Source organism: Steroidobacter cummioxidans, assembly GCF_003104955.1.
This window is the reverse complement of sequence record NZ_LSRW01000004.1, coordinates 57,672-113,002: the sequence shown is the minus strand read 5'-3', so window position 1 is coordinate 113,002 and position 55,331 is coordinate 57,672. Positions and strand designations below refer to the sequence as shown.

General features: G+C 62.4%; 60 protein-coding genes, 1 tRNA gene and 1 pseudogene (1 of these 62 only partly in view). 36 read left to right on the top strand and 26 right to left on the bottom strand.

Going from position 1 to position 55,331, the window contains the following annotated elements; all coding sequences use genetic code 11:
• Positions 1-284 carry the 3' portion of a tetratricopeptide repeat protein gene (locus D0550_RS02875; RefSeq protein ID WP_116807592.1) on the top strand. It extends 646 nt beyond the left edge of the window, so only the last 284 of its 930 coding nucleotides appear in the window; its start codon lies off the left edge, out of view; its stop codon occupies positions 282-284.
• Positions 285-295: 11 nt separating this feature from the next.
• Here the strand turns inward: D0550_RS02875 and D0550_RS02870 are convergent, their stop codons facing one another.
• A complete protein-coding gene (locus tag D0550_RS02870) occupies positions 296-610 on the bottom strand; it encodes a hypothetical protein (protein WP_153067011.1) in 315 nt (104 codons plus the stop codon).
• A gap of 364 nt (positions 611-974) precedes the next feature.
• Here D0550_RS02870 and D0550_RS02865 point away from each other — a divergent pair, with 364 nt between their 5' ends.
• From D0550_RS02865 to D0550_RS34815, 3 genes are all read left to right on the top strand, one after another.
• The gene (locus D0550_RS02865; protein WP_206606058.1) at positions 975-1,319 is read left to right on the top strand and encodes a hypothetical protein; all 345 of its coding nucleotides are present in this window, start codon (positions 975-977) and stop codon (positions 1,317-1,319) included.
• 31 nt (positions 1,320-1,350) lie between these two features.
• Positions 1,351-1,680, top strand: coding sequence for a hypothetical protein (locus D0550_RS02860; RefSeq protein WP_153067010.1), 330 nt, complete (start codon positions 1,351-1,353; stop codon positions 1,678-1,680).
• Positions 1,681-1,790: 110 nt separating this feature from the next.
• Positions 1,791-1,940, top strand: a complete 150-nt coding sequence (locus tag D0550_RS34815; protein ID WP_161965608.1) for a hypothetical protein — start codon at positions 1,791-1,793, stop codon at positions 1,938-1,940.
• 202 nt (positions 1,941-2,142) lie between these two features.
• On the opposite strand, the gene D0550_RS02855 is transcribed toward D0550_RS34815, so the two are convergent.
• Both D0550_RS02855 and D0550_RS02845 read right to left on the bottom strand, forming a co-directional pair.
• The gene (locus tag D0550_RS02855) at positions 2,143-2,328 is read right to left on the bottom strand and encodes a hypothetical protein (protein WP_116807749.1); all 186 of its coding nucleotides are present in this window, start codon (positions 2,326-2,328) and stop codon (positions 2,143-2,145) included.
• Between the two features lie 434 nt (positions 2,329-2,762).
• Positions 2,763-2,839: transfer RNA gene (locus D0550_RS02845), tRNA-Arg, on the bottom strand.
• Between the two features lie 268 nt (positions 2,840-3,107).
• On the opposite strand from D0550_RS02845, the gene D0550_RS02840 reads away from it, so the two are divergent.
• A complete protein-coding gene (locus D0550_RS02840; protein ID WP_206606057.1) occupies positions 3,108-3,617 on the top strand; it encodes a c-type cytochrome in 510 nt (169 codons plus the stop codon).
• Positions 3,618-3,641: 24 nt separating this feature from the next.
• Here D0550_RS02840 and D0550_RS02835 read toward each other — a convergent pair whose 3' ends face one another.
• On the bottom strand, positions 3,642-5,201 hold the full coding sequence (locus D0550_RS02835) for a YifB family Mg chelatase-like AAA ATPase (RefSeq protein WP_116807587.1): 1,560 nt from the start codon (positions 5,199-5,201) through the stop codon (positions 3,642-3,644).
• Between the two features lie 329 nt (positions 5,202-5,530).
• On the opposite strand from D0550_RS02835, the gene D0550_RS02830 reads away from it, so the two are divergent.
• Positions 5,531-6,457 carry a hypothetical protein gene (locus D0550_RS02830; RefSeq protein ID WP_116807586.1) on the top strand — a complete coding sequence of 309 codons (927 nt, stop codon included), beginning with the start codon at positions 5,531-5,533 and terminating at the stop codon, positions 6,455-6,457.
• 37 nt (positions 6,458-6,494) lie between these two features.
• Here the strand turns inward: D0550_RS02830 and ubiK are convergent, their stop codons facing one another.
• The gene (gene ubiK, locus D0550_RS02825; RefSeq protein ID WP_116807585.1) at positions 6,495-6,737 is read right to left on the bottom strand and encodes a ubiquinone biosynthesis accessory factor UbiK; all 243 of its coding nucleotides are present in this window, start codon (positions 6,735-6,737) and stop codon (positions 6,495-6,497) included.
• 319 nt (positions 6,738-7,056) lie between these two features.
• Between ubiK and D0550_RS02820 the strand changes: the two genes are divergently transcribed.
• The 7 genes from D0550_RS02820 (at position 7,057) to D0550_RS02790 (ending at position 12,676) form a co-directional block, all read left to right on the top strand.
• Positions 7,057-7,395 (top strand): P-II family nitrogen regulator, encoded by a 339-nt coding sequence (locus tag D0550_RS02820; RefSeq protein WP_116807584.1) that lies wholly within the window; start codon positions 7,057-7,059, stop codon positions 7,393-7,395.
• Positions 7,396-7,669: 274 nt separating this feature from the next.
• Positions 7,670-8,890: an ammonium transporter gene (locus D0550_RS02815; protein WP_349770697.1), complete on the top strand. Its 1,221-nt coding sequence runs from the start codon at positions 7,670-7,672 to the stop codon at positions 8,888-8,890.
• A gap of 186 nt (positions 8,891-9,076) precedes the next feature.
• A complete protein-coding gene (locus tag D0550_RS02810) occupies positions 9,077-9,415 on the top strand; it encodes a P-II family nitrogen regulator (RefSeq protein WP_116807582.1) in 339 nt (112 codons plus the stop codon).
• Positions 9,416-9,433: 18 nt separating this feature from the next.
• Positions 9,434-9,883, top strand: a complete 450-nt coding sequence (locus D0550_RS02805) for a DUF4124 domain-containing protein (RefSeq protein WP_116807581.1) — start codon at positions 9,434-9,436, stop codon at positions 9,881-9,883.
• Entirely contained in the window at positions 9,874-10,785 is a 912-nt protein-coding gene (locus D0550_RS02800; protein ID WP_206606056.1) for an NAD(P)-dependent oxidoreductase, read from the top strand. The genes D0550_RS02805 and D0550_RS02800 overlap by 10 nt, the downstream gene beginning before the upstream one ends.
• A 10-nt stretch (positions 10,786-10,795) precedes the next feature.
• Positions 10,796-11,914, top strand: coding sequence for a sensor histidine kinase (locus tag D0550_RS02795; protein ID WP_161965607.1), 1,119 nt, complete (start codon positions 10,796-10,798; stop codon positions 11,912-11,914).
• Between the two features lie 21 nt (positions 11,915-11,935).
• The gene (locus D0550_RS02790) at positions 11,936-12,676 is read left to right on the top strand and encodes a LytR/AlgR family response regulator transcription factor (protein WP_116807579.1); all 741 of its coding nucleotides are present in this window, start codon (positions 11,936-11,938) and stop codon (positions 12,674-12,676) included.
• Positions 12,677-12,689: 13 nt separating this feature from the next.
• On the opposite strand, the gene D0550_RS02785 is transcribed toward D0550_RS02790, so the two are convergent.
• The 3 genes from D0550_RS02785 to D0550_RS02775 are packed head-to-tail and all read right to left on the bottom strand — an operon-like array spanning position 12,690 to position 13,776.
• Positions 12,690-12,983, bottom strand: a complete 294-nt coding sequence (locus tag D0550_RS02785) for a YqjK family protein (protein WP_116807578.1) — start codon at positions 12,981-12,983, stop codon at positions 12,690-12,692.
• 8 nt (positions 12,984-12,991) lie between these two features.
• The gene (locus D0550_RS02780) at positions 12,992-13,438 is read right to left on the bottom strand and encodes a phage holin family protein (protein ID WP_116807577.1); all 447 of its coding nucleotides are present in this window, start codon (positions 13,436-13,438) and stop codon (positions 12,992-12,994) included.
• Positions 13,439-13,464: 26 nt separating this feature from the next.
• A complete protein-coding gene (locus tag D0550_RS02775; RefSeq protein WP_116807576.1) occupies positions 13,465-13,776 on the bottom strand; it encodes an ElaB/YgaM/YqjD family protein in 312 nt (103 codons plus the stop codon).
• A gap of 112 nt (positions 13,777-13,888) precedes the next feature.
• Between D0550_RS02775 and D0550_RS02770 the strand changes: the two genes are divergently transcribed.
• The 6 genes from D0550_RS02770 to D0550_RS02745 all read left to right on the top strand — a co-directional run bounded on the left by D0550_RS02770 (position 13,889) and on the right by D0550_RS02745 (position 20,185).
• The gene (locus D0550_RS02770; protein WP_116807575.1) at positions 13,889-14,998 is read left to right on the top strand and encodes an AI-2E family transporter; all 1,110 of its coding nucleotides are present in this window, start codon (positions 13,889-13,891) and stop codon (positions 14,996-14,998) included.
• A 37-nt stretch (positions 14,999-15,035) separates the two neighbouring features.
• Positions 15,036-15,971, top strand: a complete 936-nt coding sequence (hemC, locus tag D0550_RS02765; protein WP_161965622.1) for a hydroxymethylbilane synthase — start codon at positions 15,036-15,038, stop codon at positions 15,969-15,971.
• Entirely contained in the window at positions 15,968-16,738 is a 771-nt protein-coding gene (locus D0550_RS02760; RefSeq protein WP_116807573.1) for a uroporphyrinogen-III synthase, read from the top strand. The genes hemC and D0550_RS02760 overlap by 4 nt, the downstream gene beginning before the upstream one ends.
• 133 nt (positions 16,739-16,871) lie before the next feature.
• The gene (locus tag D0550_RS02755) at positions 16,872-17,792 is read left to right on the top strand and encodes a uroporphyrinogen-III C-methyltransferase (RefSeq protein WP_161965606.1); all 921 of its coding nucleotides are present in this window, start codon (positions 16,872-16,874) and stop codon (positions 17,790-17,792) included.
• Between the two features lie 62 nt (positions 17,793-17,854).
• The gene (locus D0550_RS02750; RefSeq protein ID WP_116807571.1) at positions 17,855-19,096 is read left to right on the top strand and encodes a heme biosynthesis HemY N-terminal domain-containing protein; all 1,242 of its coding nucleotides are present in this window, start codon (positions 17,855-17,857) and stop codon (positions 19,094-19,096) included.
• Between the two features lie 9 nt (positions 19,097-19,105).
• Positions 19,106-20,185, top strand: a complete 1,080-nt coding sequence (locus D0550_RS02745) for a 2Fe-2S iron-sulfur cluster-binding protein (RefSeq protein ID WP_116807570.1) — start codon at positions 19,106-19,108, stop codon at positions 20,183-20,185.
• Here the strand turns inward: D0550_RS02745 and D0550_RS02740 are convergent.
• Complete coding sequence (locus D0550_RS02740) at positions 20,163-21,137, bottom strand: TIGR01777 family oxidoreductase (protein ID WP_161965605.1); 975 nt, start codon at positions 21,135-21,137, stop codon at positions 20,163-20,165. The two genes, D0550_RS02745 and D0550_RS02740, sit on opposite strands and share 23 nt — an antisense overlap.
• The gene (locus tag D0550_RS02735) at positions 21,134-21,655 is read right to left on the bottom strand and encodes a GbsR/MarR family transcriptional regulator (protein ID WP_116807747.1); all 522 of its coding nucleotides are present in this window, start codon (positions 21,653-21,655) and stop codon (positions 21,134-21,136) included. Before D0550_RS02735 ends, D0550_RS02740 begins: the two co-directional genes overlap by 4 nt.
• Positions 21,656-21,739: 84 nt before the next feature.
• Between D0550_RS02735 and D0550_RS02730 the strand changes: the two genes are divergently transcribed.
• Positions 21,740-22,621, top strand: coding sequence for an NAD-dependent epimerase/dehydratase family protein (locus D0550_RS02730; protein WP_116807568.1), 882 nt, complete (start codon positions 21,740-21,742; stop codon positions 22,619-22,621).
• Here the strand turns inward: D0550_RS02730 and D0550_RS02725 are convergent.
• Positions 22,618-23,259, bottom strand: a complete 642-nt coding sequence (locus tag D0550_RS02725; RefSeq protein ID WP_116807567.1) for a nucleotide-binding protein — start codon at positions 23,257-23,259, stop codon at positions 22,618-22,620. The two genes, D0550_RS02730 and D0550_RS02725, sit on opposite strands and share 4 nt — an antisense overlap.
• A 105-nt stretch (positions 23,260-23,364) precedes the next feature.
• Here D0550_RS02725 and dapF point away from each other — a divergent pair, with 105 nt between their 5' ends.
• The 9 genes and pseudogenes from dapF to ubiB all read left to right on the top strand — a co-directional run bounded on the left by dapF (position 23,365) and on the right by ubiB (position 31,328).
• The gene (dapF, locus tag D0550_RS02720) at positions 23,365-24,183 is read left to right on the top strand and encodes a diaminopimelate epimerase (RefSeq protein WP_194074844.1); all 819 of its coding nucleotides are present in this window, start codon (positions 23,365-23,367) and stop codon (positions 24,181-24,183) included.
• 34 nt (positions 24,184-24,217) lie between these two features.
• Positions 24,218-24,964: a DUF484 family protein gene (locus D0550_RS02715; protein WP_116807565.1), complete on the top strand. Its 747-nt coding sequence runs from the start codon at positions 24,218-24,220 to the stop codon at positions 24,962-24,964.
• Between the two features lie 25 nt (positions 24,965-24,989).
• Positions 24,990-25,892 (top strand): tyrosine recombinase XerC, encoded by a 903-nt coding sequence (gene xerC, locus D0550_RS02710; protein ID WP_116807564.1) that lies wholly within the window; start codon positions 24,990-24,992, stop codon positions 25,890-25,892.
• A gap of 20 nt (positions 25,893-25,912) precedes the next feature.
• Positions 25,913-26,440 (top strand): annotated as a pseudogene (gene hslV / locus D0550_RS02705) (ATP-dependent protease subunit HslV); the annotation flags it as partial.
• Between the two features lie 52 nt (positions 26,441-26,492).
• Positions 26,493-27,815 carry an ATP-dependent protease ATPase subunit HslU gene (gene hslU / locus D0550_RS02700; protein ID WP_116807563.1) on the top strand — a complete coding sequence of 441 codons (1,323 nt, stop codon included), beginning with the start codon at positions 26,493-26,495 and terminating at the stop codon, positions 27,813-27,815.
• A 13-nt stretch (positions 27,816-27,828) separates the two neighbouring features.
• The gene (locus tag D0550_RS02695) at positions 27,829-28,212 is read left to right on the top strand and encodes a gamma-butyrobetaine hydroxylase family protein (RefSeq protein WP_116807562.1); all 384 of its coding nucleotides are present in this window, start codon (positions 27,829-27,831) and stop codon (positions 28,210-28,212) included.
• A gap of 109 nt (positions 28,213-28,321) precedes the next feature.
• Positions 28,322-29,092, top strand: a complete 771-nt coding sequence (ubiE, locus tag D0550_RS02690) for a bifunctional demethylmenaquinone methyltransferase/2-methoxy-6-polyprenyl-1,4-benzoquinol methylase UbiE (RefSeq protein ID WP_116807561.1) — start codon at positions 28,322-28,324, stop codon at positions 29,090-29,092.
• A 1-nt stretch (position 29,093) separates the two neighbouring features.
• The gene (locus D0550_RS02685; RefSeq protein WP_116807560.1) at positions 29,094-29,687 is read left to right on the top strand and encodes a ubiquinone biosynthesis accessory factor UbiJ; all 594 of its coding nucleotides are present in this window, start codon (positions 29,094-29,096) and stop codon (positions 29,685-29,687) included.
• 3 nt (positions 29,688-29,690) lie between these two features.
• A complete protein-coding gene (gene ubiB / locus D0550_RS02680) occupies positions 29,691-31,328 on the top strand; it encodes a ubiquinone biosynthesis regulatory protein kinase UbiB (RefSeq protein WP_116807559.1) in 1,638 nt (545 codons plus the stop codon).
• Here the strand turns inward: ubiB and D0550_RS02675 are convergent, their stop codons facing one another.
• The 3 genes from D0550_RS02675 to D0550_RS02665 form a co-directional block, all read right to left on the bottom strand.
• A complete protein-coding gene (locus D0550_RS02675; RefSeq protein WP_174842465.1) occupies positions 31,329-31,982 on the bottom strand; it encodes a DedA family protein in 654 nt (217 codons plus the stop codon). It lies immediately after the preceding gene.
• Between the two features lie 13 nt (positions 31,983-31,995).
• The gene (gene panD / locus D0550_RS02670) at positions 31,996-32,367 is read right to left on the bottom strand and encodes an aspartate 1-decarboxylase (protein WP_116807558.1); all 372 of its coding nucleotides are present in this window, start codon (positions 32,365-32,367) and stop codon (positions 31,996-31,998) included.
• Positions 32,368-32,466: 99 nt separating this feature from the next.
• The gene (locus tag D0550_RS02665) at positions 32,467-33,027 is read right to left on the bottom strand and encodes an LOG family protein (RefSeq protein WP_116807557.1); all 561 of its coding nucleotides are present in this window, start codon (positions 33,025-33,027) and stop codon (positions 32,467-32,469) included.
• A 187-nt stretch (positions 33,028-33,214) separates the two neighbouring features.
• On the opposite strand from D0550_RS02665, the gene D0550_RS02660 reads away from it, so the two are divergent.
• A complete protein-coding gene (locus tag D0550_RS02660; protein WP_116807556.1) occupies positions 33,215-34,702 on the top strand; it encodes a putative bifunctional diguanylate cyclase/phosphodiesterase in 1,488 nt (495 codons plus the stop codon).
• Positions 34,703-35,220: 518 nt separating this feature from the next.
• Here the strand turns inward: D0550_RS02660 and trpA are convergent.
• Genes trpA through D0550_RS02620 form a run of 7 tightly spaced genes read right to left on the bottom strand, consistent with a single transcriptional unit; the run spans position 35,221 to position 41,736 of the window.
• Positions 35,221-35,991 carry a tryptophan synthase subunit alpha gene (trpA, locus tag D0550_RS02650; protein WP_116807554.1) on the bottom strand — a complete coding sequence of 257 codons (771 nt, stop codon included), beginning with the start codon at positions 35,989-35,991 and terminating at the stop codon, positions 35,221-35,223.
• The gene (trpB, locus tag D0550_RS02645) at positions 35,991-37,235 is read right to left on the bottom strand and encodes a tryptophan synthase subunit beta (protein WP_116807553.1); all 1,245 of its coding nucleotides are present in this window, start codon (positions 37,233-37,235) and stop codon (positions 35,991-35,993) included. The genes trpA and trpB overlap by 1 nt, the downstream gene beginning before the upstream one ends.
• The gene (locus D0550_RS02640; protein ID WP_116807552.1) at positions 37,232-37,831 is read right to left on the bottom strand and encodes a phosphoribosylanthranilate isomerase; all 600 of its coding nucleotides are present in this window, start codon (positions 37,829-37,831) and stop codon (positions 37,232-37,234) included. Before D0550_RS02640 ends, trpB begins: the two co-directional genes overlap by 4 nt.
• Positions 37,828-38,706, bottom strand: coding sequence for an indole-3-glycerol phosphate synthase TrpC (locus D0550_RS02635; protein WP_116807551.1), 879 nt, complete (start codon positions 38,704-38,706; stop codon positions 37,828-37,830). The genes D0550_RS02640 and D0550_RS02635 overlap by 4 nt, the downstream gene beginning before the upstream one ends.
• Positions 38,707-38,708: 2 nt before the next feature.
• Positions 38,709-39,752 carry an anthranilate phosphoribosyltransferase gene (trpD, locus tag D0550_RS02630; RefSeq protein WP_116807550.1) on the bottom strand — a complete coding sequence of 348 codons (1,044 nt, stop codon included), beginning with the start codon at positions 39,750-39,752 and terminating at the stop codon, positions 38,709-38,711.
• Entirely contained in the window at positions 39,749-40,354 is a 606-nt protein-coding gene (locus tag D0550_RS02625) for an anthranilate synthase component II (RefSeq protein ID WP_241520697.1), read from the bottom strand. Before D0550_RS02625 ends, trpD begins: the two co-directional genes overlap by 4 nt.
• On the bottom strand, positions 40,351-41,736 hold the full coding sequence (locus tag D0550_RS02620) for an anthranilate synthase component I family protein (protein WP_116807549.1): 1,386 nt from the start codon (positions 41,734-41,736) through the stop codon (positions 40,351-40,353). The genes D0550_RS02625 and D0550_RS02620 overlap by 4 nt, the downstream gene beginning before the upstream one ends.
• Before the next feature lie 430 nt (positions 41,737-42,166).
• On the opposite strand from D0550_RS02620, the gene D0550_RS02615 reads away from it, so the two are divergent.
• Complete coding sequence (locus tag D0550_RS02615) at positions 42,167-43,597, top strand: OprO/OprP family phosphate-selective porin (protein ID WP_161965604.1); 1,431 nt, start codon at positions 42,167-42,169, stop codon at positions 43,595-43,597.
• Between the two features lie 35 nt (positions 43,598-43,632).
• Complete coding sequence (locus D0550_RS02610; protein WP_116807547.1) at positions 43,633-44,652, top strand: sulfate ABC transporter substrate-binding protein; 1,020 nt, start codon at positions 43,633-43,635, stop codon at positions 44,650-44,652.
• A gap of 94 nt (positions 44,653-44,746) precedes the next feature.
• Here D0550_RS02610 and D0550_RS02605 read toward each other — a convergent pair whose 3' ends face one another.
• Positions 44,747-45,181 (bottom strand): hypothetical protein, encoded by a 435-nt coding sequence (locus D0550_RS02605; protein WP_153067009.1) that lies wholly within the window; start codon positions 45,179-45,181, stop codon positions 44,747-44,749.
• An 86-nt stretch (positions 45,182-45,267) separates the two neighbouring features.
• Here D0550_RS02605 and D0550_RS02600 point away from each other — a divergent pair, with 86 nt between their 5' ends.
• From D0550_RS02600 to D0550_RS02585, 4 genes are all read left to right on the top strand, one after another.
• Complete coding sequence (locus D0550_RS02600) at positions 45,268-47,112, top strand: ABC transporter ATP-binding protein (RefSeq protein ID WP_116807545.1); 1,845 nt, start codon at positions 45,268-45,270, stop codon at positions 47,110-47,112.
• A 206-nt stretch (positions 47,113-47,318) separates the two neighbouring features.
• The gene (locus D0550_RS02595) at positions 47,319-48,215 is read left to right on the top strand and encodes a DMT family transporter (RefSeq protein WP_161965621.1); all 897 of its coding nucleotides are present in this window, start codon (positions 47,319-47,321) and stop codon (positions 48,213-48,215) included.
• Positions 48,216-48,529: 314 nt separating this feature from the next.
• Positions 48,530-49,450 carry a DUF533 domain-containing protein gene (locus tag D0550_RS02590; protein ID WP_116807543.1) on the top strand — a complete coding sequence of 307 codons (921 nt, stop codon included), beginning with the start codon at positions 48,530-48,532 and terminating at the stop codon, positions 49,448-49,450.
• Positions 49,451-49,594: 144 nt separating this feature from the next.
• The gene (locus D0550_RS02585; RefSeq protein WP_116807542.1) at positions 49,595-50,005 is read left to right on the top strand and encodes a DUF4168 domain-containing protein; all 411 of its coding nucleotides are present in this window, start codon (positions 49,595-49,597) and stop codon (positions 50,003-50,005) included.
• 107 nt (positions 50,006-50,112) lie between these two features.
• Here the strand turns inward: D0550_RS02585 and ygiD are convergent, their stop codons facing one another.
• From ygiD to mprF, 4 genes are all read right to left on the bottom strand, one after another.
• On the bottom strand, positions 50,113-50,895 hold the full coding sequence (ygiD, locus tag D0550_RS02580; protein ID WP_206606054.1) for a 4,5-DOPA-extradiol-dioxygenase: 783 nt from the start codon (positions 50,893-50,895) through the stop codon (positions 50,113-50,115).
• A 97-nt stretch (positions 50,896-50,992) separates the two neighbouring features.
• Positions 50,993-51,190 (bottom strand): hypothetical protein, encoded by a 198-nt coding sequence (locus D0550_RS02575; RefSeq protein WP_116807541.1) that lies wholly within the window; start codon positions 51,188-51,190, stop codon positions 50,993-50,995.
• A 165-nt stretch (positions 51,191-51,355) separates the two neighbouring features.
• Positions 51,356-52,696: an AcvB/VirJ family lysyl-phosphatidylglycerol hydrolase gene (locus tag D0550_RS02570; protein ID WP_116807540.1), complete on the bottom strand. Its 1,341-nt coding sequence runs from the start codon at positions 52,694-52,696 to the stop codon at positions 51,356-51,358.
• Entirely contained in the window at positions 52,693-55,245 is a 2,553-nt protein-coding gene (mprF, locus tag D0550_RS02565; protein ID WP_206606053.1) for a bifunctional lysylphosphatidylglycerol flippase/synthetase MprF, read from the bottom strand. The genes D0550_RS02570 and mprF overlap by 4 nt, the downstream gene beginning before the upstream one ends.
• Positions 55,246-55,331 lie beyond the last annotated feature (86 nt).

Below are 55,331 nucleotides of genomic sequence, written 5' to 3'. Positions count from 1 at the left end.
CCGCCGTCAAGGCACGCCAGAGCCCGCTGCTCGGCCTGTGGTGGCGCTTCAATTCATTCTTCGGCGGCGGCTCGATGACACGCCGTGTCGTACTGCTGATCGGTACATATCTGACTTATCGCGCCCTGGTCATCGCGCTCGACGATTCTGGCTACGAACAGGCAGGCGGTTGGCTGCAACTCGCCTGGCTCGGCTTCTGCATCTACACCTGGGTTGGGCCAGCGGTGTTTCAGAAGCAGTTACGCAAGGAACTGGAACCGGCGGCGTTGAGCGCGAAGTACTGAGGCCCGCCGATTCAAAGCATCTCCATCGATTCTGGCGACGCCAGAGCAATATTCTGTTGGGCGCAGGAAGTCAGATCGGGCCAATAGAATCTCACCACTTTCTCCGTTGTTTGCGCGGTGAGCAGCAGCGCGAGAGCATTCTTGTTCCGGGCATCGCCCCAATTCACCTGACACCAGTTCTGATGGCAGCTGGCTGATTTGAAATAGACATTGCCGTTGGCATTCAGGATGGTCGACTCAATACGCTCATCGCAATACTTCGCCGCCAACGCATTGCTCGCGACCAACAGCCCGGCAGCGACGACAAACGCTTTCTTGGTAACCATGTGGATCTCCCTGATCTTTCCTTGACGCATCAGATTGCGGATTCATCGTTGTGACAAAAACAGATGGCCGCTTTACTTCCTTGCCGCGCAGATGATTTGCGCGCGAATCCGCTTGGACCGCTCATTGCGGGCTCTTGACGCAAGCATTTACGCATCGCCGTTATCCTGTCAACAGCAGGCAGGAAGATTCAGGGTTTTGACCAATCATCTCTGCGCCAGGCGGATTGACAGACCCCGGTTGATACTGCGAGCCTGTGACAATAAACAAACAATCAGGGACGGTGATGAGCGGCCAAGACGCATCCATCCCACCTGCTTGCGCGTGACTCGGGCCCACATCGATACAAAAATACTGGAAGCAATCATGACGATCGCAAAACGGAATCTTTCGGTGACCTGCATTCTCGCGCTCGCGCTATCGAGCGCAGCCTCTGCCAGTACGACCAGGGCCACCATCAAGGAGCTTTTGATTTCCGAAAGTCTGGTGTACGTCTACCCAACCGGCGGCGTCCTCAATCCGCCGGGCTGTCACGGCTCGAACGGAAACTATTATTCCTTTTCGTTCAACCGGCCTCGCGCCAAGGAATATCTTGCGGGACTGCTTGCAGCAAAGTCCCAGGGCGCGACCGTCATATTCTATGGAACGGGCAACTGCACCGATCAGCCCAACATTTCCGAGACACTCTCGTATTTTTCGATCGTCGAGTGACGCCGCTGTCGGAACTCACAGGAGCACGAGTATGAATCGACGTCTACTCGCCACTGGTGTGGCTATTCTCGCTGGCTTGACCTCGATCCCTGCAGCGAGCGCCACCTATACCGCTGTTGTAAGTCAGATTCAGCCCAACCATGAAACGCTGGACTGCATCTTCTTCCGCCTGAGCGGCGTCACGGCCATATCACCGGCGAGCCCCGGCGACTGGTTCGCCATTCCGCGCGACAGCGCCGGCGCCATGGAAACGTTCGCGGTGCTGCTCACATCCAGAACCAAAGGAAATATTGCGGTAACTGTGCATACCTCGAACGCCACAGCGTGTGGATATGCGCAAGCGATAGCCGTGATCATGTGACAACTCCCGGCGGCCGCGCTCGTCGTACGACCGGCCGTCAGACCTTCGACCGAGAGCACACGGCACGATCGCCCAAATAGCTCAATCTCGATCGACGCGGCCCGCACCGCTTGGAATTCACTTACGTCGTCGACAATCGCGAAGTCGATCTTCGCGTCGCACAGACGCTCAATCAGCTGGTCGAGCTCGTTTCGACCAGGCTCATGTCGATACCGGCGCGCTCGGCCTCTGCGATGGCGGTGCTCATGAGCGGAGACTGACTTCTATCGAAGCGTCATGCACACACTGGAAATCGCCCACTCCTTTGATGGAACCCAGTAGATCGATTGGACCCAGTTCGGTCTCCAAATACAGATTTTTGAGTGCGACCCCTGGCTCTGGGTTATCCAGAAATGAGAGTTTGGGGCTCGAGAATCGATGTCTCGGCTTCAGCCGCCCACGACGACAAAGTCAATGCCTGCATCACTCAGGCGTTCGATCAATTGGTTCAGTTGCACCACGTAGCTGACGTCCTACCCGTTCTAGCTCCAACGCAAGTTCGAGCGCGGCCTGATGCTGTAGGGCGCGCTTGTCGTAGGAGTAGCCCAGACTGACCTCGATGAGGCTCAGGTCGATACCGGCTCGCTCGGCCTCTTCACAGGCAGTCATGAACTCTACCTCACGGGGCCGGATGTCCATCACATTACCAATCCTGTGATTTTTGTCCGTCAGAGCTTTAAATGGAGGCGACCGGGGGCGCAATGACACTACCGTTTACCACAAATCTCTCCGGTGTTGCAGCGGCGACCGCGGTGCTCATCATTGCGGGCGCGCACGTCATCGCCGTCGGTCTGCGCTGCATGGCGCAGCGGACATTGCCACTCGCCCATCGGCGAACGATCGGCCGGTACATGTTGCTCGGCGTGACTCTGCTGCTTGTGGTGGGCGCGGTTATAGCCGCCGGGAGTCTGCGAGGTGGGCTTCGCGAAACACCTCAGCCGTCCACAACGCAATCAACGTCTCCGTGAACTGGAAATCTGAAGCTCGAGCTGAAGGAGAAGGAGGCGAAGTGCGGGCTTCCCTTCAAAAGTTTCGATGAAGAATGGCGCGCCCGACTGGATTCGAACCAGTGACCCTCGGCTTCGGAAACCGATACTCTATCCAACTGAGCTACGGGCGCGTGCGGAAGGACGCAGTGTACCAGCCTACCCGGGCTGAGACTTAGCACCTTGCAGACCCCGCCATGAGGCTGGGCCGATTGAATCGGACCCGGCGGGTGGGGCGCGAATCATAGCCGGCCTGGGCGGCCGGCCCAACACCCAAGGCTGGAATCAGCGCCCAATCAAAGACTTAGCCTGCTGAGTTTATCGGGAACGGCGACGCCGCTATACTGCGCGCCGTTTTGCCATGTGGCTTTCCCGCCCCTGTAGCCTGTTGTTGGAGCCGAAGTGAGCGCCGAGCACGATAGAAAGTTCTTTGACACCTTCATGCTGGTACTCGGCATTTTGATCGGCATTGCCATCCTTCTATATGTGTTGGCGCGCATCGTCGCGTCCGGTACGCAGGAACAGCATGTGATCACCGACCCGGTCAACCAGGCCGTGGTGGCCGAGCGCATTGCGCCGGTGGCCAAGGTGGCGATTGCGGGTCAGGACAATTCGGCGCTGGCGCCGGTTCAGGCCGCGGCCGCAGAGCCAGCCAAGGAATTGGGTGGCGAGGAAGTGTTCAACATGGCCTGCATGGCCTGTCACGGTGCCGGCGTGGCCGGCGCGCCGAAGTACGGCGACAAGGCCGCCTGGGCGCCGCGTATCGCCAAGGGCATGGACACCCTGCACAAGCATTCGATCGAAGGCTTCCAGGGCAGCGCCGGCTTCATGCCGCCGAAGGGTGGCCGCGCGGATCTGGCCGACAAGTCGATCATGAATGCGGTCGACTACATGGTCTCCGGCTCGAAGTAAGCCTGCCTTTTGAGGTCGCTGCGATCAACGCGGCGACCTCTCCCCCGCTCCGCTTCTCGCATCGCCGCCGGCACCCGCCGGCGAGCGATCCAGTTTCCGCAGCATCATCGCCTCGCTGACGTGCGCCGTGTCTACCGTCGGCGCGCCGCCGAGATCGGCAATCGTCCGCGCTACCTTCAGCACCCGGTGATAGGCGCGCGCGGAAAACCCCAACTTGTTCGATGCGCGGTCCAGCAGCTGCCGCCCGCGGGCAGTAGGACGACAGACCCGCTCGATATCCCGCCCCTTCAAGCGCGCATTCGGACAGCCTTGCCGTTTGAGCTGTAGCTGGCGAGTGTTGGCGACGCGCGCAGCAACGACAGCACTGGTCTCTGCACCCGCGTCATCCGCACGCAGGACTTCGTGTGGCACGCGGAGCACCTCAACGTGCAAATCGAGACGATCGATCAGCGGACCGGACAGGCGATTTCTGTACTTACGCACCTGCTCCGAGGTGCAATGACAGGTGCCGCGCTCATCGCCCAGATAGCCGCACGGACAAGGATTCATCGCCGCGACGAATTGAAAGGACGCCGGGAATTCCGCCTGTTGGGCAGCTCGAGAAATCGTGATGACGCCGGTCTCCAGCGGCTCGCGCAAGACTTCGAGAGCGGTGCGCTCGTACTCGGGCAACTCATCCAAAAACAGAACGCCGTGGTGTGCGAGTGAGATTTCGCCCGGTCGCGGCCGCGAGCCGCCGCCGACCAGGGCGACCGAGGACGCGGAATGATGAGGCGTGCGAAACGGCCGAGTTCGCCAGCGCGATGTATCTATGGGGAGCCGCGCCACGCTGCGAACCGCGGCCACCTCCAGCGCTTCGTCTTCGCTCATCGGTGGAAGCAGGCCAGGTAAACGTTGCGCGAGCATGCTTTTGCCAGTGCCGGGCGGGCCAATGAAAAGCAACGAGTGCGCACCGGCGGCGGCGATTTCCAAAGCGCGCTTCGCCGTTTCCTGGCCGCGAACTTCACACAGATCGGCATCGAGGCCGCGACCCTCATCGTCGGGTGCGGCACCGGTGATGAAATACAGCGGCGCCTTGCCGGTGGCGTGAGCAACCACATCGGGCAAACTGGACGCGATGGCGATTCGGCAGCCGGTCACCAGGGCCGCCTCGGCAACGTTCGCACGCGGCACGAAGATGGAATGTTTGGCGCGCGTGGCCGCGACAGCCGCGAGCAGCACGCCTTGCATCGATTGCACCTCGCCGCCGAGCGACAGCTCGCCGTAAAACTCACATTCGCGCAGCGAATCGGCGGGCAACTGACCTGACGCGAGCAAGATGCCGAGCGCGATAGGAAGATCGTAGCGCCCACCGTCCTTGGGCAAATCCGCCGGAGATAGATTCGCGGTGACGCGACCTTCCGGCCAGGCGAAGTTGCAGTTCGTGATCGCCGCGCGGACGCGGTCGCGACTTTCCTTCACCACCGCCTCGGCGAGGCCGACGATCGCGAATCGCGGCAAGCCGCCACCGAGATCGATTTCAACGCGCACCTGCGGCGCTTCCATTCCGTGTTGTGCGCGACTCAAGACAGTCGCCATCGCCATCCTCGGCCCTCCACAAAGAAACGTTTCTCGATTGTTTCAGGAAGGTCGCACGCGTCACGCCAGATAAAACGCGCTATCGCCACGCAATCGAAGCGCAGCGACGCAAGAAATCGGTTAGGGATCGTTCTTCTAGTGCATTGCGTAGGCGAAATGAGCTCGCGGAACGATCGTTGCGAGCAGACGTTCGATGTAGCGGGCCGGCGAAAGACGCGTAGCGAGAGCGGCGAACAATGACTCTTTGTCAGCGCAACCCGATACTTCGCGACCCGGCTAACAGGTCAACAGGTGCCGCGCCGCTGACGCCGTCGATCTTCCTCGCGATCTGCTGCTTGTGCTGCGCCGCAGGCAATGTCCACGCCCAGGAACTGTATGGGCTGGTCGGCCGACAGCGCACGCCGGAGATCGACGAGACCTCATACGCCTATTCCATCGTGTACCAACACAATGTCGCCGAGTATGCCCTGCTCTCGTTCACCTGGCTCAACGAGGGTCACGTCACCGACCATCATCGCGACGGCTTCGGCTTGCAGGGCTGGCTCAGATGGCTGAACTCCGAGCGCACGTTCGACGCGACCATCGGCGTCGGGCCCTACCGCTACTACGACACGACGCTGCATCCGACCGCCACGACTTCCATCAACGAGCACGGCTTCGGCGTGCTCTACAGCGCCGCCGTGCATTGGTACGCGCTCGCGCCGTGGATCCTGCAGATGCGTTACAACCGCGCCGAAGTTTCGAGCAGCATCAGCACCGACACCCTGCTTTTCGGCTTTGGCTATCAGTTTGAGTCCGGCGATCGCCTCGGACCCACGGTGCCGCCGCGCTCATTCGGGTTCACCTCGCCGGAGCGCAACGAGCTGACGCTCATGCTGGGCTCCACGACGGTCAACGATTTCTCATCGCCAATGGGAACGGCCGGCGTGCTCGAATATCGACGTATCCTCACGCCGTACATCGATGCCACTGCGACTGCGATCGATGAAGGCGAAGCCGGGCACGTGAAGCGTCGCGGACTGGCGGCCCAACTATGGGCTGGACGCCGCTTCCTCGATCAACGCGCCATGATCGGCCTCGGCGCCGGTGCCTATGTCGCGCGTGACGACGACATCAGCACCAACACGCTGGGATTGCTGACGATGAGTCTCAGCTACGACTTCAGCCGACAGTGGCACGGCCGCGCCTCGTGGTATCGCACCGTGACGACCAACAGCCGCGACACGGACATCATCGTGCTGGGCATCGGCAGAATGTTTTGAAGCAACCAATAGAAAACGCAACGACCCGGGCGATCGGCTACTGATTGTTCTTTTCCAACTCGGCGAGGCGAGCTTCCAACGCCTCGAGTTTTTCGCGGGTCCGACGCAGCACGCCCGCCTGCACATCGAATTCCTGACGCGACACCAGATCGAGTTTGCTCAAGCCGGCCTGCAGCACTGCCTTGAAGTTTTCTTCCAGATCACGACGCAACGCGGCCACGCCGGGCGGAACGGCGGAAGCGAGACGGCGGGCGAGGTCATCGAGCGAACGGGGATCCACGGCAGACTCCTGACAAACAGATTCGAGGACGGCATTAAGCCTCAAAATCGCCCGTTCGTGGCGTTCACTCCACGCTTACGGGGCAGCCAGCGCGCATTGTGCTCCGAGTTGAAGCAATCGGGCGGAAATTTCGCACCAGCAGAGTGCGCCGGCGCCCTGTTGTCAGCCACGACCGCGTTGGTTTGCTTGCACGAATTCGTGGCACAGATGATGCATTTCCGATGCGGCGCGCCTGGGAAGCGGGGAATTACTACGACGAGTCATGACTGGTCATGACCGATCCCGGAGCACGCGCCCATGAACCCGGAGCCGGAATGCAATGAAGTTGATAACCGCGATCATCAAGCCGTTCAAGCTGGATGACGTCCGACAGGCCGTCGCGGATATCGGGGTTCAAGGCATCACGGTCACGGAGGTGCAGGGCTTCGGGCGACAGCGCGGTCACACCGAGTTGTATCGCGGAGCCGAGTACCGCGTGGATTTCCTGCCCAAAACCAAGATCGAGCTGGCAGTGGACGATTCGATCGCCGAGCAAGTGGTCGAGGCCATCACCAACGTCGCGCGCACGGGAAAAATCGGCGACGGCAAGATCTTCGTCATCGACCTCGCTCAAGCCGTGCGCATCCGCACCGGCGAGACCGGCGTCGAGGCAGTGTGAGATTTGTTTCCAATAGCAGCACCTGGCAGCAACAACGATCTATCTCTTGCGTAGGAGAATGACAGTGAAAAAACCCTTGGCAACGAGCCGCGTGCTCACTTACCTATGGAGTCTCGCGCTCGTCGCATTCGCGATAGTCGCAGCGCCCGACATCGCACTCGCGCAAGATACTCCGGCCGCGGAACCCGCCGTGGCTGCGGAAGCTGCACCGGCTGAAGCTGCTGCCGCTCCGGCGGAAGAAGCCCCCACACTCGACTCCGGCGATACTGCGTGGATGCTCACCTCTACGGTGCTGGTGCTGTTCATGACCATCCCGGGTCTGGCGCTGTTCTACGCCGGCATGGTGCGATCGAAGAACATTCTGTCGGTGCTGATGCAATGTTTCGCCATCACCGGCCTGATGACAGTGCTGTGGACGGTGTACGGCTACAGCCTCGCGTTCGACACCACCGGCATGGAGGCGGGTGTCACCAACCTGTCCTCGTTCATCGGCGGGTTCGCGAAAATCATGTTGGCGGGGCTCACACTCGATTCGCTCACCGGCACGATTCCCGAGTCGGTCTTCGCAACCTTCCAGATGACCTTCGCAATCATCACGCCGGCGCTGATCGTCGGCGCCTTCGCCGAGCGCATGAAGTTCTCGGCCATGCTGATCTTCATGGCGCTGTGGTTCACGATTTGCTACGCGCCGATGGTGCACATGGTGTGGAGCGGCGACGGCGCGCTGATGTGGGACTGGGGCGTGCTGGACTTCGCCGGCGGCACGGTCGTGCACATCAATGCGGGTATCGCGGGTTTGGTCGCGGCGCTGCTGCTCGGCAAGCGCAAGGGCTATGGCACAGTCAGCATGGCCCCGCACAACCTCGGCTTGACCATGATCGGCGGCGCCATCCTGTGGGTCGGCTGGTTCGGCTTCAACGCAGGCAGCGCGGTAGCGGCGGGCTCCAGCGCCGGCATGGCGATGCTCGTCACGCAGATCTGCACCGGCACCGCGGCGCTCGCCTGGATGTTCGCGGAGTGGCTGTCGCACGGTAAGCCTTCGCTGCTCGGCATCGTTTCCGGCGCGGTTGCGGGCCTGGTCGGCATCACCCCCGCAGCGGGCACGGTCGGCCCGATCGGCGCACTGGTCATTGGTATCGTCGCGGGCGTGGTGTGCTTCCTGGCTTCCACCAAGATGAAGCGCGCGTTGGGCTACGACGACTCGCTCGACGTGTTCGGCGTGCACTGTGTCGGCGGTATCGTTGGCGCCATCCTGACCGGCATCTTTGCCTTCCCGAGCATGGGTGGCGTGTGGAGCCCGGCAGAAGGCGCGACCATCGCGAGCCAACTGTGGGTGCAGACCAAGGGCGTGCTGTTCACGCTGGTGTACACCGGCATCGCTACGGTCATCATCCTGAAGGTCGTCGACGCCATCGTCGGCCTGCGGGTCAACGCCGAGCAGGAAGAAGTGGGCCTGGACCTCTCCCTGCACGACGAACGCGGCTACAACCTGTAAAGTCCTGAAACGGCATGGGGTGAAAACGGGCGCTGCGGCGCCCGTTTTCTTTGGTGCCGGCCTTTACTTACAGGTAGCCCACAACGTGAACCACTGCTCATTCCTGCTGCATGACAGGGACTGTCTTAATCCCTCCTCCAGAGTCGTGCTGTTAGACTGCCGACGTTCTTTACATAGGATCGCGGCGTGAAACTGGTAGTCGCCATCATCAAGCCCTTCAAAGTGGACGAGGTGCGGGAGGCGCTATCGGAGCTCGGCGTAGCCGGCGTAACGGTGACGGAGGTCAAAGGTTTCGGCCGTCAGCGCGGGCACACTGAGCTGTACCGGGGTGCCGAGTACGTCGTCGACTTCCTGCCCAAGTGCAAGATCGAAGTGGCGATCGACGATGACCGGGTCGATCAGGTGCTGGAGGCCATCGTGCAGGTCGCCAATACCGGCCGGATCGGCGACGGCAAGATCTTTGTGATCCCGCTGGGCCATGCCGTCCGCATCCGCACCGGCGAAACGGACGCGCGCGCAATCTAATTGCTGTTGGAGACTGCCATGTTCAGACCCGTCTTGTTGCTGACCCTGGCCGCGGTATCGCTGGCCGCCGGCACCGCTGGTGCCGATGTCTACAAGTACACGGACGAAAAGGGCAACACTCAGTACACCGACAAGCCGCCGTCACTGCCGGCCGAGCGGCTCAATGTGCAGTCTCAGCGCACCGACGTGGTCGCCGCCCAGGAACGCTCGCAAGAGGTCATCAGGGCCAACACCACGCCGCCACCGGCAGCCGGCAATTCCCTGGCCGACCAGCGGGCCGCGGCCGAGACCACCGCCAAAGACAAAGCCGACCGTTGCGTCAAAGCGCGCGAGCGTTACGATCGCTACATGAATTCGCCCAAGCTGTTTGAACAAGGCAAGGACGGCGAGCGCCGTTACCTGAGCGACGCCGAGCTCGATGCCGCACGCGCCTCGGCCAAAGCTTCCATGGATGTGCTGTGTCAGTGACCCTGCGAGCTGGATTCGTCGGCCTGGGCGCGATGGGCCTGGGCATGGCGCGCAACCTGCACAAGCAGGGACTGCTGAGCGCCGCATGGAATCGCACGGCTGAAAAAGCCACCGCGCTCGCGCAGGAGACCGGCTGCAAGGCCGTCAGCAAACTCGCCGATCTCGCGCCGCTGTGCGATGTCATCGTCACTTGCGTGTCCGCCGATGCGGATGTGCTCGCGGTGATCGATGAGCTGCTGCCAGTCATCAAGCCCGATACGATCGTCATCGACTGCTCCACCATCAGCGCCGACACGGCACGAACCGCAGCTCATCGGCTGCACAAGGCCGGCGCGCAGTTTCTCGATGCGCCCGTCAGCGGCGGCACCGAAGGTGCGCGCGATGGCACGCTCGCAGTCATGGTCGGCGGCGATGAAAAGGCGTTCGAGCGCGCGCAACCCGTGTTGCAGGCGATGGGCAAGGCAGTCACCCACTTCGGTGCCAGCGGCTCCGGCCAGGCGGCCAAGGCAACGAATCAGATCATGTGTGCCGGCGTAATCCAGGCGGTCGCCGAAGCCATGGCATTCGCCAAGTCCGAGGATCTGCCGCTCGATCGGCTCATCGACACGCTCGGCAAAGGCGCTGGCTCCAGCTGGTACTTCGTCAATCGCGCGCCGAACATCCTGCGCGACAGCTACCCCGCGGGCTTCCGCGTAAAGCTGCATGAGAAAGATTTGAAGATCTGCCGCGCCATGGCCGCCCGCCACGGCGTGCAGTTGCCGTTGATCGAAATGACGCTGGTTCATTACCGGCGCCTGATCGAGCAAGGGCACGGCGATGAAGACATCTCAACCCTGTTCCGGCTCAAGGACGCGCTGTTCGCCGCGGCCCGGGACAGCGCTACGTCGAAAAACAAACCCTAACCGTTTGGCCATGGCGGCGTCCGTCTCCGACCTTCGCGCCACGTCGCCCTCGCCCGCCGCCAAGGCGCCGACGTTCTTCCTGCCGGATTTTTGCGCCTCGCCGGCCGTATTGGTGGTGGTGCTGATCGCCGAGCTGGTGGCGCTGGTGATCGCGCTCGCGCGACAGGCGCTGCACGACAACTTCTGGACCGACCTGGCCGGCAGCTCGATGTTTCTTCTGTGGATCGGGCTCACCAGCTCCGCCGTGCTGTGTCGCTCGCGAGCGTGGCTGCAAACGATGCCCCCGGCGCGCGCCGGGATGATTACGATTGCGATGCTGGTCGTCACCATCGGCATGGTGTCCGAGGCCGCGTTTCAGGTCGGACGCATGTGGACCGGCGACTTCATCAGTGACACCGGTCCAGGCTTCTTCCCGCGCGATCACACCGGCTTCGTGCTGAGAAATGTGCTGGTGGGCTTTATCGTGAGCGCGCTGGCGCTGCGCTATTTCTATGTCAGCGCCGAATGGAAACGCAGCATCGAGCAGGAAGCGCTCGCCCGTATCCGCGCCTTGCAAGCCCGCATTCGTCCGCACTTCCTGTTCAACAGCATGAACACCATCGCGGCGCTGACCCGCTCCAGCCCGGAGCGCGCCGAGCAGGCCGTCGAAGACCTCGCCGATTTGTTTCGCGCCAGTCTCAGCGATGCCAGCGCCCGCATTCCGCTGAAGGACGAGTTGGAGATCGCGCGCACTCATCAACGCATCGAGCAGCTGCGCCTGGGCGATCGCCTCACCGTGCACTGGGACGTGGATCAGTTGCCGATGCGCACGATGGTGCCGAGCCTGATCGTGCAACCGCTGCTCGAGAACGCCGTGTATCACGGGGTCGAGACCTTGCCGCGCGGTGGCGAGGTCTCTATCGTCGGCCGACGCCAGAACGATCAGGTGCACATCGAAGTGCGCAATCCCATCCTGGCCCAGACCGGCTACGCCAATCGCGAGGGCAACCGCATGGCGCTGGAGAACATCCGGCAGCGCCTGGAGCTGGCCTGGCCCGGTCGCGCCAGGATCGAGACCGAGCAGCGGGATGGGGAATTTTGCGCCCGGCTGATCTTTCCGTATGCTGGCGACGATATGGTAAGCGGCTAGCGGGGACGGTAACCAAAACAGATGCGTCTGTTAATTGTCGATGACGAGTCGCCCGCCCGGGAACGGTTGCGGCGACTGCTGGAAGAAATCGAGGACTGCGAAGTCGTCGGCGAGGCCGACAACGGCGAGCAAGCACTAGCCACGTGCGGCGAGCTGCGTCCCGACGTCGTGTTGCTCGACGTGCGCATGCCCGGCCTGTCCGGCATTCAGGTCGCGCGCCACATCGATTCGCTGGAAGACCCGCCGGCGGTGATCTTCACCACGGCCTACGATCAGTACGCGGTGGAAGCGTTCGAGACCGAAGCGGTCGGGTATCTGCTCAAACCGGTGCGCAAGGAAAAGCTCGCGCACGCCTTGCGTCACGCGTCACGCGTTTCTCCGAACCGGCTGATCAAGGTCGCCGAGACCGCACGGATCGAGCATCGTCGCGAACAGATCTGCGCGCGACTGGGCGAAACCCTCAAGCTGATCCCGTTGCAGGATATTTACTATTTCAACGCCGATCAGAAGTACGTGACGGTGCGCCACCGGGGCGGTGAGAGCCTGATCGACGAATCCCTCAAGGCACTGGCCGAAGAGTTCGCGCCCGACTTCCTGCGCATCCATCGCAACGCTTTGATCGCGGAAAAATACATTTCCGCCGTCGAGCGCACGGATTCAGGCCAATATGTGGTGCGAGTTCGTGAATGTGGCGACGTGCTGGAAGTCAGCCGGCGCCATGCTTCCGAGCTGCTGCGACGGATTCGCGGCGAGAGCCACTGACTGCGCGCCGCTGTCACCCCTGCTGGCGCAGGCGAATGAAGCGTCGCGCCGTGGAATAAATCAGCGCACCCCGGCTCACCCAGCGCATCAGCCGCTTGGGCCCGATCAACGCAACTACCGCCACACTGCCGATCAGCACCGCCGGATTCTTCACCAGTCGCTGGGCCGCGGCGACGCCCCGATCCAGACCGCTCAGATGATGCTCGATCTCATTCATGGACGAGCCCAACTGGCGACGCTGCACGGCTGCGCGCAATCGCAGGTTGGAATGTTTGGTGGCCAACTGATGGAAACGTTCGCTGCTCACGGCGCTACTTACAGACGAGCCTTCAGTTGATCCCGATCCCTGGCGAGCTCCGCCAGGGTATCGTCCAGCAACGGCGGCTTGGTCACCAGCTTGTGTCGCAGAATCAATCCCGCCACCACAGCCACCACGATGAACATTCCGACCATGGCCACCGACGCGGCCAGGCGGTGCGTATCCCAGAACACGAAGATCACCGCCAGCGCGACCAGGAACAATCCCATCATCGCCGCGAACGCGGCCACGAACGCCCACAGCAGAATGGCGCCGACCTGCCGCACCTCTTCCTGCAGCTCGGTGGTCAGCAGCTCCAGTCGCGTGTGCACGATGGCGACGAACGTCGCCAGGAAATTGTTGAGCGACTGAAACAGACCGTGGACCGGCCGCGGACCGTCTGCCGTGCTCCGTGCGTGCGCGCTACGAGCGTTGATGTGCGGATCGTGCGTTTCCACTGCCATGGCGATTCGACTCGCGAGCTGCGCGATCAGCGACGGGCGAGCAGCAGCCCCAACACCAGGCCGATGCCGGCGGCGATGCCGACCGACTGCCACGGATTCTCGTGCACGTACTCGTCGGCGGCGTCGGCGATCTCACGCGCGCGGCGCATCGCCTCTTCCTCGACTTCGCCCAAGCGCACCTTGGCCTGGCGCAACGACTCCTCAGCGCGCTCGCGCACTTCCTGGATCTTCTCGCCAGTGAGCGTCGAGGTGGCCTTGAGCAGCGCCTCGGCATCCTCCATGACGGTTTTCAAGTCGGCGACCAGTTGATCGGTAGTCACGTCTACTTGGGCATTCATGAGTCGTTCCTCTCGAGCTGCAAGCTGCAGATGGTAGCAAACCGGTGAGCGCGCGGCGGTGCTAGCATGGCGACATTGCCGCGGGCCCGCGGCCACACGGAATGGACTGCCCATGACTCAACCGCCACGCGTCGCACCGGTGAAAGATCGGTTCTACGCGCGCACGTTCGCCCTGGCGACGTGCCTGGTGCTGGGCCTGGCCTTGTTCAAGATCGTCCAGCCCTTTCTGGGCCCGCTGCTGTGGGCGATCTTCATTGCATTTCTGCTTCATCCGCTGCATGTGCGGCTGGCCGCCCGGTTGCGTGGCAAACCCCAATGGTCGGCGGCATTGCTGACCGTTCTCACATTCGTCGTCATCATCGGTCCGTTGACCGCGCTGAGCGCGGCCTTCGCGGCGCAGGTCGGCGACCTGCTGCAGATCGTGCAGAACAAAGTTGCCGGCCAGACAACTGGCAACGTGTTGAATCTGGCGAATGTTCCCTGGGTGCGCCAGGGCCTCGACTGGCTCAACAGCACTTTCGACGTGGATCTGGCGCAGCTGCAGAGCTGGTTCACGCAGGCCTCTCGCGAGGCGCTGCAAACGCTGGCGTCGCTGACCGGCAAGGTGTTTCTGGGCGCGGTCGGCACGGTGGTCGGCTTCGTGCTGATGCAGTTCATGCTGTTCTTTTTCATCCGCGACGGCGGCGAGATGCTGCAGACCGCGCGCGAGCTGATCCCGATGGCCGAGCCATACAAGGCCAAGCTGTTCGACCATCTGGCTGCAGTGACGCGCGCCATGGTGTATGGCACTGGCCTGACGGCGCTCATTCAGGGAGCGCTGGTGGGCATCTCGTTCCTGATCGTGGGCCTGCCCTCACCCGTCGTGTTCGGCGTGATTGCCGCGCTGGTCGGCCTGCTGCCGTTCGGCGGGACCGGACTGGTGTGGGGGCCGGCAGCAGTGGTGCTGGCGGTCGAGGGACGGTGGGGCGCCACCATTTTCATGCTGGTCTGGGGTACGGTGCTGGTCTCGCTGGTCGACAATGTAGTGCGACCGATGCTGGTCTCCGGACGCGCCAATGTTGGTACGCTCACCGTCTTCATCGGCGTGCTGGGCGGCCTGGCCTCCTTCGGCGCCATTGGCCTGTTCCTCGGGCCGGTGGTGCTCGCGCTGATCATCGCGCTGATCCGCTTCCGGCTCGAGATGCGGCGCGCGGAAAAAGCCATGGCCGTGTCGGGGGAATGATTCGCCCGGCAGGCCGATTTATAGAATTGTCATGAGTATCTCCGAACATACATTGCGCATCGCCACGCGGCAGAGCCGCCTGGCCCTGTGGCAGGCCGAGCACGTCGCGGCGCTGCTCAGAAACAAGCATCCTGGCCTGAACGTGGTGCTGGTCCCCATGACCACGCAAGGCGACCGCATCCTCGACCGCCCGCTCGCCGACATCGGTGGCAAAGGCCTGTTCATCAAGGAACTGGAGCTGGCCATGGCGGAGCATCGCGCCGATATCGCCGTGCATTCCATGAAGGATGTGCCGAGCGACATGCCGCCGGGATTTACGCTGGCCGCGATGCTGCCGCGTGCCGATCCGCGCGACGCGTTTGTTTCTACGCGTTACCCGGATTTCGCAAGCCTTCCACAAGGCGCCCGGGTCGGCACGTCGAGCTTGCGCCGGCAATGCCAGTTGAAATCCGCGCGGCCGGATCTCGAGCTCATCACTCTGCGCGGCAACGTCGACACCCGGTTGCGCAAGCTCGACGAGAACCATTACGACGCCATCATCCTCGCCGCCGCCGGCTTGCTGCGCCTCGGCCTGGAAAGCCGCATCACCGAATATTTCAGTGCGGAGCAATCGGTGCCGGCGGTGGGTCAAGGCATCATCGGCATCGAATGCCGTGACGACGATGCAACCAATCTCGCTTACGTGCGCGCGCTGAATGACACTCAGTCATGGCAATGCTGTACAGCCGAGCGCTCGTTCGCACAGCGGCTCGAAGGCAGCTGTCAGTCGCCTATCGCCGGATTCGCCACACTCAGTGGCGGTCAGTTGCAACTTCATGGCGTCATCGGCTCGCCCGACGGTCGTGAGATGTATCGCGGCTCGCATATCGGCAGCGTCGCCGATGCGCAAGCCATTGGCGTGCGGCTTGCTGAAGAGCTGTTGAAAGATGGCGCCGAGCAATTGCTCGAGCGCTTGCGGCAGGAGTCGCCATGATTCCGAAAGTCATGCCGCCGCTGGCCGAGCTCACGGTGCTCGTTACTCGCCCAGCCCCGCAGGCTGCTGTGCTTTGCGAACAGATGCAGCAGCACGGCGCCATTGCCATCCCATTCCCAGCGGTGGAAATCGCACCGGTTGCAGCTGCGCCGGCGAGCGGTTACGACCTGATCGTGTTCGCCAGCGTCAACGCGGTCGCGCATGGCGCGCACTTGATCGAAAAGGGCCCGACGACACGCATTGCCGCCATCGGCAAGGCAACGGCGGCAGCATTGAAAGAAGCCGACCTGCCCGCCGATATCGTTCCCGAGGCCGGCTTCAACAGCGAGGCTTTGCTGGCGCACCCCGATGTCACATTGGGCGACGGCGCGAAAGTGCTGATCGTGCGCGGCTCGGGCGGCCGCGAGCTGATGCGGGAATCATTCACTGCGCGCGGTTTGACCGTCGCAACACTCGACGTCTATCGGCGCGTTCGCCCGTCGATCGACGACGCCTCGCGCGACGCGCTGGAAACACGCTGGCAAAGCGAAGGTATCGACGTAGTCACGGCGACCAGCATTGAAACATTGCATAACCTGATTGCAATGCTGTCCGAGCGGGGCCGCGCTCTGCTGAAGGAAGCCACGCTGCTGGTCGCCAGCCGTCGCATTGCTGAAGCTGCCCAGGCCGCGGGTTTGAACGGGACGCTGCTGGTCGCGAACGCCGCCGACGACGCTTCGATGATTGGTGCCTTGGCCCGCTGGAGGACGCGCGCCCGGGCGGCTTGAAATGTGCACTGCGTGTTAGGATACGCGCGTCGCAAGCAGCCACCTTCCTATGGCCGAGACCGGTCCTGAAACCATCAGCTCGTCTGCTCCCGGCGATTCGTCGAGGACCCGTCGTGCGCATACGTACAGTCGATTGACCACAGCTATTGCCGTGCTCGCACTGGCAATCGCAGGCTATAGCCTGGTGCGCCTGGACTCGATGCGGGACAAGCTCGACACCGCCAACGCCACGCTGGCCGCAGCCAATGCCGATCGGGAGCTGTTGCGCGCCGAATTGAGAAGTCAGGCGAGCCGCGATCGGCAGGCACATCGCGATTTGAATCGTCGCCTGGACACCCTGAACGACGCACCTCAGCAGCTGCAGGAACTGGCGTCGACGGTCGAGGAGCTGCGAGGCCGCGCCGAAGGACCGGAGCGCGCGTGGTCGCGTTCCGAAGCTTTGTTTCTTCTCGAGCTGGCACAGCGCCGGCTCACCCTGGATCGCGATGTTGGGACGGCGATGGTCGCGCTGGAGTCGGCGGATCTGCGCCTGGCATCGCTGCGGGATGCGTCGTTCGCCTCCGTTCGCCAGGAAATCGCCAAGGAGCTGCAAGCGCTGCGAGCCGTGCAGATCCCCGACACTACCGGCATTCTGTCCCGCCTGATCGGCGCCGAACAAAGCGCGAGCGATGCTCCGGTCAAAGGCATTCTGGCGAGCGAGCGCAATGCTTTCGATCGCAGCAAGTTGCCGGACGGAATGTTTGCTCGCGCCAGCGCCATTCTCAGCCAGACGCTCGCGAATCTCATCGTAGTGCGCAAGGTGGACGATATCTCCGGCAGCGTCATCACCGCCGAGGAAGCGTTGCTGAGGCGCCAGCATCTGCAGTTGTTGCTCTTCGCAGCTCGCACGGCCGTGATCCGTCACGATGAACAGGCGTATCGCACGGCGCTGGCCGGCGCGCGGCGCTCGCTCGGAGAATTTTCTTCGATCTTTCCAAGCCGGAAGCACAGGCCCTGTTGTCCGAAGTACAGGCGCTCGAACCAATCAACATCGATCCCCCGCTGCCCAACGTGAACAGCTCGACCACCGCGCTGCGCCGGATGGTCTCGTCGCGCCGAGGCCCGGAGTAACCGCGGATGAGAAGCGGCCTTTACATCGCCGCGGCGATGGTCATCGCCGGCCTGCTTGCCAACATCGTGTTGGGCGATCCGGGCTACGTGGCGTTGCGCTTCGCCGGACGATTGATCGAAATGTCCGCCGTGACTTTCGCCCTGGTACTGATCGCCGCGTACTTCGCGGTGAGATTGTCGATCAAGCTCATCACTGCGCGTCGTTCTTGGAAAGCCGCTCAAGAAGCACGCCGCCATGAACGCGCACGTCGCAGTTTTGCTCAGGGCATCCTGGAGCTGTCAGAAGGCAATTGGGAAGCTGCCGAGAACACGCTGACCCGTCACGTCCGCGAAGCGGAGAATCCTGCGGCTCACTATCTGACGGCAGCTCGTGCTGCCGACTTGCAAGGTGCGGCGGACCGGCGCGATGAGTATCTGCAGCGCGCTTTGGAAGTTGCCCCCGACCGCCGTGCGCCCGCGCTCGTCATGCAGGCCGAAGTGCTGCTCAAACACAAGCAGTTGCAGGCAGCGCTGACGACGCTCGAGCAGCTCGAGGCGATGAAACAGCAGAACGCGCGCGGCTTGCTGCTGCTGGCTCGCGCATATCGTCAGTCCGGCGATTGGCAAAAGTTGCAGGCACTCGAACCGCGACTGCGCAGTACGCGCGGCATCACGGCCGCGATGGTCGACGAGACGGTCGCGCAAGTTCATCTGGATCGCCTGAAAGACGCCGGCACCAAGTGCGACCTGAACGAATTGAAAGCTGCCTGGAAGGAAACCTCCAAGTCGCTGGCCAAGCATCCCGAGATCGTGGTCGGTTACGCGCGCGCGTCCATGGCCTGCGGCGATCACGAGGCCGCGGAAGCGGCGCTGCGTGATTGCATCAACAAACAATGGAATGAGTCGGCGGTGCTGGCATTCGGCGAGCTGGAGACCAGCGAACCGCTCAAGACGCTGGATCGCGCCGAAGGATGGTTGCCCGAGCACGGCGACGACCCGGCGCTGCTGTTCACCTGTGCGCAGCTCGCAACTCGTGCCGAGCTCTACGGCAAAGCGCGCAGCTTCCTCGAAACCAGCATCGCAATCCGCCCGCGCCTGGAAGCGTATCAACTGCTCGCAAGCCTGATGGAACAGTTGGGCGATCGCGAGCGCTCGGTGAAGGCGCTGAACGACGCTCTCGCGTTCGCTCTTGGCCGCAAAGCCAATCTCCCGAAGATCCGCGCGCGCCGTTTCCAAGAGCGCCGACAAAGCGATCGACGGAGAAACTAGTACCTCATCATGTCCGCGCCCCGGCCTTATGCCCGCGTTACGCTGCTGCCCTCGCAGCAGATCCTCACCGTCGAGCGCGGTGAGACCATTCTCGATGCGGCTCTACGGGCCGGCTTGAATCTTCCCCATAGCTGCAAGGGCGGGCATTGCTCTTCGTGCCGCGCTCGCATTCGCCAGGGTGAAGTGAGCTATCCGCACGGCCGGCCACTCGGATTGATGGCGGACGAAGAGCGCGATGGTTACGCATTGCTCTGCCAGGCGCATGCCGCCAGCGAAGATCTCACCATCGAAGTGCGCGAGATCCGCCCACCTGTGCCGGAGATCGTCGTCAAGAGCCTGCCTTGCCGCATCGAGCGGCTGGAGCGACTCACGCCCGAAATCATGGCGGTGTTCCTGCGCGTGCCGGCCAGCGAATATTTCCATTTCGTGCCCGGCCAGTATCTGGACGTCATGTTGCCGCAGAACCGGCGGCGGAGTTTCTCCATCGCGAGCACGCCCGGTGACGGCAAGATGCTCGAGCTGCATATCCGTCGCGTGTCGAGCGGCGAATTCACTCAGCAATTGTTCGACGGCACCCTGGAAAAATCGCTGCTGCGGATCGAAGGGCCGCTCGGGCAGTTCTGGTTCCGTCGCGAGTCGCCGCGGCCGGCACTGCTGATCGGCGGCGGCACCGGCTACGCGCCGCTGCGCTCGATGCTGCACAGCCTGCTCGAAGTTGGCGATCGCCGGCAGCTCTATCTGTATTGGGGCGCGCAAACAGCGCGTGACTTATATGAAGACGCGCACCTTCGAGCGCTGGCCGAGCAGCACCCCAATCTGCACTACATTCCAGTGCTCTCGGCACCGCGCGCCGAGGATCAGTGGCAAGGCCGAACGGGCTGGGTGCATGCCGCAGTCTTGGAAGATCACCCGGATCTCACCAGGGTCGATGTCTACGCCAGCGGCCCGCCGGTGATGGTCGAGACGATTCGCCACGAGTTCACGCATCGCGGCTTGCCGCCCGAACAGTTGTTCTTCGATTCGTTCGATTACGCGCCCGACGTCTTGGCCAAGCTCGGCAATGCGTTCATGCCGTCGCAGGATCTTTAGCGCGCAATAGCTCGGCGAGCGCCGCGTTCAGTTCGGGGTAGCGGAACGCGAAGCCGGCATTCAGCGCTTTGGTCGGCAGCACCTTCTGCCCTTCGAGCAGCAGCTGTGACATTTCTCCCAGCGCGGCTCGCAGCGCAAACGCCGGCACCCGCACTGGCAGCGATCGACCGAATTGCGCGGCCAATGTCTCGGCGAACTGTCGTTGTCGCACCGGCTGTGGCGAAGTGGCATTGATGCCGCCGTGCATATCGTCCTGTTTGATACAGAACCACAGCAGATCGAGCAGATCGTCGATGTGAATCCACGACTGCCATTGCTGACCGGAGCCGAGCACCACACGCATGCGCATGCGAGCCGGCCGGATCAATCCCGGCAATGCGCCACCCGACGTTCCCAGCACGATGCCGAAACGCAGGCGACATACGCGAACTTCATATTGCTCGGCAGCTTGCGCAGCCAATTCCCAGGCCTGGCACAGGTGCGATTGAAAGATCGGCTGACCCCGCGCCGCTTCGGTGATTTCCTCTTCGCCGCGCACCCCGTAGTAACCGATAGCAGACGCGTTGACCAGCACTTCGGGCTTGTGTTCGAGCCGTGCAATCAGCTCGGTGATCTTGTTGGTGACACTCAAGCGACTGTCGAGCAATTCAGCGCGACGCGCTGCACTCCAGGGCCGCGCAAGAATCGGAGCACCGGCGAGATTGACGACGATATCGATATGTTCGCTCGCCTGGATGTCATCGAGCGAAGTAATGACGCGCACCATGGAACCGAACAGCTTGCGCGCACGCGTAGCATCGCGCGTCAGCGCCACGATGCTGTGACCGTCGGCGAGCAATCTGCGACAGAGCCTGCGACCGATGAAGCCAGTCGCGCCCGTGACCAACACGATGCCTGGCGCGTCCGAACGAACGGCGCGCCGGGGCATGCGTTGCCACTCAGGTCGGCTCATGTGACGATCTTTGCCACCTTCGTGCCCATGCGCATGAGCTTCAGCAACGTGGGCCGCGGCATGGCGCGGACCTGCTCGTACCATCCCGACAGCTCTTCGAGGAACTCGAGCATGTCGCCGATACGTTGCTTGACCGGCTCGGGCGTCTCGTTGTCCTTCTTGGCGTCGGCGGTAGCCTCACGCAACATCTGTAAAGTCGGGTCGATTTCGCGTTTCTTGCGCCCATCCATAATCATGGTGAGCACTTCCCATATATCCTTGCGCGCCAGAAAGTAGTCGCGCCGATCACCCAGTTGATGAGTCACATTGACCAGATCCCAGGCCTGCAACTCCTTCAGGCTGACACTCACATTGGAACGCGCCACATTGAGCGTTGCCGCGATCTCGTCCGCGGTCAGCGGCGCAGGCGCCAGGAACAACAAGGCGTGGATCTGCGCTACCGAACGACTGACGCCCCAACGGCTGGCCATTTCGCCCCAATGGAGCACGCACCGATGCATGGTGGGAGTAAGCTGCATGTCTAGACCCATCTGTAATTTCTGTCTTTTCTGAAATTTAAATATGCACCGACACTGTGTCAAGTCGATTGCCCGAGGGCGCGCATGAGCGCGGCCCGTCCTCACGTCCTGATTGCGGGGTGTGGCTATGTGGGCCAGCGCCTGGCCGCCCGCCTGCGCGACCGTTATGAGGTCACGGCCCTGGTCCGTGCCAATGACAAGGCAGCTGCGCTGGAACGCCAGGGCTTGAAGACCCTGGTCATCGACCTGGACCGGGTCCGGGTCGGCGCCAGCATTCCGGAGCGGCTGGATCAGGAAGCCATCGTTTACCTCGCCCCGCCGCCCGCCTCGGGCGAGAGCGACCTGCGGCTCGACCGCTTTCTGCACCTGGCCTTCGTGCCGCCGAAGAGCTTTGTCTACATGAGCACGACCGGCGTGTACGGCGACGCCGAGGGCGGCCTGGTCGACGAAAGTACGCCCGTGATGCCGCGGACCGATCGAGCTCGCCGGCGCGTGAGCGCTGAGGAAATGACTCGGGTGTGGTGTCACGAACGACGCGTGCGCCGCGTCGTGCTCCGGGTGCCTGGAATCTATGGCCCGCAGCGGCTGCCCCTGGAACGACTACGCAAGTCTGAGCCCGTCGTACGGCCCGAAGACGCCGGCATCAGCAACCGCATTCACGTGGATGACCTGGTAGCGGCCTGCGAAGCGGCCATCGAGAACAAGGAAGCGCGTGGCGTTTACAACGTCACCGATGGCAATTCCATCAGCTCGACGTCGTTCATCGACCTGGTCGCAGACATCGCCGGCCTGCCCCACCCGCCGCGGGTCTCGATGGAAGAAGCCCAGCTCACATTCAGCCCTGAGCGCCTGTCGTTTCTCAATGAATCACGTCGGGTCAGCAATGACCGCATGCTGAAACATCTGGGCGTGAAGCCGCGCTACGCGGACCCCGAGGCCGGCATCCGCGCCAGCCTGGGCGATTAGCTCGGCTGGCTCTTCTTGCTGTCCAGCCACTTGGTGATGGGCTTCCACTGGTCCCAGTCGGGGCTGGCCAGGTATTCGGGCAGCTCGAAGATGCTCATGCCGCGCTGATAGGCGCGCAGATAGTTGGCCGACTGCCGCAGCTGGCCGAGATACGGCACTTTGAGCTTGTCCAGATACTGATCCAGCTCATCGAACAGCAGGGTGTTCTCCCGCACCCGGTTCGCCACCATGCCGAGCCGCGCCTGTTGACGTTGCACCTTGCCCAGCTCGAGCAGCTCTTCCATGAAGCGCGCCGAGGCCTTCATGTCGATGGGCGACGGCATCACCGGAATGAGGATGGTCTCGGCCCGTCGCACCAGCTCGTTCATTTCGGCGCCATGGGTCCGGGCCGGGGCGTCGATCACCAGCACGTCGGTATCGCGCGGCACGCCTCGTATGCCCTCGTCATAGGCCGGCACGCCGGTAATTTTGGGCAGATCGTCGGGACGCAGCGCCAGCCAGTCGAGGCTGGAGCGCTGCGGGTCGTAGTCGGCGATGGTCACCTTGGCGTCCTGGCTCGCAAAGTAACAAGCGATATTGGTCGCCAGCGTGCTCTTGCCGCTGCCGCCTTTGGAGTTCATTACCATCACGTGGCGCATGAAATGCCTCGCTTCGCCGGAAAACAGCACATCTTGGGCCCGACCGGGCGCGCCGGACTGTGCTGGGTTTCGCGTTGTTGCGAATGATATGCTGCGCGCATGCGCCTGTCTTTCACCAAGATGCAGGGCCTGGGCAACGATTTCATCGTGTTCGATGCTCCGGCCGGCACGGAATTGCCCTCCGCCGAAGTGTTTCGCCGCCTCGCCGATCGCCGTCTGGGCATCGGTTTCGATCAGGCATTGGTGCTGATGCCACCGGCGAAAAACGACTTCGATGTGTTCTATCGCATCTTCAACGCCGATGGCTCGGAGGTCGAGCAGTGTGGCAATGGCGCCCGCTGTATTGCCAGCCTGGTCGCTCGCAAGCTCGGCAAAGCCCGCGTGCAGATGGACAGCCCCGGCGGCCAGGTCAACGGCTTCCTGCGGGATGACGGCCTGGTCTCGGTCGACATGGGCGTGCCCAACTTTGCTCCCGACGCGCTGCCGTTCGAAGCTTCACGCGAAGCCGACGTGTATCCGCTGCGGGTCGGCGAAAAGGAGCTGCAGATCGGCGCCGTCTCGATGGGCAATCCGCACGCTGTCATGCAAGTGCCTTCAGTACGAGAAGCTGCCGTGGACACACTGGGGCCCGCGGTAGAGAATCATTCCCGCTTCCCGAGGCGCGCCAACGTCGGCTTCATGGAAGTGGTGAGCCCGACTCACATCCGTTTGCGGGTGTTCGAGCGCGGTGTCGGCGAGACACAAGCCTGCGGCACCGGAGCATGTGGCGCTGTCGCCGTCGGACGACGTTGGGGACTGCTGCAAGAGGAAGTGCAGGTCGACGCGCCGGGCGGTCGCATGATCGTGCGCTGGCCCGGTCCCGGCCAGGCGCTATGGCTCACCGGCCCGGCAGTCACCGTGTTCGAAGGGACGGTGGAAGTTTGAGCATTAGAATCAAGCGGAACAACAAGGCACCTGTATGAGCAAGCAACCGGTCCGCGGTGTCGATGTCGAGAATCTCCCCCCCGCGATCAGCGGCAAGCGAGATGACAGTGGGCTCAGCGAGACTGAGATCGCCGACTACCTGCAGAACAATGTCGATTTCTTCGAGCGTCATGCGACGCTGCTGACCAAGCTGAAGCTCCCGCACAGCCGTGGCAATGCCACCGTGTCGCTGGTCGAGCGTCAGGTCTCGGCGCTGCGCGAAAAGAATCAGTCATTGGAATCGCGCCTGCGTGAGCTGATCGACGTGGCTCGTAGCAATGACGTGCTCGCCGCCAAGATCCATCGCCTCGCCTGTCGCCTGGTGCGCGCCCGCAATGCGACCACGCTGCTGGACTCGATGGAGACCTCGCTGCGTGAAGATTTCGGCGCTTCCGAATGGCTGCTGCTGCTCGCACCGAATCGCCAGACGGGCTTCAGCAGCATCGACAGCCGTCATCTGCGCCTGATGGATGCGAACGCGTCCGAGCTGAAAATGTTCGACACGCTGTTCGAATCCGCTCGTCCTCGCTGCGGCCAGATTCGCGACAGCCAGCGTGACTTCCTGTTCGGCGCCGGCACCGTCGAGATCGGCTCCGCCGCGCTCGTTCCGCTCAGCCGCGAAGCCGGCTTTGGCCTGCTGGCGATCGGCAGCCCCGACGCACAACGTTTCCACCCCACCATGAGCACCGACTTCCTGGCGCGCATCGGTGACCTGGTGAGCGAGGCCGTCGCGGTCGCCTGATCGTGGCCGCGCGGATCGTCGATCGATGGATGAATCCGCCCTCGCCTGGCTGCCAAAGTTTTTCAGCCACCTGTCCGTGGAGCGGCGCATGTCGCCGCACACGGATTCCAACTATCGGCGCGACCTGAAACGTTTCGTCGCTCACTGCGACAAGCACGGCGTGACCGACTGGTCGCACGTCGACGGTCAGCAGGTTCGTTCCTTCGCCGCTGCCGAGCATCGTCAAGGCGCCTCGCCTCGCACCATCCAGCGCCGCCTGAGTGCCCTGCGCAGCTTTTATAACTTCCTGCTGCGCGAAGGCGTGGTGAAGCTGAACCCCGGGATCGAGGTGCAGGCACCCAAGGCGAAGAAACGTTTGCCCGCGACCATCGATGTCGATCAGATGACTCGCCTGCTGAGCTTCCGCACCGACGAAGAAATCGGCGTGCGCGACAAGGCCATCATGGAATTGTTTTATTCCTCCGGCCTGCGTCTATCCGAACTGGTCGAACTGGATCTCACCGACATCGATCTCGCGGACCGAACCGTTCGAGTGCTCGGTAAAGGCAGCAAGACGCGCGTGGTGCCCGTAGGTCGCCACGCGGTCGAAGCCATCAGCCGCTGGCTGCTCGAGCGCACCAAGCTCGCCGACGTAGGAAATACCGCGCTGTTCGTCGGTCAGCGCGGCGATCGCATCAGCCCGCGCTCAGTGCAGAAACAAGTGGCGGCGTGGGCAAAGCACCAAGGCCTGGGCGTGCACGTCCATCCACACATGTTCCGCCATTCGTTCGCCACGCACATTCTCGAATCCAGCCAGAACCTGCGCGGCGTGCAGGAGCTGCTGGGTCACGCGAACATAGCAACCACTCAGATTTATACTCACCTTGATTTTCAGCACCTCGCCAAAATCTACGATGCGGCCCACCCGCGGGCACGCAAGAAGAGTTGACGGCGCGAAAAGCAGACACCATGAGCGAATCACCCCACGCAACTACTATCCTGTCCGTCCGCCGCAACGGTGTCGTCTGCATCGGTGGTGACGGCCAGGTTTCGTTAGGCAACACCGTGATGAAGGGCAACGCCCGCAAAGTGCGGCGTCTGTACGACGGTAAAGTGCTGGCAGGCTTTGCCGGCGGCACCGCCGACGCGTTCACGCTGTTCGAGCGCTTCGAAGCCAAGTTGCAGCAGTACGGCAATTTGACGCGCGCCGCCATCGAGCTCGCGAAGGACTGGCGCAGCGATCGCAGCCTGCGGCGACTGGAAGCCCTGCTGTGCGTCGCCGATGGCAAGAGCTCGTTCATTATTTCGGGCAACGGCGACGTCATCGAGCCCGAAGACGATATCATGGCAATCGGCTCCGGCGGCGCATTCGCTCAGTCCGCCGCACGCGCGTTGTTACAGAACACCGAGCTCGATGCCCGCACCATCGTCGAGAAGGCATTGAACATTGCCGCCGACATTTGTATCTACACCAATCGCAATCTCACGATCGAAGAGTTTTGCAGTAAACTTCTTTTCCACTTTGTATGTCCATTGACTCCCCGAGAAAATCGTTCAAGAGCTCGACAAGCACATCGTTCGGTCAGGGCGCGGCCAAAAGCGCGCGGTTTGCTTAATTCGCGCTTGCGTAAATCGCTGGCGCCGCATGCAGGTCACCGAAGCGCTGCGCGCCGAGATCACGCCCAAGAACATTCTGATGATCGGCCCCACCGGCGTCGGCAAGACTGAGATCGCCCGCCGTCTCGCTCGCCTGGCGCGCGCGCCGTTCATCAAAGTCGAAGCCACCAAATTCACCGAGGTCGGCTACGTCGGCCGCGAGGTCGATTCCATCATCAAGGATCTGATGGACGTCGCAGTCAAGATGACGCGCGAGGAAGAGATGGAGAAGGTACGTCATCGCGCCATGGATGCTGCCGAGGAGCGCGTGCTCGACGCTTTGCTGCCTCGACCGAAATCGCTCGGCTTCACGCCCGAGCCCGAGCCCACGCCTCGCGACGGCGACACGCGGCAGAAATTCCGCAAGATGTTGCGTGAAGGCCAGCTCGACGATCGCGAGATCGAGATCGAAGTTCGCGCGCTGCCAGTCGGCGTGGAAATCATGGCGCCCGCCGGCATGGAAGATCTCACTCAGCAACTGCAGAGCATGTTCTCGAATCTGGGCGGCTCTCGCACCAAGACGCGCAAGGTCAAAGTTCGTGAAGCATTCAAGCTGCTCACGGATGAAGAGGCCGCCAAGATGGTCAACGAAGAAGAGCTGAAGATGCGCGCGTTACAGAACGCGGAGCAGAACGGCATCGTGTTCATCGACGAGATCGACAAAATCGCTCGTCGCCAGGAGACCCACGGCGCCGACGTTTCGCGGGAAGGCGTGCAGCGCGATCTGCTACCGCTCGTGGAAGGCAGCACCGTTACCACGAAGCACGGCATGGTGAAGACAGACCATATTCTGTTCATCGCCTCCGGCGCGTTCCATATGTCGAAGCCGTCGGATCTGATCCCCGAGCTGCAGGGTCGCTTCCCGATTCGGGTGGAGCTCGACGCGCTCAAGGTCGAGGACTTCATCCGCATCCTCACCGAGCCCGACGCCTCACTGTGCACGCAATACAAGGCGCTGCTGGCTACCGAAGGTGTCACGCTCGAGTTCGACACGAGCGGTGTCCGGCGCATCGCCGAGGTCGCGCATCAGGTGAACGAGCGTACTGAAAACATCGGCGCTCGCCGCTTGCACACGGTGCTGGAACGGCTGCTCGAAGTGCTGTCGTATGAGGCGGCCGACAAGAATGGCGTCAATGTCACCGTCGATCAGGAATACGTCGACAAGCACCTCGGCGAGCTGGTGAAGGACGAAGACCTGACCCGCTACATCCTGTAGGTCCGCCCCGACCATGCCCCATCCGACCAACATCAAATCGCGCACCAAGTCGCGACTGCTGGAAGTGAGCTTCGACGACGGCTCGGTGTTCGAGCTGCCGTACGAGTATCTGCGTGTCTTCTCGCCGTCGGCCGAGGTGCGCGGCCATGGGCCAGGTCAGGAGCAGCTGCAGCTCGGCAAGCACGAGGTCGCCATCACGCAGGTCGAGCCGGTGGGCAACTACGCCGTCAAGCTGGTGTTCGACGACGGCCACAACACCGGCCTCTACACCTGGTCCTACCTGTACGAGCTCGGCCGGGACCGCCCGCAGAAATGGCAGAGCTACCTGGACCGGCTGAAGGAACTGGGCATCGCCTACCCGACCGTGCTGCCGAAAAAGCCGGCGCCGTTTCGCTGAAGAGAGCCCCCGCTGCCCTGAAGCCAACAATCTGGCCCAATAAGGCCCGGCGCTGGCTCAGCCCTCGCGCAAAAACGATTAGAATGCGTCGTCACAGCCAGCGACGACCATGACCGCCAACTCTCCCCACTCGCCCCCGGATGGCACCACCGACTTCGGCTACCAGCAGGTGCCGGTCGCGGAAAAACAGGCACGGGTTCGGGCCGTCTTCGAATCGGTCGCGAGCAACTACGACCTGATGAACGACCTGATGTCGGCGGGCACACACCGGCTGTGGAAGCGTTTCACGCTGTCGCAGACCGGATTGCGCCCCGGCCAGCGCGCGCTCGATGTGGCGGGCGGCACAGGCGACCTGTCGGCAGGCATGTGCAAGCAGGTCGGTGACAATGGCCTGGTGGTCCTGACCGACATCAATGCGGCCATGCTGGCGGAAGGCCGCGACGCGATGACCGACCGCGGCTTCGTGAACAACGTTCGGTTCTCGCTCGCCAACGCCGAGCGCCTGCCCTTTCCCGACAGCAGCTTCGATTGCGTGACCATCGGCTTTGGCCTGCGCAATGTCACTGACAAGGCCGCGGCGCTGCGCTCCATGAAGCGCGTGCTCAAGCCCGGTGGCCAGCTGTTGATTCTCGAGTTCTCACATCCCGTCGTGCCGGGATTGAAGCCGCTGTACGACGCCTATTCGTTTTCGGTGTTGCCGTGGCTGGGCAAAGTCGTCGCGCGTGACGCGGATAGCTATCGCTACCTCGCCGAGTCGATTCGCAAATTCCCCACGCAACCGGCGTTGATCGAGATGATGCAGGAGGCGGGATTGGAGAACTGCAAATATCACAATCTCACCGGCGGCATCGTCGCCCTGCATCGCGGCTATCGTTTCTGACATGCGCCTGACTCCGCTGGAATCGCTGCTCAATCGAAATATCGCCGCCTCGTCGGCGGCGCGTGCGTTGTGCCGCCGTCTGGATACCAAGGTGATGGCGCTGCATGTCGAAGGCATGCCGCTCAGCATCTATTTCAAAGCGAACGGCGAGCAAATGTCGCTCGACACGCAGCACGAGGGCGCGGCGAACGCAACGCTGTCGGGCACGCCGCTGTCACTGCTGCGCATGGCCGGACCAGCGCCCGAAGCGGCGTTGCGAACAGGGTCAGTGCACATTCACGGCGACGCCGAGATCGCGCAGACGTTCAGCGAGCTGCTCAAGCAAGCTCGGCCCGATCTGGAAGAAGAGTTGTCGCGAGTCATTGGCGACGTAGCCGCTCATCAAGTCGGCAATGTGGCTCGCTCAGCTCTTGAGTTCGCGCGCCGGGCGACAGACACGTTCGCGCAAAATGTTTCTGAATATCTCCAAGAAGAAGGGCGCGATGCTCCCAGTCGGACCGAGGCAGATGAATTCATCAATGGCGTCGACAAGCTGCGCGACGATGTCGATCGCCTCGAGGCGCGTCTGTCACTGCTCGAACGCAAGCGCGGTTGACGCATGCGCCTGAGAGTCATTTCCCGGCTGCTGCAGATTCAACGCGTCCTGGTGCGGCATCGCCTGGACGAGATCATTCTCGCCACCCATCTGTTCCGGCCGGTGCGGTTCGCGTTCTATCTGTCGCCGAACACCTGGTTCCGGCGTAAAGCGTCACTGTCGCGCGGCGAACGCTTGCGCCTGGCGATGGAGGAGCTCGGCCCGATCTTCATGAAGTTCGGCCAGACGCTATCGACACGTCGCGACCTGCTGCCGCGAGACATCGCGGACGAATTGGAGAAACTGCAGGACCGCGTGCCGCCGTTTTCGAACGACGCCGCGCGCGCCATCGTCGAAGCTGCCTATGAGCGACCGGTGAGCGACGTGTTCGCCCGCTTCGACGCCGCCCCGCTGGCGGCAGCAACGATCGCACAAGTGCACGGTGCGCAGCTCAAAGACGGCAAGGAAGTCGTCGTGAAGATCGTGCGACCCGGCATCCGCAAGCTCATCGAGCGCGATCTTGAAGTGATGTACGCGCTCGCTGATCTGGCGAACAAGTACTGGAGCGATGCGCCCCGACTGCACCCCGTCGAGCTGGTGCGCGAGTACGAGAAGACCATCATCGATGAGCTGAATCTGAAGCGCGAGGCGGCGAACGCGACGCAGCTCAAACGTAACTTCGCGAACTCCCGGATGTTGTATGTGCCCGAGGTGTATTGGGATTACACACGCAGCAACGTCATGGTGATGGAGCGCCTGCAGGGCGTGTTGATAAACGACGTCGCTGAGCTGCAGCGTCGTGGCGCGAACATTCAGCGCCTGGCTGAGAACGGCGTAGAGATCTTTTTCACGCAGGCGTTCCGCCACAACTTTTTCCATGCCGACATGCATCCGGGCAACATCTTCGTGTTGCTGGACAATCCCGAGCAGCCGCAATACGCGGCGGTCGACTTCGGCATCGTCGGCACGCTGGCGCCGCGCGATCAGCATTATCTAGCCGAGAATTTCCTGGCGTTCTTCGAGCACGACTACCGCCGGATCGCGCAGCTGCATATCGATTCGGGCTGGATTCCGGCGCATGTTCGGGTCGACGAGCTGGAATCGGCGGTGCGCACGGTGTGCGAGCCGATTGCCAACAAGCCGTTGCGGGAGATTTCTTTCGGTCAGGTGCTGATCAGCCTGTTCGAAGCAGCCCAACGCTTCGACGCCCAACTGCAGCCGCAGCTGATGCTGATCCAGAAAACGCTGCTGCAGATCGAAGGCGTCGGCCGGCAGCTGTATCCGGATCTGGATTTGTGGAAGACGGCGCAGCCTCTGCTCCGTCAGTGGATGGCGGAACGCTGGAGCGTGCGAGCGCTGGCGCGCGATGTGCGCAAGCAGCTGCCGGACATGCTGCAGGCGTTACATCAATTGCCTCCGCTGGTGGAGAACGCGATTCAACGCATGTCGGACGGGCGCTTCAGCGTGCCGATCGAGACGACGGAAATCGAGCGTCTGAAACAGACGATCAGAGAAGATGGCCGCCGTCGCGACGTGACGATAGTGACGGCCATCGGAGCACTGAGCGGCATCATCCTGATCGCCACGGGAGCCGGCCCAGACTGGCTCGGCTACACCCTGCTCGGAGCAAGCATCGTCGGCTTGCTCACCCTGCGCAAATAACTACGCGCCGGCGGGCTTGCGTCCGCCGCGCATCAGTTCCCACACCACCGGCATCACCGAGATCACGATGATCGCGATGGTGACGATGCCGAAGTTCTCCTTGATCAGGGGCACGTTGCCGAACAGGTAGCCGCCCCAGATGAAGATCGACACCCACAGGAACCCGCCCAGCAGGTTGTAGGTGAAGAACTTCGCTCGATTCATGTCGCCTACGCCGGCAACGAACGGAGCAAACGTACGCACGATCGGCACGAAGCGCGCCAGCACGATGGTCTTGCCGCCGTACTTCTCGTAGAACGCGTGCGTTCGATCCAAATATTCCTTTTTCAACCACGGAATGGTGCCGCTGAATGCTCGCGGCCCGACGGCTCGCCCGATGCGGAAGTTGACCGCATCGCCCAGCCACGCCGCCACCATCAATAGCGCCCACAACGCCGGCGCGTTGAGCGTGCCCGTGGTATCCACTGCCGCTAGGGCACCGAGTGCAAACAGCAATGAGTCGCCCGGCAGAATCGGCGTCACCACCACGCCGGTCTCGCAGAAAATGATCACGAACAGGATCGCGTAGATCCAGTAGTGATAATCGGCGATCAGCTCGATGAGGTGCTTATCGAGGTGCAGGACGAAGTCGATGAACCAGGTGATCAACTCCATGGCTGCGGCGCTCTCAAGACGCCGCGCGCAGCGACTTCACTCGCGGACGATTCTGCTCGTCCACCAGCACCACCACCGGCTCGTGCTGCTCGAGCTCGGCTTCCGAATATTGCGAGTAGGCGCAAATGATCAGCAGGTCGCCGACCATCGCCTTGCGCGCTGCGGCGCCATTCAAAGAAATCGCACCCGAGCCCCGCGGCGCCGTAATGATATAGGTCGAGAAGCGCTCGCCGTTGTTGACGTTATATAGCTCGATGTACTGATTTTCCCGTAGCCCGGACGCCTCCAGCAGCGCCTCATCGATGCCGCACGAGCCTTCGTAATCGAGATCGGCCTGGGTCACGCGCACCCGGTGCAGCTTGGCCTGGAGCATGGTTCGGAGCATGGAATCCTCTTGGGGTCGGTGGGCCTTCGGCCCTACGGATAGCGGGCCGAAGGCTGCAGGCCGAGGGCACCAGTGTCAAGGTGAGACGCGGCAGCAGAGTTACTTGGGGGCAGTGCTTTGGGAAGCAGCTATTAGCTGATCCAGCAGCGGCCCGACTTCGGTCCCGACCTGCAGCGCCGCCCGATGCTCGGGCCGCTGGAAGCCCTCGGACAGGGTCAGGTCCAGGAATTGGACGAGGTGATCGTAATAGCCCTGGAAATTGAGCAGGCCGCTCGGCTTCTTGTGCAATCCCAGCTGCGCCCAGCTCCAGGCCTCGAACAGCTCATCCAGGGTGCCGATGCCGCCCGGCAGGCTCAGGAACGCGTCGGACAGCACCCCCATCATGAACTTGCGCTCGGACAGGGTGCTGACGATGCGCAGGTCGGTCAGGCCGCGGTGAGCGACTTCGCGTTCCAGCAGCATCTGAGGAATGATGCCGATGACCCGCCCGCCCGCGGCCAGCGCGGCATCCGCCAGGGCGCCCATCAGCCCGACTTTGCCGCCGCCGTAGATCAGGGTGAGCTGCCGTTCGGCGATCAGGCGACCGGCGTCCCGGGCCAGGCCTACATACTCGGGCCGGTTACCGGGGCTGGAGCCGCAGAACACACAGATGGAGCGCATGGCCCGATTCTAGCCGAGGTTGCATTACGTTAATCGAAACGACGAATCGTGCGAAGCAGCGCACACTTCGGGACATGTATCGTGCGTGTCAGTGTTCTTTGGAGCACTGGCGCTCAAGCCGGGTGGCCAGGGCCCGATATGTTCAACAGATGTTCCCCCGGCCAGGGCACGACAGCTGTTTGTTTACATGCAAGGGACTCTTCAATACTGGTGGGCGTATCTGCCGCTGCTCGCGATCCTCCTGGCGCCAACGGCCGTCGCCACCTGGCTCGCGATCCAGCTGCACCGCGAGCGCGTCCTGCGCCGTCGCAATGGCGCCGATTACCTGACCGGCCTGCCCACCCGGAGCACCGCCGCCTCCGTTGCCGCCCAGGCCATGCTCGACGCGCAAAACAGCGGCACCGAATTCGCGCTCATCGTGCTGAACGTCGATCGTCTCAAACCGATCAACGACTCGCTCGGACATCAGGCCGGCGATGAGCTGCTGCTCGCATTGTCACAGCGCCTGCGCTCCGTGCTCGGCTATGCGAACGTGCTGGCGAGACTGGCAGGTGACGAATTCACCATCATCGCTCGCGGGCTGAAAGGCCCGCGCGAAGCCGAGGCGCTGGTGAACAGAATCAACGAAACGGTGCGCGAGCCGTTCGTGATCGCCTCGTTCGATATCCATACCTCGCTGACCATCGGCGTCAGCATGTATCCGCTCGATGGCGACACGTTCGACGTGCTGCTGCGTCGGGCAGAGATGGCCTTGCGCTGTGCGAAGGCGGCCACTCGTGGCAGCTATCGTTTCTATGCGCTGGAAATGTCGAACGCCGCCGACGAGCGTCTTACGTTGGAAAACGATCTGCGTCGGGCGGTCGAGCTGGGTCAGCTGGAGCTGCACTATCAGCCCAAGGTCGACATCGGCACCAATCGAATTCGTAGCGCAGAAGCGCTGCTGCGTTGGCGGCATCCCACGCGCGGGCTGGTGGCGCCGAATGTTTTCATTCCGATTGCCGAGGACACCGGACTGATCGTGCCGATCGGCGAATGGGTGCTGCGCGAGTCCTGCCGCCAGATCCGCGCCTGGATCGATTCAGGCATGTCGCCAGTGCGCGTGGCCGTGAATCTTTCAGCCAAGCAGTTCCGGCATGTCGATCTGGTTGCAGTGATCCGCTCGGCGCTCGGTGAAGCGCAGCTGCAGCCCGGTTATCTGGAGCTCGAGCTCACCGAGAGCGCGATCATGGACGACGCCGAGAAGTCGGCCTCGACCTTGGAATTCTTGAGCACCATGGGCGTGCACATTTCCATCGACGATTTCGGCACCGGTTACTCCAGCCTGAGCTATCTGCGCCGCTTCCCGCTCGACAAGCTCAAGATCGATCGCAGCTTCGTGCGCGATCTGATGTCGAGCCCGGATGACGCGTCCATCGTCAAAGCCATCATTTCGCTTGCTCACAACTTGCGACTGCGCGTCGTCGCCGAAGGCGTGGAAACCGCCGAGCAACTGAGCTTTCTGCGCGAGCTGGGCTGCGATCAATACCAAGGATTCTTTTGCAGCCCCGCGGTGCCGGCGCCGGCCTTCGAGGCGCTCTTGCAAAGAATGCGGGCTGATCTTCCGGAGCTGACCGAGGCTGACATGCTTCGCACGCAGAGCCGGCTATCGGCGTTCTCGCCGCAGAGCACTCGTTAGTCTAATAGCTATCGGTGGCGCGACGGCCGCGCGATTGGCGGCGCTCCTGTCCCGAATATCCCGCCATCATCATGCCGATATCGCTGTTTCGTCGCGGTCCGGAGCGACGGTCCTTATGGTGTTTGAAGCGGCAGCCGCAGGTCGCGGCATCACAGCTGGGCAGCGGCAAGCGCGGCGCCTGCCGGGACAAGAATCGCTGACCGGAAAAACGATAGGCCGCGGCACACGCACTGGTACCGGGCAGAACAGAAACTGCGTGATACGGATTGGTCGGGCTCGGCGTACGCTGCGGCTCCGGGGCCTTCTTTGCCCCGAACAGCGACGCGAAAAATCCTGGAGACTTCGATGCCATCACTCCCCGCCGGAATCAGTTTCCGCGGATTGTTCCCAAACTCGCGCCTGCAACGCAAGTGAACGATGGACCAGCCGCGCCGCCCCATCACGCAGATGTAGCGGCGCATTCATCAATCGGAAATATTTACCGTCGCGCGCGCACGACAATCGCGCTCGCGACCCACTCACTCGCGCAGTGAGCGCAGGAATTTCGCTGGATCCTCACCGCGCTCCAACACTTCCACGAGTGCCGAGCCGACGATCGCGCCGTCGATGTACGGCGCCAGTCGCTGCACTTGCTCGCGACTGCGAATGCCGAAGCCTGCGCACACCGGCACCGGCGAGACTTTCTTGACGCGACCGAAGTACTCCAGCACTTCCTCGGGCACTGCCACGTTCTTGCCGGTGGTACCGGTCATGGTCACTGCATAAATGAAGCCGCTGCTGCCTTCGCAGAGCATCTGCATGCGCTCGGTCGGCGTCACCGGCGTGACAAACTGAACGAGCGCAAGACCGCGCGCCTCCAGAGCATTGCGCAGCTCGTGACTTTCTTCGAACGGCAGATCGGGGACGATGAATCCTGCGATGCCGGCGCGAGCGGCATCCTCGGGCAGTTTGTCGATGCCATACGCCAGCAACGGATTCAGGTAGCTCATCAGCAACAATGGCGACTGCGGCTTCACTTCGGCTCGCGTCAGCTCTTGCAGAATCCAACGCAACGACACGCCTTGCTCCAGCGCGACCCGGCTGGAGCGCTGAATGGTCGTGCCGTCGGCCATGGGATCGGTGAACGGCACACCGATTTCCACGACATCCGCCACTGCGCCGACGGCGTTCAGTTGCTGAATGAAACCTTCGCGCTTGGGGAAGCCGGCGGTGATGTAAGCGATCAACGCCGGTTGGCCGGTCGCACGCCGGTTGCGAATCGCGGTGCTGACGGAATCACGAGCAGACATCAGAGCACATCCTTCAACAAAGTACGTTGCAGCGTCGGCATGTCCTTGTCGCCGCGACCCGAGAGCGCGATCAGGATGCGCTTGCCCGGATTGGCGAGGGCGTAACGTTTCGCACCGGCCAGCGCGTGCGACGATTCGATTGCGGGCAGAATGCCTTCGGCCGCACAACATTCGGCCAGCGCCGCCAGCGCGTCATCGTCATTCACGGCCTCGTACTTCACCCTATCGATGCTCGCCAGCAAGGCGTGCTCGGGGCCGACGCCGGGATAGTCCAGGCCTGCCGACACGGAATGCGTTTCCTGGATCTGGCCGTTCTCATCCTGCAACAACAACGAGAAACAACCTTGCAGAACGCCCGGCGTGCCGTACGCGATCGACGCCGCATTCTGACCGAGACCCGAGCCGCTGCCGCCTGCCTCGAGGCCGAGCATCTGCACGCCTGCGTCCTTGACGAACGGATGAAACATTCCGATCGCATTCGAGCCGCCGCCGACGCACGCAACCACGAGGTCAGGCAACTTGCCCGTGCGCTCGAGAATCTGCACGCGCGCTTCGCGGCCAATGACCGACTGCAGCTCGCGCACGATGTATGGATAAGGATGCGGGCCGATCGCCGAGCCTAAGCAGTAATACGTGCCGTTTGGATCGGATACCCAGTCACGCAATGCTTCGTCGACCGCCGCGCGCAATGTTTTATCGCCGCTGGTAACGGGAACGACGGTGGCGCCGAGCAGCTTCATGCGGCCCACGTTCGGCGCCTGGCGCTCCATATCGACCGAGCCCATATACACCGTGCAGGGCATGCCCAGGCGTGCACACGCCGCGGCCGAAGCCACACCGTGCTGACCCGCCCCCGTCTCGGCAATCACTCGCTTCGCACCGAGCTTTTTCGCCAGCAGCACCTGGCCGATGGAATTGTTGATCTTGTGAGCGCCGGTGTGCGCGAGATCCTCGCGCTTCAACCAGATCTCCGCGCCCCACTTCTCCGACAGCGTCCGCGCGAAAGTCAGCGGTGTGGCACGACCAACCCAGTTATGCAGCTCGTCGTGAAACTCGCGCAGGAACTCCGGATCGCGCAAATAGCGATCGACACCGACCTGCAGGCGATCCAGCGCCGGCACCAGGGTTTCTGGAATGTAACGGCCGCCGAAGGGCCCGAAGCGGCCGCGCTCGTCGGGATAGGCGTCCTGCTGGACATTGGCAATCAGCGCCTGCTGCTCGCTCTTGCTCAAGGAATGTTTCATTTCATTGCTCCGTTGTCCGCCGCACGTGCGTTTCGGACAAAGTCATAAATCTTCTGCGAATCCTTCACCCCGGGCCGCGCTTCGACGCCGCTGCTCACATCGACGCCAAACGGCCTTGCGACCGCGATCGCGTCAGCAACGTTCGACGGATTCAGCCCGCCGGCCAATATCAGCTGCGTACGTGCAGCGAGGCTGGCAGCGGCCGACCAATCCGTCGTCTCGCCCGTGCCGCTGACTGGGCCTTCGAACAGCAGCCGCGTCGGTAACGTCGCCGGCAGCTTGCGGCCGGCGCGAAAGACCGGTGTTACCTGCAACTCAGCGGGCACCTGCAATGTCGCGAGATCGTCGACGTCGGTCTGTAATACATCGGGCCGGAACTGCGACCAGACTTCATCGAGTTCGACCTGCGATGGATGCAACATCACTGCGACACGCAAGATGTCACGAGGCACATCGCGCGCCAGTTCAGCCGCTTGTCGAGCAGTAACCCTGCGCCTCGACTCCGCAAACACGAAGCCGACTGCATTCACTCCGGCATCGACTGCAGCCGCAACGGCATCCGCGGTCGTCAGTCCACAAACCTTGACCCACATCATTCTTCGCGCACTTCGCCCTTCGCGATGCGCAGCTTGCGAGTGGCCATGCTCATCGCGGTCTGACGACCGGTGGCGAGCATCTTGCCCAGCAGCTCGCGCGGCTTCGGCGAATTCATCAGTGTCGTGCCGATCAGCGCGACACGATAGCCAAGACCGACGATGGTAGTTACGTCATCGAGCGTGTTCACGCCGCTCTCGGCAACCGGCGCAAAGCCCGGCGGCATGCTGTCGGCCAGCTCGGACAAGCGCGACAACTCGACGGTGAGCTTGTCGAGATCGCGGCAGTTGAGCCCGACCAGGATCTGCTCGTCGTGACTTCTTCGCAGCGCCAGCACTTCGCGCGCGATCTGCAGATCGGCGGCATCGAACGCTTCGAGCAGAACGAACATCTTCAACATGCACGCACAGTCGAGCAGTGCCGTGATGCGGCTCTTGTCGAGCATGCGCACGATCACGAGCACACCGCCTGCACCCGCCGCACGCCCTTCCATCACCTGATAAGGATCGACGAGGAAATCTTTGCGCATCACCGGCACGTTGTAAGGTGCGAGCACGCGCGCGGCACGCGTCAGATGTTCGAGCTGACCGCCGAAGCGCAGCGGCTCGGTGAGCACCGACACCGCCATTGCACCACCGCATGCATATTCGGTGACGCGACTTTCCACGTCGCTGGTATTGGCGGACAGATCGCCGGCCGAGGGCGAATGCAGCTTGCATTCGGCAATGACATCGAAGCCCTCCGGCGACAGCCGCAGTGGCGGCGCCGCAGGCATGTCGGAGGCTCGCGCCCACAACGCCTTTTCGGATTCGCGCGCACGCGCTTCTTCGAGCCGTGCAAGGCTCGATTGAGTCATTTGAGTCAGCAGCCCGGACATGTTCAGCGCCCCTGGCCCGCGGCCGATTGCTTGTGGCCGAAAGCCGTCAATTTTTCCAGCAGACGCCGCCCGGCGCCGCTCTCGATGGCATCCTGTGCCATGTGCGCCGCATCCTGCGCCGAAGCGGCTTTGCCGAGCAATTCGAGCACCAGGGCGGCTTGCAAGATCAACGCGTTGCGATGGGCACCCTGTTCCCGGCCTTCCAGAACGGCGCGCAGATGCTCGGCGTTGTAGGCCGCATCGCCGCCCTTCAACTCCTCGGCACTGCACTGGGGCAGCATGAATTCCTCGGCGCTGCGCGTCGCACGCACAACCCTGCCGGGCGTGACATCGAACACGGTGAAAGGACCGATCGGCGTGGCCTCGTCCCACCCCGACGCGCCGTGCACGACGTAAGCGCGCTGCAGCGGCATGCCCGCCATGGTTTCGGCCATCAGCTCGGCGATGTCGACGTCGTATGCGCCGATCAAGTGAAACTCCGGCTCGGCCGGATTCGACAGCGGTCCCAGGATGTTGAACACCGTGCGCACGCCGAGCGCCTGCCGGATCGGCATCACGGCTTTCATCGCGGGGTGATAGTGAGGCGCAAAGAAGAATGTGAAGCCAGTGGCGTCGAGACACTCGCCCGACACTCGCTCATCGAGCGGCAAGCTCAAACCGAGCGCGCGAATGACATCGGCGCTGCCGCTGCGACTGGAAACAGAGCTCGTGCCGTGCTTCGCGACGCGAATGCCCATCGATGCGACCAGCAACGCCGCACCCGTGGATAGATTGAAACTTCCCGAACCGTCGCCGCCGGTACCGACCATGTCGACCAGCGGCCCACCCGGCGGCAATTCCGGTCGACGCGCGAGCTTACGCATGCTCTTGGCGAAACCGCGCACTTCATCCGCCGTAACGCCCTTGGCTCGCAGCGCCGCGAGGACCGCGCCGCCCATAGCCGGAGGAAGCGTCGGATCCGTTAGTGCGATGAGCAGCTCCGAAGCTTCCTGCTCGCTCAGGTTGTCGCCATCGAGCAATCGTTCGAGCGTCTGGCGCATGATCATGCCGCTCGCTTGCCGGAACGCTGCTGCAGGAAGTTGCCCATCAGCACCGGTCCTTGCGGGGTCAGCACGCTTTCGGGATGGAACTGCACGCCTTCGATGTTGAGCGTTCTGTGCCGCACGCCCATGATCTCGCCTTCATCGGTGCGCGCCGTCACTTGGAGCACCTCGGGCAGCGTGTCGGGCTGCGCGATCAGCGAGTGATAACGGCCCGCTTCGAACGGCTCGGGCATGTTCTGCAGGATGCTCTTGCCGTCGTGATGCACGAGGGAAGTCTTGCCGTGCATGAGACGACCGGCGCGCACGACTTTACCGCCGAAGACTTCCACCAACGATTGGTGGCCGAGACACACGCCGAAGATCGGCACTTCGCCGGCGAACGCCTCGATCATGCGCATCGACACGCCCGCGTCATACGGCGTACCCGGGCCCGGCGAAATGCACAGATGCGTGGCATTCAGCGATTTCGCCTGCTCGATGGTGATGCTGTCGTTACGATGCACGAGCACGTCGGCACCCAGCACCATGAAGGCCTGCACCAGGTTGTAAGTGAACGAATCGTAGTTATCGATCAGCAGCAAACGTGCTGTTTCTTGAGTGCTCACAGCCCCTCCTCCGCCATTGCGAGCGCACGACGCACGATGGCGCTCTTGGCCAGGACTTCCTGATATTCAGCCGCCGGGACGCTGTCCGCGACCACGCCAGCGCCAGCTTGGAAACTATAAGTGTCGCCGCGGAACACCATGGTGCGGATGGTGATCGCATGATCCATGTCGCCGCCGTGACCGAAGTAGCCGACCGTGCCGCCGTAGAAGCCGCGTCGGACGGGCTCCAGCTCATCGATGATTTCCATCGCGCGCACCTTCGGTGCTCCCACCAGCGTGCCGGCGGGAAACGCGGCAGCAAACAAATCGAATGCATCTTTGCCGGGAGCGAGCTCACCGTTCACGCCGCTCACGATGTGCATCACGTGGCTGTAGCGCTCGATACTGCGATAAGGATTCACATTAACCGAGCCGGCCTTCGCGACCCGCCCCAGATCGTTGCGAGCCAGGTCGACCAGCATGATGTGCTCGGCGTTTTCTTTGGGATCGGCGAGCAGTTCCTTTTGCAACAAGGCGTCCTCGATCGAATCGCGCCCTCGCGGCCGGGTGCCGGCGATGGGACGCATCGAGCCGCGGCCGCGTGACAATTTCACCAATGCTTCGGGCGAAGAGCCGACGATGGTCGCATCGCCCAGCTCGCAGAAGTACATATAAGGAGAGGGATTGAGCAGCCGCAGCGCTCGATACGCTTCGAACGGCTCCAGATCGCACAGGCCGGCGAAGCGCACCGACAACACCAGCTGATAGACATCGCCGGCGGCGATGTATTCCTTCACTCGATGCACGCCCTGAATGTATTGCTCTTCGGTCAGACTGCCGACGGCCGGCGAATATTTGATCTTCCTGTCGCTGGCGGGAATGGCACCTCGCAATGCCTTTACCACCTCACGACGCAGGGCAATGCGCTCACTATCGCTCCCGGCATGCAACAGCGCGACGCCACGAGTGAGATGGTCGAAGACCAGCAGCGATCGAGGCGCGAGGTAGTGTGCTTCGGGGGTGGGCTCAGTCTGCGAAATTCGCGGCGGGAGGCGCTCGAAGCGCCGCACTAGGTCGTAGCTCGCCGCACCGACCAGGCCGCCCGGCAAGGGGACGCCGGGAATCTGCGGGCTGGGCTGCGGTGCGCGCGCCAGTGCACTGCGCAGTGCACTCAGCAATTCAGCCTGGGTTTGTGGGGGCGGACCGATGCGTCCGTCGATGCTCAAGCCCCGTTCGTCGAGGCGGACTTCCAGACAATCGCCAAAGCCAATGAAGGAATACCGCGCCAACCGCTCGCCGCCCTCGACGCTTTCCAGCAGAAAGCGCGGCTTGAACGGCTTGAGCTTCAGATAGGCCGAGACTGGCGTGTCCAGGTCTGCGGCGATGTCGAAGGGTGGTTGCACTGAACTGTCCTCGGCGTTGAACCGTGCTCTTCGGTCCGGCGAGGGGCGATAAAAAAACCCATCTCCGGATCGGTGCGCGGAGATGGGTTCTTTGGATGCTTGGCTAGTGTGTGTTTGTTACGCCCAACAAGCTCCAGCGGCCCTCTCCTGTGAGGGTCGCCACCACCAGCGATGCGTTGCAAGCGTCGGAGTCATGCGCGTGAGTATTACCGGCCGCCCAAGGGGGAGTCAACTTCCTTGTATGCAATCGCTTAGCCCCCGGGTACCTGCCGGGATCCGCAAGATCTACCTACCCGCCGGGCTTACGACCCGTTTGTCACGGTCCCCCGACTGATCCTTCACCTGCCCGCTCCTACGATGGCCTTCCTCGATGGGTATGGGCGACCGTCTGAGGCAGCGTGTCATTGCAACGATCCTCAGGGGCAGTTTTATGTCATCGAATCTGCTGTCTGTAAGCATTGGACTGATGCTGAGCCTGGCCGCCGCCGGTCCACGAGCAGACGAGTTGTCCGACCTGCGCGAACGGCTCGAAGCGCAGGAACAGAGGATTCGAATCCTCGAGCGCAAGCTCGAATTGAGTGAGGCAGCGACCGCAGCTGCAGTCCCCATGACGCCGATCGTGCGCGCCTCGCCTCAGCAAGGCTTCCGTATTCAATCCGCCGACGGCGCCAACGTCTTGCGCTTTCGGGGCGTGCTGCACTTCGATGGCCGTTACTTCCTGGACGACTTCACGCCTGCGACCGCCAACACCTGGATTCTGCGTCGCGTGCGTCCCACGTTCGAAGGCACGCTCAACAACATTTATGACTTTCGCTTCACGCCGGACTTCGGCGGCGGTCGCACGATCATCCTCGATGCATTCCTCGCCGCCCGTTTGCAGCCATGGGCCGTCGTGACCGCAGGCAAATTCAAAGTGCCCGTAGGTCTGGAGCGCCTCATGTCGGCCACCGATCTGCGTTTCATCGAGCGCGGCCTGCCCACCGACCTCGTGCCCAATCGCGATCTGGGTCTGCAACTGGGCGGCGACCTCGCCGGCGGCGTGGTGAACTACTCGGTCGGGTATTTCAATGGCGTCAGCGACGGCAGCAGCAGCGACAACAACACGCCGACACCTGATGTAGAGAACGACACCAGGGGCGACTGGGCGGCACGCGTATTTTTCCAGCCCTTCCTGAACTCGGACAACTTCGCGCTGCGCGGTCTCGGCTTTGGCATCGCAGGCACGTATGTGAATACGACGGGCGACACGACCACGACACTTCTGCCCAGCTATCGCACGCCTGGCCAGCAAATATTCTTCAGCTATCGCGGCACGACTGCGGCGAGCGGCACGACGCCCGCTGTGAATGGCACGATCGCCGACGGCGAGCGTCTGCGTTGGACGCCGCAAGCCTACTACTCGATCGGCAGCTTCAGCGTGCTGGGCGAGTACGTGACAGTTTCTCAAGAGGTGTCGCGACTCACGCCGACCGCGGGACTGCGTCGTGACAGACTCGACGACACCGCCTGGCAAGTGCAGCTCGCGTGGTTCGTGACGGGCGAGGCTGAATCGTTCCGTGGCTACACCCCGCAGTCGATTTTCGATCCGAGCAAAGGCACGTGGGGCGCGCTTGAACTGGTCGCGCGCTATCACCAGCTCGACATCGACGATGACGCCTTCGTCGGCGGCGCCAACTCATTCGCCAACATCGCCACCGCCGCCAGCAAAGCCAGCGCCTGGGGCATAGGCGTGAACTGGTATCTGACCCAGAACTACAAGTGGTCACTCGGCTACGACGTCACTCATTTCGACGGCGGCGCTGCCACCGGCGATCGCCCCGACGAGAAAGCGTTGTTCACCCGTTTCGCGCTCGGCTTTTAATCCTTCTCATTCACTTACTACTGGAGACAACGACCATGGGTTCCAAGCTTGTTTCATGGCGCAGGTGGGCGGGCATCGCGCTCGCCGGCGTCGCGCTGAGCGGTACGGTGGCGCAGGCTGCCGACGTGACTCTGCTGAATGTTTCTTATGATCCGACCCGCGAGCTGTACGAGAGCTACAACAAGGCGTTCTCCGCGTACTGGCAGAAAAGGACCGGCGACAAAGTCACGATCAAACAATCGCACGGCGGCTCGGGCAAACAGGCGCGCACCGTCATCGACGGGCTGCCGGCCGACGTTGTGACATTGGCGCTGGCTGGCGACATCGACGCCATCGCGACGACCGGCAAGCTGCTGCCGGTCAACTGGCAATCGCGTCTGCCGCACAACTCATCGCCTTACACCTCGACCATCGTGTTCCTGGTGCGCAAAGGCAATCCCAAAGGCATCAAAGACTGGGGCGACTTGATCAAGCCAGGCGTGCAGGTCATTACGCCGAACCCGAAGACGTCGGGCGGCGCGCGCTGGAACTATCTCGCAGCCTGGGCCTGGGCCTTGAAGCAACCCGGGGGCACCGAAGCCTCGGCGAAGGAATTCACGAAAAAGCTGTACAGCCACGTGCCCGTGCTCGATACCGGCGCGCGAGGCTCGACGACGACGTTCGTCCAGCGCGGCATCGGTGACGTACTGCTGGCGTGGGAAAACGAGGCATTCCTGTCCATCAAGGAGTTGGGCCCGGACAAGGTGCAGATCGTGGTGCCGAGCTTGAGCATTCTGGCCGAGCCGCCGGTGACGGTGGTCGACAAGGTGGTGCTGCGCCGGGGCACGCGCGAGGTGGCAACCGAGTACTTGAAGTACCTTTACAGCCCGGAAGGCCAGGAAATCATCGCCAGGAATTTCTATCGGCCGGTCGATGCGGCGGTGGCGGCCAGATACGAGAAGACTTTCCCGAAACTGAACCTGGTGACCATTCAGGAGTTTGGCGGCTGGGCCCAGGCGCAAAAGGTGCACTTCGCCGACGGCGGCGTGTTCGATCAGATTTACGCGCCGAAGTAACCAGCCTCGAGCTGAGCGCGCCAGCGCTCGATGGGGCGCCTCCGTTCAGCCAGATGCACTCTGCGCCGGGCAGGGGGCATTCTTTTTGTGCGCTCTATTCGTCGTCGCGCTTGCTCTGCTCGACGCGTTTGCGCAGCTCCATCCACTCCTGCAGCTTCTTCAGGTCGGTCGGCTTACGCTTGGGATCGGCGGGCTTGAGTGGCGCGCGCCCGCCACTATTGTAGGGATTGCTGTCAACGTTGCCGCGGGGTGTCGAGGAATTGTCGTAAGGATTACTGCCGCCGAGCCCGGGCGGACGCCGATTGATGGCGGTGTCGGCAATGGACAGGTCGTTCAGATCGAGCTTCTTCAGGCGCTGCGTGCTGATGTCGCGGCTGTAGACGCCGGTCTCGAGTTGCCATTCCCAGACTGAATTGCCGCGCTCATCATAGGAGATTCGTCCGGAGCGCTTGTCGGCCTGTGAGTCCTCGGCGGGTTCGCTGGTGTCCTTGCCAGGCGCCTGGAAGCGCTTGTCCCCGGGGTTGCTCATGAGATAGCTATCTCTCGGATAAATGAATGTGATGTTGGAGATTCTGTGCTGCTGCAAATGACAAAGCAATCGACGATGAAGTGCGCATGAGCTCGTTGCGTCGCCCTGCCAATGCCAAACCTGAACTGGCGCGAGGTTTCGCTGGCGTATTTGCCTATAGCACACGCGCGCTGGAGCTCGTGTGGACCACCAGCCGTCCGCTCACAATCGCGTTCGGGCTGCTGACTTTGATTGCGGGCGCGTTGCCCGCTGCAGTCGCTTACGTTGGCGCGCTGATCGTCGACGCCGTAGTGGCTTCCATTCAGGCTTCAGCCGACACCCGCGAAGCATTGACCCAACATGCGTTGTGGCTGGTGGCAGGCGAAGGTGTGCTGGTTGCCGCCATCGCCGGTGCACAGCGCGGCCTGAATCTGTGTCAATCGCTGTTACGCGCTCAGCTCGGCCAGCGCGTCAACGTCATGATCCTCGAAAAAGCGTTGACGCTCGACCTGTCGCATTTCGAGAACTCCGATTTCTACGACAAGCTCACCCGCGCGCGACGCGAAGCGTCGAGCCGTCCGCTGTCATTGGTCACGCGCACGTTCGGTCTGCTACAGAACGCAGTCTCGCTCTTGAGCTTCGGCTCCTTGCTGCTGCACTTCTCGCCCTGGGCCGTGGTGCTGCTGATCCTCGCCGGCCTGCCCGCGTTCCTGGCGGAGGCCAAGTTCTCCGGCGACAAATTCCGCCTGTTCCTGTGGCGCTCGCCCGAAACACGCATGCAGTTGTATCTGGAAACCGTGCTGGCTCGCGAGGATCACGCCAAAGAGGTGAAGCTGTTCGGCCTGGGCCCCTTGTTCCTGGAGCGCTACCGGAACATTTTCAACAAGCTCTATCACGAGGATCGCAATCTCACGATTCGTCGCGACACGTGGGGCTTTTTCCTGGGCCTGATTGCGACCGGAACGTTATATGGCGCATACGCATGGATCGCGCTCTCCGCCATCGCCACACGCATCACGCTGGGTCAGATGACGATGTATCTGATGCTGTTCCGACAGGGCCAGTCGGCGGTGTCGGCGATCCTGTCCGCGGTCGGCGGCATGTACGAAGACAATTTGTACCTGTCGACGCTGTACGACTATCTCGAAACGCCGGTGAACAATGACAAAGGCGCGGCCGTGCATGGCCCGCAGCCGGACGACGGCATTCGTTTCGAGAAAGTGAGCTTCACGTATCCCGGCGCCGAACAGCCGACGCTGGTCGAGATCGATCTGCACATCCGCCCCGGCGAATCGCTCGCGCTGGTCGGCGAGAACGGCTCGGGCAAGACGACGCTGATCAAGCTGCTCACTCGTTTGTATGAGCCGAACTCCGGCCGCATCCTGCTCGATGGCCAGGACCTGCGCGAGTGGGACGAAGCCGCGCTGCGCGATCGCATTGGCGTCATCTTCCAGGACTTCACTCGTTATCAGCTGCTACTCGGCGAGAACATCGGAGCCGGCGACGTGCGCCATTTCGAAGACGAAGAGCGCTGGCGTGACGCGGGCGAGAAAGGTATGGCGGCCCCCATCGTTGAAGCGTTGCCGGCCGGCTATCGCACCCCATTGGGCAAATGGTTCAACGACGGCCGCGAGCTGTCGGGCGGGCAATGGCAGAAGATCGCTCTATCACGCGCCTTCATGCGCTCGCGTGCCGACATCCTGGTGCTGGATGAGCCTACGTCGGCAATGGATGCAAGCGCCGAAGCGACCATCTTCGAGCATTTTCGGACACTGACCCGCGGCCGGATCGCGATCCTGATCTCGCATCGCTTTTCCACCGTGCGCATGGCGGATCAGATCGTAGTGATCGAGAACGGCCGCATCATCGAGCGCGGCAGCCATGACGCGCTGATGGAGTTGAACGGCCACTACGCACACCTGTTCTCGCTACAAGCCAAAGGCTACCGCTGATGAGCAGCATCGTTAGATCAGGGTTATCGATGCCTGCCGCTCCATCAACTAAAGGTATTCCACCAGCGCAGTGCGTCCCGATATCGGGCAAACACAGTGACAGCGCAGGTCGCAAATGATATTTCTGTCGCGCGCCTGGGGCCGTCAATGAAGGCGCGCCGCCAACTTTCCTGGTCCACTTCATGTCCAGCTCTGAACCCACTTCACTGCGGTCAGCGGCCGCAGCCGCTCCCATTGCCACTGCTACCTGGCTGACACCGGCGGAGTTGTTGCTGCTGGGCGCAGTGTGGGGCAGCTCGTTTCTGTTCATGCGTATCGCCGCGAAGGATTTCGGCGCGTTCGCGCTCGTCGAAATGCGTCTGGCGCTGGGCGCGCTCATCCTGCTGCCATTCCTGTTGCGAGTAAAAGATCAGATCAAGCCATCGCACTGGTGGCGCTTCCTCGGCCTCGGCATCGTCAATTCCGCCGCACCGTTCGTTCTGTTTGCATGGGCCGCGCAACGCGCGCCGGCTGGCGTGGTCGCCATCAGTAACGCGACGGTCGTGATGTTTACGAGCATCGTCGCGTTCCTGTTGTTCGGCGAGAAGATCAGCAAGCGTAGCGCGATCGGCTTGCTTCTCGGCTTCATCGGTGTCGCCGTGCTTGCGAGCGGCAAGACCTCCGGAGGCAGCGTACTGCCGGCAGCGCTCGCTGGCGTCTTGGCGTCCGTCCTCTATGGCTTCGGTGGGAATTTCACCAAGCGCTATTTGCACGATCTGCCGCCAAGCGCCGTGGCGGCAGGCACGGTAATGTGTGCAGCCATCGTGGTCGCACCGCTGGCTTTCTCGACCTGGCCGAGCGCGCCCGTGCCCGCACTTTCCTGGCTTTCTGCAATCATGCTCGGGGTGCTGTGCACCGGCCTGGCGTATTTCCTCTATTACAGGCTGTTGTATCGCATCGGTGCGCCCCGCACCTCGACGGTGACTTATCTGGTGCCGTTGTTCGGCGTAATCTGGGCGTGGGTATTCCTGAGCGAGCCGCTCACCCTCAGCATGGCCGTCGCCGGCGCGCTGATCCTGGGTGGCGTGGCTTTGAGTCAACAGCGCGCTCCGGCAAAGAAGTAACGGAGCGCTGAACCAGGGCCTGTTAACACTCATTGGATGGGCTGCGACGAGCTATTGCGGTTCAGGGCTAGGCGGGACGACCGCCGTGTGCTCTCTGCACACAAGGGAGGAGCAACGACGTCCTGAACCGCAATAGCTCGTCCCATCTAAGGATATTTATTCATTATATGGGTTGCGCCTCGAATCGCCTGCCGCTACGTTACAAAGCTTGCCCGTATCGACATACGGGCTGCGCTTTGCGCCTTGCTGCAGGCGATTGGAGGCACAACGCAGCCCATCCAATGAGTGTTAACAGGCCCTAGACAGGTGTAGCGATGAATGCACGCGAGCAAGAAGCCGTCCTGACTATCGCCCTGCTTGCGGCGTTTGCCGACGGCGCCAAAGACGAGCGCGAGCGTGAGGAGATCAAGCGCATCGCCGAGTCATTGACCGGCGAGCCCAACGCGCCACAAATGTCACAGCTGTATCAGAATGTGCTGCTCAAGCGAGTGAACGCTGCGCAGGCCGCGGCCGTGCTCACCGATCCGTCACATCGTCAGCTCGCCTATGAAATGGCGGTGTGCGTGTGTGACGCCGACGCGGCCACCAACCCTGCCGAGCAGAAGTTCTTGCAGGAGCTGCGCGGCGTACTGGGCCTGGACACCCAGCAAGCAGTGCTCGTCGAGAAAGACGCGGCCGCGCTTGCAGACGCGCCACTGAGCAACACGCAGGCAACCCTGTCCGATGCCGAACTGGATAAGTACATCCTCAATCACTCGATAGTGAATGGCGCCATCGAGCTGTTGCCGCAGTCGCTCGCCACGATGGCCATCATTCCGTTGCAGATCAAAATGGTGTATCGCATCGGCCAGGCCTACGGCTTCCAGCTCGACAAAGGTCACATTCGTGAATTTCTCGCGACCGCCGGCGTCGGGCTGACATCGCAATACGTCGAGCAGATTGGCCGCAAGCTGCTCGGTGGCCTGCTCGGCAGTGTCGCTGGCGGACTGGGTCGTGGACTCGGCCGCGCTACTGCGGGTGCCGCATTTTCGTTTGCAACGACCTATGCGCTCGGTCAGCTGGCGAAGCGCTATTACTCCGGCGGCCGGCAGATGAGCACCGCACTGATTCAACAAACCTATCAATCATTGCTTGGTCAGGCGAAGCAATTACAAGGGCAGTACGCGTCGGAGATTCAGCACAAGGCCAGTGGGCTCGATGCCGCGCAGGTGATGTCGATGGTGAAGAACACCTGATGTCTGCGGAGTGTGACGTCCGCCAGCCGACCACACGCGTCGGCTCATGACGACAGCAATTTACAAAATGTTTTTGCGCGCGGAACCTCGTCAGCGCTAGCGGTATTCACAACACTGAGATTGCCGCAAGACGAGGAGATCCTCATGAGTGTACGTTCCACCCTTCTTTACACCGCGCTGTTCGCTGCGAGCGCCGTTGCAGCCCCCGCGGCATGGGCGCAGGCACAAGAGCCCGCACCGCCGATGAACCAGGCACCGGCACCGAGTTCCGCCGCGTCCGCCAACATCAGCGATCAAAAGATCGAGCAGTTTGCGGATGCATACGTTGCGGTGCAGACGATTCAGGAAAAGGCTGCGAATGACCTGCAGACGGCGAAGGAGCCGGCGCAGGCCGATCAGGTCAAGGCGAAAGCCGAGTCGGACATGATCGCCGCGGTCGAGAAGTCCGGCCTGAAGGTCGATGAGTTCAATCAGATCGTGGAAACGATGACGGCCAATGCTGACGTGCGCGAGCGCGTCGCCGCGAAGTTGCAGGAACGTCAGGGTGGTGGCTAATTTTTAGATAGCGTCACCCGGCACATTCGACTCCTTCCAGTGGAGCCGAGTTTTCCTGCACCGGACAGCCCGCTGTGTTTTTGCCGCACGGGCTGTCTTTTTTGCGCTCAGCCCAATTGCACTGTCAGCATCGAAATCGACCCGCCGTCGACGCCCTCGATCGGGAAAGTCACCTGGTCGCCGGGCAGCTGTGCCCCTAATACATATAACAACGGCAGATAGTGATCCGGGGTCGGCGCCGAGAGCGCTGCATCCTTACCCAACTGCTCATAGTTGATCAGTGGATCATGATCGCCTGCGAGCATCCACTCGCGAGCCTGTTGTTCGAAGCGCACCGCCCAATCGTACGGCTCCATCACTCGTCGGCCCCAGCCATACGTGTGCAGGTTGTGGACGAGGTTGCCGCTGCCCACGATGAGAATGCCCTGCTCTCGTAGCGGCGCGAGCGAACGGCCGAGTCGATAGTGGTCTTGCGCCGTCAACGTCTCGTCGATGCTGAGTTGCACGACGGGCACATCGGCATCGGGATAGCAGTGGCACAGCACGCTCCATGCGCCATGATCCAACCCCCACGACTCGTCGAGCGTCACCGCCGAACCCAGCAGCTCACCCACTTCAGCAGCAATCTCGGGACTGCCCGGCGCGGGATACTGGAACTCGAACAGCTCGCGAGGAAAGCCACCGAAGTCGTGAATGGTTCGCGGCGACTGCATGGCTGTCACCGCCGTGTATGGCACATACCAATGCGCCGATACACACAATACCGCTCGGGGCTTCGGGAAAGATTCGCAGATCTGTCGCCAGCCCTGCGTGTATACATTGTCGGCCAGGGCATTCATGGGATTGCCATGGCCGAAGAAAATCACGGGCAGACGTTGGGGTGCGCTCACTCGACAGCTCCGCTGTGACAGAGCATCAAGTATTGGACTGACCGGCCCCACTTACCATGGGCCGCGGCGCATAAGTGTTATGCGTCTTTCGAGGACTTCAGGCCGGTAGCAACTGGAAAGCGTCGGCCACCGCGTCGCGCGGCGACAGCCCTTGATCGTAGAGCGGACGCCACGCGTCCCAATCCACGTCCTCTTCACCCACTTCTGTCAGAACTTCGCTGAAGTCTTCACGAATCAGCATGACGACAGAATGCTGCCATTCACACCAAGTCTGCGTGTCCACGTTGTTGTTCATCCTCGCTGCTCCCCGGATCTTTCCGGTAAAGCGCCGCTGAGCGCTGGCGCACAGTAACGCCTCAGGGTGTCTGCAGTTCCCGTCACTGGGATCCGCCGACGCAGCGTACAGCAAGCACGCAAGAAGTGACCACCTCGCTCAGATCGTCGCGGCATATCGAACTGATCAGTGCATGTGGCTCAAGAGCAACGCAGCGATCTTGGAGTAGTTGCCATCGAAGTGGTGACCGCCGCTAAGTTTCACGACGTCCAATGATTTAGCCACCGGCTTGGCGCACAGCGACCCTGTTTCATCCGCGCCATAGACGCACAGGACGCGAACGCCTTTCATTCTCGACAGCTCGGGCGCGACCGCGATGGTGTTCTTGGCTGCGCCAATCCAGTTCTGCAAATGGAACTCGAACACCGCGGTCTCCGACAGCGATAGCAGCGCAACCAGGCGCAGCCGCTCGCGCGTGGCCGCCGGCAAGCGGTTCACGACGAACGGCATCACGTCGGCCCCTTGCGAGAAACCAATCAACAGCACCGACTGCTTCTTCCAGGCGCTCAGGTAGTGGCGCAACAATCGATCCACATCAGCTGCGGTGCCCTCGGGCGTACGCGCCTTCCAGAAATAGCGCAGCGAATCGAGCCCCACGACCGGCATCCCTTGCTTTGACAACGCAGCTGCGAGCTCCTTGTCGATGCCCGCCCAACCACCATCGCCGGAGATCAGCACGGCCAGTGTGTCGCTGTTGCTGTTGGGCGAGTGCACTTCCACAACAGGCAGACCCTTCAGCTCCGCAGCGCCCACCTCCGGCAAGCCACGCGTGCGCGCTGCCAGACGCTGGAAGGCAGCTGCGAATTGCGGCTCCCAGGTGTGGAAGTCGCTTTCACCGTGGTCGTCTCCCGGCACGGCAATCACTTCCGCCTGCTTCACATTCGCGAGGAATTGTCTGGCTTGCGTCCGACACTGTTGGTCGTGCACACCTTGCAGCACCGTCCATGGCGCGCTCAGTTGCGGCGACGTTGCTGCTCTACCGGTGGGACATAGCGGCTTCTTCAACTCACGGGTCGGACAGAAGCCCAGAGAGATGCCACCACCGAACGTCCCCGCGGGCGCCTGCGCCAGGATTGCGTGCACGAACTCCGCTCCGGACGCCGTGCCGACCAGCAGCGCGGGACGATACGTCGGCAATCGATAATAGGCCTGCAGGAAATGACTCAGGTTTTCCAGATCGCCGTCGGGCGAGACGCAGGTGCCACCGTCCTTATCGAGATTGCGAAAGAACGATGCCGTGTCGATCCCTGCGACCAGCGCGCCCTGACGAGCCAGCGATTGTGCGATGGGATCGAGGTCGGCCGTCCAGCCGTGCTCACCCGAAAAGAACAACACTGTCTGGCTTGGCGCGCCCTGCGGCCGATACACCGTGAGCTTCTCGAAGCGACCGTGCGAAATCGTCTCGGCGAGCGCCTGCGATCCAAGCACTAACAGCAACACCAGCAGCCAGCGGCGACACACCCTCATTTCGCAATGATTCCTCGCAACCCGCCACCGATCAATGTCGCCACGTCGGCCAATGTGAGCAACGGTGTCAGACCACCGCCGGCAACCAGATAGCGCGGCTCCCACACCGGATCGAACTTATCTTTGAAACCTCGTAGACCGCGGAAGTTGTAGAACGTTTCGCCGTAATCGAACAGCAAGCGACCGAACCGATGCCAGCGCGGCGCCAGCTCATGACTGGCCATGCCCGACATGGGCGCCATGCCCAGCCCGAAGCGCTGATAACCTTCGCTCTGGAAATGCAGCATCAGCTTGGTGAACAGGAAATCCATCGTGCCCGCCGGCGCGAGCGGCAGCTGACGCATCAGATCGACGCTGGCTTCGCTCTTCATGTGGGTGCACAGCAGATTGGCGAATGCGACGATCTGCGCCTGCTGACGCACGATCGCAATCGACTGTCGCGACAGATACGCAGGCTCGAACAAGCCGAGCGAGAAACCTTTTTCGCGCGCGTCCTGGCCTTCCAGCCAGGCATCCGAAACGGCTCGCAATTGCGGCAGCAGTGCCGTCACTTCGGCCGGCGGCACGATGGCGAACTCGAGCCCATCCCGCTCGCCCCGATTGATGGCCTGTCGCAGATGCGAGCGCTTCGAACCCTTGGTGGTGAATTCCTGCAGCTGCACGTACGCATACTCACCCAACTTGTAAGCACGCAAACCCGCGTCGAGATACAGCGGCAGCGAGTCGCCGCGCACTTGATAGAAGGTCGCACGACCGCCGTGATCCGTCGCCAGCTCGATGAATCGCCAGATCAGTTCCTGCCATTCCGACGGCCGACCGACCGGATCGAACAACGAGATCCATGAGCGGCCTTGTCGGCCATACATGATGAAGGCGTTACCTTGCGCCGAGAACAGCAAGCGCTTGTCGCCCAATAGCGCGAGATTCGCTTCCGCCGAAGGCTGTTCACGCACGATCTTGCTGGCGCGATCGAGATCTTCAGTGGTTGGCAGCACCGGCGCGCCGGGCGATGGCCGCAACAGCTGCCACAGCGCGATACCCAGACCTGCCACCATGACGCCCATCATCGCCCGCAGCGAGCGCGGCGCGTTGGCATTGAACTCGAATTGCCACCACAGCTCGTTGGTGTAGTCGACGCGCCGATAAACGAAGAACAACAGGAACACTGTCGCCGCGACCACCCACACGACCGAGATCAGCCACACTCCTCGCAGCGGATGTGCAAACAACGCGGAGCGTCGATCGAACTGGGCGCGCGACACGTACAACAGGATTGCCAGCACCACCAGGTAGAACGCTTGCACCAGCGCGAAACCCTTAGGCATGGCCAACACGGCGGCTACCAACGCCAGCACGAACGCCGACCACCACGCGGCATCCAGACGATGTAACAAGCCACGCGCGACTACGATCATCGCAAGACCGGTGACGCTGCCGAGAAAGTGCGACGCCTCGACCAGGGGCAGCGGCACGCGCAGGGCCAGCATGTCAGTGGCTTGTGCAGATGCTGGTGTCACGCCCGAGACGAGCAGCCAACCGCCAGCGATGAACGTCATCGTTGCCAGCAACATCGGTGACAGTCGTACTGCTGCCCGACCCATCGGCGCCGCGATGCCGACACGCATTTCATAGACGGCCAGCAACACGGCGGCCAGCACCAGCGGCAACAAATAGTAGATGACTCGATAGAGCACCAACGCGCTGACGATGTGCTCCACCGGCGCACGGTCGCCGCACGCGAGCAGAATGACAGCTTCGAAGACACCCAAACCGCCGGGCACATGGCTCAGGATGCCGAGCACCAGCGCGATCGAGTACCAGGCCATGAACTCGCCCGGCGCGACGGCGCCGGACGGCAACAGGAACCAGAGCGTCGCGGCTGAGGCGATCAAATCCAGCGCCGAAATCACCAGCTGTTGCACGGCCAGCCGCGCCGGTGGCATGCGCACTTTCCAACGCCAGGCGATCATGACTTCGCGGCGCCGCGCAGCGAGCGCGATGAATCCAGCCACGCCGAGCAACACCGCCACGGCGATCACCCGCAGCAGCCATGCGGGCATATGGGCGAGCTGGGCAACGCCATCCGCCCCCCACAACAGACCGGCCGCACCAAACGCAGCGGTGCCGAATGTGAACGCACTGGCATTGAAGGCGATGACTTCCGCGACCTTGTTCGCCTCGATACCTGCCGCCGTATACAGCCGCATGCGAACGGCACCGCCCGTCAGAACGCCCAAGCCGACGGTATTCCCTAGCGCATACGCAATAAATGAAGTGAGCAGGACCGTCGAACGGCGGATGCGCACTTCGGCGTACTTCATGGCGGACATGTCGTAGCCAGTGAGCACGAGATAGCTCACGGCAGTCGCCAGCAGGGCGAGCAGCAGGTTCTGCAGCGGCTCGGCTTCCATCTGCTGCATGACCTTGGAGAGATGCACTTCGGCGAGCAGCACCCGGAAAGCATCGAACAGCAGCAAGCTGATCAGGCCGGCACCGGCCGCAATCAGCCAGATGCGCCACTTTGCCCAACCGCTCACTGCCTCGGTCACAGTCCGTGATTTCCTGAGCTCACCGCAAGTAAGCAGCATTCTGCCGCGCGGCCGTCACAAGAACATTACGTTATTGACACAAGCCG

Bases quoted from the DNA above. Each gene is read 5' to 3' on its own strand.
- D0550_RS02865 (WP_206606058.1), top strand. From the start codon at position 975: ATGACGATCGCAAAACGGAATCTTTCGGTGACCTGCATTCTCGCGCTC.
- D0550_RS02600 (WP_116807545.1), top strand. From the start codon at position 45,268: ATGAGCTCGTTGCGTCGCCCTGCCAATGCCAAACCTGAACTGGCGCGA.
- D0550_RS02775 (WP_116807576.1), bottom strand. From the start codon at position 13,776: ATGAATGCCCAAGTAGACGTGACTACCGATCAACTGGTCGCCGACTTG.
- D0550_RS02575 (WP_116807541.1), bottom strand. From the start codon at position 51,190: ATGAACAACAACGTGGACACGCAGACTTGGTGTGAATGGCAGCATTCT.
- D0550_RS02660 (WP_116807556.1), top strand. From the start codon at position 33,215: ATGCAAGGGACTCTTCAATACTGGTGGGCGTATCTGCCGCTGCTCGCG.
- D0550_RS02615 (WP_161965604.1), top strand. From the start codon at position 42,167: ATGTCATCGAATCTGCTGTCTGTAAGCATTGGACTGATGCTGAGCCTG.
- D0550_RS02730 (WP_116807568.1), top strand. From the start codon at position 21,740: ATGAGCGCGGCCCGTCCTCACGTCCTGATTGCGGGGTGTGGCTATGTG.
- D0550_RS02820 (WP_116807584.1), top strand. From the start codon at position 7,057: ATGAAGTTGATAACCGCGATCATCAAGCCGTTCAAGCTGGATGACGTC.
- D0550_RS02675 (WP_174842465.1), bottom strand. From the start codon at position 31,982: ATGGAGTTGATCACCTGGTTCATCGACTTCGTCCTGCACCTCGATAAG.
- D0550_RS02750 (WP_116807571.1), top strand. From the start codon at position 17,855: ATGAGAAGCGGCCTTTACATCGCCGCGGCGATGGTCATCGCCGGCCTG.
- D0550_RS02590 (WP_116807543.1), top strand. From the start codon at position 48,530: ATGAATGCACGCGAGCAAGAAGCCGTCCTGACTATCGCCCTGCTTGCG.
- D0550_RS02815 (WP_349770697.1), top strand. From the start codon at position 7,670: ATGCTCACCTCTACGGTGCTGGTGCTGTTCATGACCATCCCGGGTCTG.
- D0550_RS02855 (WP_116807749.1), bottom strand. From the start codon at position 2,328: ATGACTGCCTGTGAAGAGGCCGAGCGAGCCGGTATCGACCTGAGCCTC.
- D0550_RS02860 (WP_153067010.1), top strand. From the start codon at position 1,351: ATGAATCGACGTCTACTCGCCACTGGTGTGGCTATTCTCGCTGGCTTG.
- ubiE (WP_116807561.1), top strand. From the start codon at position 28,322: ATGACCGCCAACTCTCCCCACTCGCCCCCGGATGGCACCACCGACTTC.
- panD (WP_116807558.1), bottom strand. From the start codon at position 32,367: ATGCTCCGAACCATGCTCCAGGCCAAGCTGCACCGGGTGCGCGTGACC.
- ubiB (WP_116807559.1), top strand. From the start codon at position 29,691: ATGCGCCTGAGAGTCATTTCCCGGCTGCTGCAGATTCAACGCGTCCTG.
- D0550_RS02635 (WP_116807551.1), bottom strand. From the start codon at position 38,706: ATGTCCGGGCTGCTGACTCAAATGACTCAATCGAGCCTTGCACGGCTC.
- D0550_RS02770 (WP_116807575.1), top strand. From the start codon at position 13,889: ATGACTCAACCGCCACGCGTCGCACCGGTGAAAGATCGGTTCTACGCG.
- D0550_RS02805 (WP_116807581.1), top strand. From the start codon at position 9,434: ATGTTCAGACCCGTCTTGTTGCTGACCCTGGCCGCGGTATCGCTGGCC.
- D0550_RS02695 (WP_116807562.1), top strand. From the start codon at position 27,829: ATGCCCCATCCGACCAACATCAAATCGCGCACCAAGTCGCGACTGCTG.
- D0550_RS02745 (WP_116807570.1), top strand. From the start codon at position 19,106: ATGTCCGCGCCCCGGCCTTATGCCCGCGTTACGCTGCTGCCCTCGCAG.
- D0550_RS02685 (WP_116807560.1), top strand. From the start codon at position 29,094: ATGCGCCTGACTCCGCTGGAATCGCTGCTCAATCGAAATATCGCCGCC.
- D0550_RS02740 (WP_161965605.1), bottom strand. From the start codon at position 21,137: ATGAGCCGACCTGAGTGGCAACGCATGCCCCGGCGCGCCGTTCGTTCG.
- xerC (WP_116807564.1), top strand. From the start codon at position 24,990: ATGGATGAATCCGCCCTCGCCTGGCTGCCAAAGTTTTTCAGCCACCTG.
- D0550_RS02570 (WP_116807540.1), bottom strand. From the start codon at position 52,696: ATGAGGGTGTGTCGCCGCTGGCTGCTGGTGTTGCTGTTAGTGCTTGGA.
- D0550_RS02640 (WP_116807552.1), bottom strand. From the start codon at position 37,831: ATGATGTGGGTCAAGGTTTGTGGACTGACGACCGCGGATGCCGTTGCG.
- D0550_RS02835 (WP_116807587.1), bottom strand. From the start codon at position 5,201: ATGGCGATGGCGACTGTCTTGAGTCGCGCACAACACGGAATGGAAGCG.
- D0550_RS02605 (WP_153067009.1), bottom strand. From the start codon at position 45,181: ATGAGCAACCCCGGGGACAAGCGCTTCCAGGCGCCTGGCAAGGACACC.
- D0550_RS02585 (WP_116807542.1), top strand. From the start codon at position 49,595: ATGAGTGTACGTTCCACCCTTCTTTACACCGCGCTGTTCGCTGCGAGC.
- trpA (WP_116807554.1), bottom strand. From the start codon at position 35,991: ATGTCTGCTCGTGATTCCGTCAGCACCGCGATTCGCAACCGGCGTGCG.
- D0550_RS02610 (WP_116807547.1), top strand. From the start codon at position 43,633: ATGGGTTCCAAGCTTGTTTCATGGCGCAGGTGGGCGGGCATCGCGCTC.
- D0550_RS02780 (WP_116807577.1), bottom strand. From the start codon at position 13,438: ATGGCAGTGGAAACGCACGATCCGCACATCAACGCTCGTAGCGCGCAC.
- D0550_RS02715 (WP_116807565.1), top strand. From the start codon at position 24,218: ATGAGCAAGCAACCGGTCCGCGGTGTCGATGTCGAGAATCTCCCCCCC.
- D0550_RS02725 (WP_116807567.1), bottom strand. From the start codon at position 23,259: ATGCGCCACGTGATGGTAATGAACTCCAAAGGCGGCAGCGGCAAGAGC.
- D0550_RS02795 (WP_161965607.1), top strand. From the start codon at position 10,796: ATGGCGGCGTCCGTCTCCGACCTTCGCGCCACGTCGCCCTCGCCCGCC.
- D0550_RS02735 (WP_116807747.1), bottom strand. From the start codon at position 21,655: ATGCAGCTTACTCCCACCATGCATCGGTGCGTGCTCCATTGGGGCGAA.
- D0550_RS02665 (WP_116807557.1), bottom strand. From the start codon at position 33,027: ATGCGCTCCATCTGTGTGTTCTGCGGCTCCAGCCCCGGTAACCGGCCC.
- D0550_RS02870 (WP_153067011.1), bottom strand. From the start codon at position 610: ATGGTTACCAAGAAAGCGTTTGTCGTCGCTGCCGGGCTGTTGGTCGCG.
- trpB (WP_116807553.1), bottom strand. From the start codon at position 37,235: ATGAAACATTCCTTGAGCAAGAGCGAGCAGCAGGCGCTGATTGCCAAT.
- D0550_RS02790 (WP_116807579.1), top strand. From the start codon at position 11,936: ATGCGTCTGTTAATTGTCGATGACGAGTCGCCCGCCCGGGAACGGTTG.
- D0550_RS02760 (WP_116807573.1), top strand. From the start codon at position 15,968: ATGATTCCGAAAGTCATGCCGCCGCTGGCCGAGCTCACGGTGCTCGTT.
- trpD (WP_116807550.1), bottom strand. From the start codon at position 39,752: ATGATCATGCGCCAGACGCTCGAACGATTGCTCGATGGCGACAACCTG.